Raw genomic sequence first — 56,325 nt, 5'->3', positions numbered from 1 at the left:
CGCGATCGCGGATGTGGCGGCCGTGGTCGCGCCCGACGGGGCGCTCGCCCGCGAATCCCTCGCGCGGGGTCAGACCTTCTATCTGCCCGACGGCACCGTGCCGCTGCATCCGCCGGTGCTCTCGGAAGGGTCCGCCAGCCTGCTGCCCGACCAGGATCGCCCGGCCGCGCTGTGGACCATCGAATGCGACGAAACCGGCGAACCGCAACGATTTTCGGTGCGGCGCGCGCTGGTGCGCTCCCGTGCCCGCCTCGACTACGCGGGCGTCCAGGCCGACGCCGACGCCGGTCGCCTGCACCCCTCGATCGCCGCGCTGCCCGAATTCGGGCGGCTGCGCATCGAGTCGGGTCTGGCCCGCGGCGCGATCGGCCTGCGCCTGCCCGCCCAGACCGTGGTGCGCGACGGCCACGACGACGGGGCCGGGCAGCACTGGCAGCTGGTGCTGGAACCGCGCACCGCCGCCGACGATTGGAACGAGCAGGTCTCGCTGCTGACGGGGATGTGCGCGGCCCGAATCATGCTGGGCGATGCGGGCCCCGGGCGCGGCCATCGCATCGGTGTGCTCCGGACGATGCCCCCGCCCTCGGAGGCGGCCGTCGAATCGATGCGCCGAACCGCGGCGGCGCTCGGGGTGGACTGGCCCACCGAGGTCTCCGTCGGCCGGATGCTCGCCGGACTCGATCCCAATACGCCCGCGGCGCTGGTGCTGATGTCGGAGGCCACGGGACTGCTGCGCGGCGCCACGTATACGGTGCTCGGCGACGAGACGCCGCCGGTGGTGGAGCACAGCGCGATCGGCGCCCCCTATGCCCATGTGACCGCGCCGCTGCGGCGGCTGGCCGATCGCTACGCCACCGAGATCTGTCTGGCGCGGTGCGCGGGGGAGCCGGTGCCGCGGTGGGTGCGCGACGGGCTCGAGCAGGCCGCGGAGTCGATGCGGCGCAGCGATGCGGTCGCCGGGAAGCTCGAGCGAGCGTGCATCGATCTCACCGAATCCACCGTGCTCGCGGACCGGCTGGGGTCGGTGTTCCGGGCGGTGGTGGTGCGCGAGGCCAATGGCAGCCGCCCGGCCGAGATCTTCGTGGCCGATCCGCCGGTGGTGGGCAAGTGCGTGGGCTCCCCGCCGGAGGGGTGGCGGGTGCGGGTGCGGCTGGTCGAATCCGATCCGGCCAAGCGGACGGTCACCTTCGCCTTTCCCGCGGACTGAGTCAGACCTGTGCGTCGATGCGTTCCCGGGCGATCTCTATCCGATAGCCGATCACCACCGAGGCGATGAGCGCGACCGAGATGATGCCCTCGGCCAGGAAGAACGAGGCGAAGTCGATGATCGAGCCGATCGGTGGATTCCCGGGCACCGCATTGCGCAGCGGCACCAGCGCGAAGAGCACGACGGCCATCAGCGAGCAGGCCGGGAACAGCAAACCGCGCCGCCAGCGCAGCACATAGTAGGCGGCTGTCGCCGCCGCGAGTGCCAGGCCGAACATCAACACCATGACGAAGACGGCGAATACTAATGTGGGCGTGGACCGCCGGGCCTGCACGGTCAGATCGACCGCCCCGGTTTCGGTGGCGTCGATGGTGTTGGTGGTCCGGAAGAACGCGTCGCCGTTGGCGACGGTGACCGCCAGCGGCAGCGGATGCCGATCCGCGCCGGTGACCTCGAAGGCCAGCCGGAGGCGGTGCCGATCGAACGGATAGTCGGTGATTACGCCGTCGATCGGGAAGTGCAGCTCGGTGGCGGTCATTCGCTGCCCCGCCTCGACCGTCAGGGGATCGGATTTCAGTGCGGTCAACGGAGTCAGCACGACCTCGGCCGCGAAATCTCCGGCCGCGTCCGCGAGTGCGCCCTCGGGACCGGCGCTGACCTCTATCGTCACGTCGTTCGACGCCGGATCGAAGCGGCCGATCCAGGCGTTGACCAGAACCCGGTCCCGGGCGTCGAGATCGCCGAAGGTGTACGCGGTGCCGGCATGCCGTTTGCCGATCGCGTACATGCCCAGGCTCGCGGCCACGGCCCCGATCAGGATCAGGACGACGAGCCCGGCCCAGGCCCAACCCCAGGCGTTTCGCCTCGCACGGTGCTGCACCGGGCGATGATAACCACGGTCCGGTAGCGATTCGCTATGACACGGCTAACTATCGGCAAACTTGCGTTGGAGGAATTCGGCGGCCACCGGATAGTTCTCCAGGGCCTTGCGCGCCGCACTCGCCTCGGAAACATACAGCTCGTCGTACACGCCGGTGGCCGCGCCGCGCTTGCGGGCGGCGTCGGCGCGCGACTGGATGGTGGCCATCGCCTCGACCGCGTCGCGATGATCGCCGAGGACCGACTGCAACTTCTTGGACCGCTGAGACAATTCCTGGGCCGGGCCGTCGAGCACCCGCGCCGCGGCATCGGCGGAATAGCGTAATCGCTTGGCGGCCTTGCGGATCTCGTGCAGATGTTCGACGCGATCGGTCTCGGCCACCTCCGACTCGGCGCGGACGAGTTTGCGCAGTCGCCGGAAGTCCTTGCGCAGCACCGTGGCGAAGGCGTCGGCGGCCTCGGCCTTGGCGCGCCGTTTACGCAGCGGCGGGTCCGAGCGCAGCCGTTCGAGCCGGTCGCGCAGGGCCGCGTACCGGTCGCCGTCGAGGGCGCGCAGCACCGCCCTGTGTGCGCGGGTGTACTTCGCCCGTTCGGCCGAGACCAGCCGCCTGCCGATGCGGCGCAGCTCGGCGGGCTGCTCCTCGGTCAGCGCGGCGAATCGTTCGGCGCGCACCTCGGCGTCACGGGCCACGCCCAACAGCCCTGCCAGCCAGCGCAATTCGTCGCGAATCTCGTCGATCTCGGTGCGGTGGAACATCTTTTGATACGAGCGCAGCACACTGCGCAGCCGCCGGGTCGCGACGCGCATGCTGTGCACCGAGTCCGGGCGGTCGGCGCGCACGTCGGGCTCGGCCGACAGCAGCCGGTCCAGATCGTCGGCCAGGGCGGTGACGAGGGCGGGACCGGCTGCGGTGCGCATCAGCTGTTCCGGAACTTGTCGGTGGCCTCGACCAGGTGATGGGTCGTACCCGGTTCACTGGCCGCGTGTCCGGCGTCGGCGACGATGTGCAGCTCGGAGTTCGGCCACGCCCGGTGCAGATCCCAGGCGCTGATCGGCGGGCACACGATGTCGTGGCGGCCCTGCACGATGACGCCCGGGATGTGCGCGATGCGGTCGATGTCGCGCAGCAACTGCCCGTCGTCGAGGAATCCGCCGTTGACGAAGTAGTGGTTCTCGATCCGCGCGAACGCCAGCGCGAACCGCGGTTCGGCCGATTCGGCAACCCGATCGGGTTGCGGCAGTAGCGAACTCGTGGCGCCCTCCCAGGTGGACCAGGCGACGGCCGCGGCCGTGGCGACATCGGGATCGGGGGAGTGCAGCAACCGGTGATAGACGCTCACCAGATCCGACTGGCGCTCCGATTCCGGCACCGGCGCGAGGAATTTCTCCCATTCGTCAGGGTACACGTAACCGGCGTGCCCGTTGTAGTACCAGTCGATTTCCTTGCGGCGCAACAGGAATATGCCGCGCAGCACCAATTCGGTGACGCGGTCCGGATGGGTCTGCGCATACGTCAGCGCCAGCGTCGAACCCCACGAGCCGCCGAACACCTGCCAGCGCTCGACGCCCAGATGGGTACGCAGCCTTTCGATATCGGCGACCAGATGCCAGGTGGTGTTCGTCTCCAGGCTCGCGCCGTCGGCGATGTGCGGGGTGGAGCGCCCACAGCCGCGCTGATCGAACAGCACGATGCGATAGGCCTGCGGGTCGAAGAACTGGCGATGGAACGGCGCGGTGCCGCCGCCCGGACCGCCGTGCAGGAACACCACCGGCTTGCCGTCGGGGTTGCCGCTTTCCTCCCAGTAGATCTGCTGGCCGTCGCCGACGTCCAGCATGCCCTGGCGGTTGGGTTCGAGGGGCGGGTACAGGGTGCGCATCAGAACGCGATCCCCGAGGCCAGGTCCTGCAGCTCCAGCGCGCGCAGCGCCTCGGCGCGGACGGTCGCGCAGTTCTTCTCGGTGATCCGGTCGACCACCGGCTTGTCGGCCAGGACCTGCATATTGATGCCGCCGTTGCGGACGGCCCACTCGTGCACGGTGATGTTGAGCGCCACCCGGCCCAGCGTCGGGCCCTGCACCCGCCAATCCGACAGCTGCGGGGCGAGCGCGTCGCACAGCTGCTTGCCGAGCTCGTCGGTGATCGGCACCGGGCCCGGCCGCGCGCCCGAGGTGGGGGCGGCGGTGCCGCTCGGGTGGGCCGTGGTGGTGATCGAGCCGCTGGACCCGGCGGGCGACGGCGATCCGCTCGTGCCACCCCCGCATCCGGCGATCAGTGCGGTCACCGCCACGGCTGTGGCGGCCAGCGCACCGCGAGTCATCCAACGGCTCTGCGACATCTGTTCCCTTTGCTCGGTTTGCTCTGCGTCGGTCATCGAGTCTGCCATTTCTTCGGTCCCCTCGCCCGTACGCAATCCATTTCTTCGATGTGACCCGCGATGCGTAATCTCGGGTCATGGCACGGGACGAGCGCGGTGTGACCGCCCAGAGTGAGGACTTCGCTGCCTGGTACAACGAGGTGGTCTTCAAGGCCGCCCTCGTCGACCGAGGCCCGGCCAAGGGCACGATGGTCATCCGACCGTACGGCTACCGGCTGTGGGAGCTTCTACAGTCCGAGCTCGACCGTCGGATCAAGGACACCGGCCACGAGAACGCCTATTTCCCGCTGCTGATCCCGGAGAGCTATCTGTCCCGCGAGGCCGAGCACGTCGAGGGCTTCGCCCCGGAACTGGCGGTGGTCACCCACGCCGGGGGCAAGGAGCTGGAAGAGGCGCTGGTGGTGCGGCCCACCTCGGAGACCATCATCGGCGAGATGATGGCCAAGTGGATCAGCTCGCATCGCGATCTGCCGCTGCTGCTGAACCAGTGGTCCAATGTGGTGCGGTGGGAGCTGCGGCCGCGAATGTTCCTGCGCACCACGGAGTTTCTGTGGCAGGAGGGCCACACCGCCCATGTCGACGAGGCCGACGCCCGCCGCGAGACCCGGCTCGCGCTGGATCTCTACCACGAGGTGGCGCGGGATCTGGCCGCGATGCCGGTGGTGCCGGGTGAGAAGACCCCGGGTGAGCGCTTCGCCGGTGCGGTCGACACGCTGACCATCGAGGCCATGATGCGCGACGGCCGCGCGCTGCAGGCGGGCACCTCGCACTACATGGGCACCAATTTCGCGACCGCGTTCGACATCCGCTACACCGGTGAGTCGGGCCGGGAGGAGCTGTGCCACACCACGTCCTGGGGAATGAGCACCCGGATGATCGGCGGCATCGTCATGACCCACGGCGACGACAAGGGCCTGGTGCTCCCGCCCCGGCTCGCGCCATATCAGGTGGTGATCGTCCCGATCACGCGTGGCGGCAACGAGGCCGTCGAACAGGCCGCGCAGGATTTGGCGCGGCGGCTGCGCGCGGCTGGGGTGCGCACCCACGTCGACGCGCGGGCCCAGCTCACGCCCGGATTCAAATACAACGAGTGGGAAATGCGCGGCGTGCCGATCCGGCTCGAGCTCGGCCCCCGCGATCTGGAGGCGGGCACCGCGATGCTGGTGAAACGCCTCGGCGGCGAGGGGAAGCGGGCGATCTCGATCGACGCGCTGCCGCGGGCGCTGCCGGAGCTGCTCGACGAGTTCCAGGCGTATCTGCTGGCGCGCGCGACCGCGTTCCGCGACGAGCGCACCCGCACGGTCGACGACTGGGACGAGTTCGCCGCCGCGGTGGCGAGCGGATGGGCGCTGGCCCTGCACTGCGGCGCCGCGGCGTGCGAGGACGATATCAAGTCCGTCACCGCCGCCACGCCGAGATGCGTTCCGCTGGAGGGGGATTCCGAATCCGGGCGATGCGTCCGGTGCGGCGCGCCGTCGGCCTACGGCAAGCGCGTGATCTTCGGCCGCGCGTACTGAGGGAGCGCACGCCGGGACGACGGTCCCGGCGTGCGCCCGCGCTCAGAAGGAGTGCTCGGGGCCCGGGAACGTGCCCCGGCGCACCTCGTCGGCGTAAGCCGCCGCCGCGCCGCGCAATTGATCGCCGAGCTGGGCGAAGTGCTTGACGAACTTGGCGGTCTTGCCGCTGGTGTAGGCCGCCATGTCCTGCCAGACCAGGACCTGGGCGTCGCAGTCCGCGCCCGCGCCGATGCCGACGGTCGGAATGGTCAGCTTGCGGGTGACCTGAGCGGCCAGTTCGGCCGGGACCATCTCCATGACCACCGCGAACGCCCCGGCCTCCTGCACCGCCAGCGCGTCGGCGATGAGCTGCTCGGCGCCGTCGCCGCGGCCCTGCACCCGGAATCCACCCAGGGTGTTGACCGACTGCGGGGTGAACCCGATATGCGCCATCACCGGGATCCCGGCCGCGGTCAGGGTCGCGATCTGCTCGGAAACCCGTTCGCCGCCTTCGAGTTTCACCGCCTGCGCGCCGCCCTCCTTCATCAGGCGCACCGAGCTCTCGAACGCCTGCCGCGGGGAGATCTCGTAGCTGCCGAATGGCAGATCGGCCACCACCAGGGCGTGCGGCGCGCCGCGCACCACGCCGCGCACCAGCGGGATGAGCTCGTCCAGCGAGATCGGCACGGTCGTGTCGTAGCCGTAGACCACGTTGGCCGCCGAGTCGCCGACCAGCAGCACCGGGATACCGGCCTCCTCGAACAGCTTCGCGGTGGAGTAGTCGTAGGCGGTCAGCATCGCCCACCTGTCCCCGGCCGCCTTCATCTGCTGCAGGTGCTGTACTCGAGTCTTCTTCCGCGAAGTTTTCGGTGCGGCACCGTAGGCAGCAGTCTCTTGCTCGGACATCATCGTCCCTTTCGTTGTCGCCTCGAGGCCCGATCCGGGTCCCCGGGTTGATGTGACCCATCCAGTCTGCCCCGGTCCGAGCGTCGGTATAAGCCGTCCGGCCCATGGAATTGGTCACAGGGGCCGGGATGGCAGGATCGGACCATGTCGTTGTTGCGTTCCGGTCGTGTCGCCGCCCTCGTGGTCCTGACGTGCGTGGCCGCGGCCTGCACCACCTCCGGTAGGGAGCAGCCCGCCCCGTCGGCCCCGGCCGCGCCGACGCCGGTGGCGCTGGACCGGTTCTACAACCAGACGCCGGACTGGCAGAGCTGCAACGGCTTTTCCGAAGACCGATCGGTCCGATTCCCCCGGGATGCCGAATGCACCCGGCTCACCGTCCCGGTCGACTACGCCAAGCCCGACGGCGCCACGGCCGAGATCGCGGTCTCACGGATCAGGGCGACCGGGCCGAAGATCGGCTCGCTGCTGTTCAATCCGGGCGGTCCGGGCGTGGCCGGGCTGTCGATGGCCTCGATCGCCATGAAGACCCCGCTGGCCGAGCGGTTCGATCTGATCGGCTTCGATGTGCGCGGGGTCGGCTCGTCGCGGCCGCTGATCCGATGCCTGACCGGTAAGGAATGGGACGAGCAGCGCGCCGAACCGCCGAAGGACAACACTCCCGCGGGCATCGCGGCCGCCGAGCAGGAGGACCGGGAGTTCGCCCAGAAATGCGGCGAGCGCACGGGCACCGAATTCCTCGCCCACGTCGGCACCCGCGAGGTAATCCAGGACATGGACGTGATCCGGGGCGTGCTGGGCGATCCCAAGCTCAATTTCGTCGGTTACTCCTACGGCACCCGGCTGGGCTCGGCGTACGCGGAGAAGTTCCCCGACCGGGTACGCGCGCTCGTGCTCGACGGCGCGGTGGATCCCGAGCAGCAGCCGGTGCAGGACACCATCGAGCAGACCGCCGGATTCCAGAAGGCGTTCGACGCCTACGCCGCCGCCTGCACCCGCGATGCCGAATGCCCGCTGGGCACCGATCCGGCGCAGTCGGTCGCGCGCTTCCGCGCGCTGCTCGCACCGCTGTGGAACCACCCGCTGCCGACCAAGGACGGCCGCCCGCTGAGCTACGGCGACGCGGTGACCGGCGTGCAGAACGCTCTCTACGCAGAGGACCGCTGGGAGACCCTGAGCGCGGGGCTGGCCGAGGTGGCCCAGGGCCGCGGCGACACCCTGCTCGCCCTGGCCGACGACTACAACAGCCGCCGCCCCGACGGCAGTTACGACAATTCCCAGGACGCCTTCCTGGCCATCCACTGCGTGGACGATCCGGCGATCAAGGACCGGGCGGTCACCGATCAGCAGGACACCGAACTGCGCAAGGTCGCCCCGTTCCTGGACGACGGCCACGGCACCGGACATGCGCCGCTGGAGCTGTGCGCGTTCTGGCCGGTGCCCAATACCGGTGGCCCGCATCAGGTTTCCGCGCCCGGACTGCCCAAGACCGTGGTGGTGTCGACGACGCAGGATCCGGCGACCCCCTACGAGGCGGGGGTGAACCTGGCCAAGGACCTGGGCGCGGCGCTGATCACCAACCGCGGGACGCGGCATACCGCCTTCCTCTCGGGCGGCGTGCCGTGTGTCGACAATGCCGTTTTCGAGTATCTGATCGAGCTGAAGGAACCCCCGGCCGGGCTCACTTGCGGATAGATAGCAATCCGCAACGGACACGAAGCGCACCATGTAACACGGATTTAACGCCGTATGCCTACGCTCGCGGCTATGGATCGCCAGAAGGAATTCGTGCTGCGGACGCTCGAGGAGCGGGATATTCGCTTCGTACGGCTGTGGTTCACGGATGTCTTGGGGTATCTCAAGTCCGTCGCGATCGCTCCCGCGGAGCTCGAGGGCGCCTTCGAGGAGGGCATCGGCTTCGACGGTTCGGCCATCGAGGGCTTCGCCCGCGTGTCGGAGGCCGATATGGTGGCCAAGCCCGATCCGTCGACCTTCCAGGTGCTGCCGTGGTCGACCAGTAAGGGGCACCAGCATTCGGCGCGCATGTTCTGCGATATCGCCATGCCCGACGGCTCGCCGTCGTGGGCCGATCCGCGCCACGTGCTGCGGCGGCAGCTGAACAAGGCCGGGGATCTGGGCTTCAGCTGCTACGTGCATCCCGAGATCGAGTTCTTCCTGGTGAAATCGGGCCTGGTGGACGGCAATCCGGTGCCCGTGGACAATGGCGGCTTCTTCGACCAGACCGTCCACGACGAGGCGCCGAACTTCCGCCGCCACGCCATCGACGCGCTGGAGTCGATGGGCATCTCGGTCGAGTTCAGCCACCACGAGGGCGCGCCGGGTCAGCAGGAGATCGACCTGCGCTACGCCGACGCGCTGTCGATGGCCGACAACGTGATGACCTTCCGCTACCTCATCAAGGAGGTGGCGATCGACGAGGGCGTGCGGGCGTCGTTCATGCCCAAGCCCTTCGCCGCTCACCCGGGCTCGGCCATGCATACGCATATGAGCCTGTTCGAAGGGGAACAGAACGCCTTCGCCGATCCCGACGATCCGATCAACCTGTCGGAGACCGCGCGGGCGTTCATCGCCGGAATCCTGGAGCACGCCAACGAGATCAGCGCTGTCACCAACCAGTGGGTGAACTCCTACAAGCGGCTGGTACACGGCGGCGAGGCCCCGACCGCGGCGTCGTGGGGCCGGTCGAACCGCTCCGCGCTGGTGCGGGTGCCGATGTACACCCCGAACAAGCAGTCCTCGCGGCGCGTGGAGATCCGCAGCCCAGATTCGGCCTGCAACCCGTATCTGACCTTCGCGGTGCTGCTGGCCGCGGGTCTGCGCGGCATCGAGAAGGGCTACACGCTGCCGCCGGAGGCCGAGGACGACGTGTGGTCGCTGACCGCGGCCGAGCGCCGGGCCATGGGCTTTCGCGAGCTGCCGGGCAGCCTGGACGAGGCGCTCAAGGCGATGGAGCGTTCGGAGCTGGTCGCCGAGACCCTCGGCGAGCATGTCTTCGACTTCTTCCTGCGCAACAAGCGCCGCGAGTGGGCGGGCTACCGGGCCCAGATCACCCCGTACGAGCTGCGGGAGTACCTGGATTTCTAGGGTCGTGCCGGTAGGTTGAAATCATGGTACGGCCACCGACCGCCCGTCCCGCGGTGCCCGGCGCCGGCCGGCTCGGACTGCTCGAGCCGACGGCCGCCGACTCGCTGCGAGAGTTGGCGTGGGACAACGTCGAAAGCATTCCGGTCCTCTGGGCGCTGTCGCGTTCGCCGGACGCCGATCTGGCGCTGCTGACGCTGGTCCGGCTCAAGGAGCGGCTCGGATCCGATTGGGCCGCACTGGATTCGGCGCTGCGCACCGAGCTGCCGCTGCGCGGTCGGCTGTTCGCGCTGATCGGCTCGTCGAGCGCCTTCGCCGATCATCTGGTGGCCGATCCGCAGTGCTGGCAGCTGCTGCGTCGCGGGGATCTGCCCACCCGCGACGAGCTGATCGCCGATCTGCTCGCCGCGGTCGAGGCGACGCCCGAGGAGGGCGAGGCCGCCGGGCCCATGCTCTATCGCGCGGGCATCTCCGGCCCGGAGGCGATCGCGTTGCTGCGCAAGCGCTATCGCGATCAGCTGATGCTGTTGGCCGCTCACGATCTGGCCGCCACCGTGGAGAACGAGCCGGTGCTGCGTTATCCGCAGGTCGGGCGGCAGCTGACCGCGCTGGCCGACGCGGCGCTGACCGCGGCGCTGGCGGTGGCGGTGGCGCGGATCTGCCCGGACCGGCCGGTGCCGGTGCGCCTGGCCGTGGTCGCGATGGGCAAATGCGGTGCGTGCGAGCTGAATTACGTCTCGGATGTGGACGTGGTGTTCGTCGCCGAACCGGCCGACACCACCGCCACCCGGCTGGCCGCGGAGCTGATGACCGTGGCGGGCAATGCCTTCTTCGAGGTCGACGCCGCGCTGCGCCCGGAGGGCAAGGCCGGGGCGCTGGTGCGCACGCTGGAATCGCATGTGGCGTACTACAAGCGGTGGGCGCGCACCTGGGAGTTCCAGGCGCTGTTGAAGATGCGCCCGGCCACCGGCGATCTGGAGCTGGGCGAGCGGTACGCCGCGGCGCTCATGCCGATGGTCTGGAACGCCTCGGAGCGACCCGATTTCGTCGCCGACGTGCAGGCCATGCGGCGGCGGGTGGAGGATCAGGTGCCCGCGGACCTGCGCGAGCGCGAGCTCAAGCTCGGGCACGGCAGCCTGCGCGATGTCGAATTCGCCGTGCAGCTGCTGCAATTGGTGCACGGCAAGGCCGACGAGTCGCTGCACGTGCAAGGCACGGTCGAGGCGCTGACCACGCTGGCCGCGGGCGGTTACGTCGGCCGCGACGACGCCGCCAACCTCACCGCCTCCTACGAATTCCTGCGCCTGCTCGAACACCGGCTGCAACTGCAGCGGCTCAAGCGCACCCACACCCTGCCCGCCGCCGACGACGAGGAGGGCATGCGCTGGCTGGCGCGTGCGGCGCATATGCGCCCCGACGGGCGGCAGGACGCGGTCGGGGTGTTGCGCAGCGAGATCAAGCGCAACACCGTGCGGGTGCGGCGGCTGCACGCCAAGCTGTTCTACCGGCCGCTGCTGGAATCGGTGGCGCGGCTGGACGCCGACGCGCTGCGCCTGAGCCCCGCCGCGGCGGTGCGGCAGCTGGCCGCCCTCGGCTACGCCGCGCCGGAGAATGCGCTCGGCCATCTCAAGGCGCTCACCAACGAGGTCGGGCGCAAGGGTCGCATCCAGGCGCTGCTGCTGCCGACGCTGCTGGAATGGCTGGGGGAGACGCCGAATCCGGACGCCGGGCTGCTCGCCTATCGGCGGGTGTCGGAGGGGCTCGACGAGCAGACCTGGTTCCTGCGCGAGCTGCGCGACGAGGGCGCGATCGCGCAGCGGCTGATGATCGTGCTGGGCTCGTCGGCCTATCTGCCCGATCTGCTCATCAACGCGCCCGAGACGATCCGCATGTTCGCCGACGGTCCGGACGGGCCGCTGCTGCTGGCGACCCGGCCCGATCAGGTGCGCGAGGGCATCCTGGCCGGGGCCGCCCGCTATGACGACCCCAAGCGGGCGATCGCCACCGCGCGGTCGCTGCGCCGCCACGAGCTGGCTCGCGTCGCCGCGGCCGATGTGCTGGGCATGTTGGACGTGCCGCAGGTGTGCAAGGCGCTGTCGTCGGTATGGGTGGCGGTGCTCGAGGCCGCGCTGCAGGCGGTGATCCGCGCGAGCGAGGCCGAGCTGGGCAGACCCGCCCCGGCGGCGCTGGCGGTGATCGGCATGGGCCGGCTCGGCGGGATGGAGCTGGGCTACGGCTCCGATGCCGATGTGCTGTTCGTCTGCGATCCGCGCCCGGATGAGGACGAGACGGTCGCGGTGAAGTGGGCCATCGGGGTGGCCGAGCAGGTGCAGCGGCTGCTGGGCGCGCCGAGCACCGATCCGCCGCTGCAGGTCGACGCCGGCCTGCGCCCCGAAGGCCGCAACGGGGCCCTGGTCCGCACGCTGGCCGCCTATCAGGCCTACTACCAGCAGTGGGCCCAGCCGTGGGAGGTGCAGGCGCTGCTGCGCGCCCATCAGGTCGCGGGCGATCAGGGCCTCGGCGTGCGATTCCTGCACATGATCGATGTGGTGCGCTATCCCGAGGGCGGGGTCTCGGCGGCGGCAGTGCGCGAGATCCGGCGGATCAAGGCGCGGGTGGATTCCGAGCGGCTGCCGCGCGGGGCCAATCCGGCCACGCACACCAAACTCGGCCGGGGCGGGCTGGCCGATATCGAGTGGACCGTGCAGCTGATGCAGCTGCGCCATGCCCACGAGGTGCCGGAACTGCACAACACCTCCACGCTCGAGTCCCTCGACGCGATCGAGCGCGCCGGGCTGCTCGAGCCCACCGACGTCGCTCTGCTGCGCGATGCCTGGCTCACCGCGACCAAGGCCCGCAACGCGCTGGTGCTGGTCCGCGGCAAACCGGCCGACCAGCTGCCCGGGCCGGGGCGGTTGCTGTCGGCGGTGGCGCGCGTCGCTGGCTGGCGCAACGACGACGGCAGCGAATTCCTGGACAACTACATGCGCGTGACGCGGCGGGCGAAGACCGTGGTGGAACGGGTGTTCGGCGGGGACTCCTGAGCGGTGTGGCCAAGATCGCTACGCCGGGGCGGGCGCCCGGTCCGGTAGGCGGGTAGCCGCTGGACGCGGCGAAATCCACCCGATCCGGACGGTTTCGGCCGGGGCGAATTCGCTCGTCGTTGGGTGAGAATTGGTTTGCGGGGAACAGCCGCGACGGGATATCGGTTGAAGGTCATCTGGGAGCGCACGCCGCGCCGCCGAGGTCGCCTGAACTCCGGCGCGCGGGTTGCGGAGGTGTCGCACACCCGGAACCTGCGTTCCGCATAGTGTGTCGTTTGGTATGACCATCGGGAGGACGGCCATGGCGGAGACCGACTCGGCCCTGTCGGTGTATCGCACCTACAGGCAGGCGGCGCTGTCGCCCAACCGCGCGGTGCGGCTGCCGCTGATCACCGTGCTGCTGCTGGTGGGGGTGGCGCTGGTGTACGCCGCCGACCATGCCGCGCGCGAGGGTGTGAACCACGCCTGGTTCGTGGCCGTGTCGATCTCCGGGCTGGGCATCGCGCGCGGGCTGCATCTGCGGCGGCCGATCACCCTGCCGCACTTCGCCGTCGCGGTCATCGTGCTCGGGGTCTCCAATATCGCCTACCGCGGCGATCACGATCTGATCGGCTTCGTCTGCCTGGCCTCGACCGGATTCGTCCTGATGCTGCCGCAGGGTTCGCGCCCGCAGCCCGACCAGCGGTTCCGGATCGCGGCGCTGGTGGATCGCACGGTCGAGGATCCGATCGCCCCGTTCGCGCTGCATTCGTCGAAAACCTACTTCTTCAACGCGAATTCGACCGCGGCCATCGGCTACCGCACCCGCTTCGGCATCGCGGTGGTGGCGGGCGACCCGATCGGGGATCGGGCCGAATTCGGCGTGCTGATCCGGGAATTCTCCGAATTCGCTGTCAATCACGGCTGGCGCATCGCGGTGCTGGGCGCCAGTCCCGCGCTGTGCGAGCTGTGGCGCACCGAGGCCGCCGAACACCATGGACTGCACGCGATTCCGATCGGGCGCGATGTGGTGATCGAGGTCGACGGCTTCGATATGGTCGGGCGCAAATACCGCAATCTGCGCCAGGCCGTCAGCCGCACGCACAACTTCGGGGTGACCACCGAGATCCTGTACGAGCGCGAACTGGATCCGGCGCTGCGCGCCACGCTGCTCGAGATCGTCGACGAATGGCGTTCCGGGCGGCAGACCCGTGGCTTCTCGATGATTTTGGACCATCTGCTCGACGGGCGGAATCCGGGCATGCTGGTGGTGCTGGCCCGTGATGCCGACGGTCGGGTGGTGGGCTTTCAGCGCTACGGCGCGTCCAATCACGGCAGCGAGCTGAGCCTGGATGTGCCGTGGCGGCGCAAGGACGCCCCCAACGGGCTGGACGAGCGAATGATCGTCGATCTGGTGGAATACGGCCGGGCCAAGGGTGTGCAGCGAATCTCGCTGGCATTCGCGGCCTTTCCGGAGCTGTTCAGCGACAAGGATCGCTCGCGGACCAAGCAGAGCCTCTATGTGCTGGCCCGCATGCTGGATCCGATGATCCGGCTGGAGTCGCTGTACCGATTTCTGCGCAAGTTCAATTCCTTTGCCGATCAGCGCTTCGTGCTGATCCGCTGGCGCGAGATCGTATTCACCGCGGCGGCGCTGCTGACACTGGAGTTCGTGCCACACCGGCGGCAGGACTGAGCCCGTCCGCGGTCAGCGCCGGTGCGCCGCGGAGACGGCGCGTTCGAAGGCGCGCAGATCCTCCTCCAGCCTGCGGAACAGCCAGTAGTTGCCGACGAAGCCCAGCACACCCCCGACGCAGAGCCAGCGGATCGGGTCGACGACCAGCGACACCTCCTGCGGGGTCAGGAACATCAGGCCGGTGACCACGCCGATCAGCGGAACCGACGCGGCCACCGCCAGATAGCGGGTGCAGCGCCGCCCCAGCGCGCGCAGATCGGCGTGGTCGCTGCTGGTCGCGCCCCGCGCGAGCAGGCTCGGATAGACGCAGCGGACGACGAAGAACGTCACCAGGAAGAAGGGGTAGGCCACGGCGATCGTCGCGCAGACGACCAGCGAGGCGACGAAATGGACGATCCGGCCCGGCGCGAGGTCGGTGTGCACGAGCAGACCCACCACGAACGCGGCCGCGGAGACGACCCAGCCGGCGAAGGCGAGCATGGCGACGCGATCGCCGTCGAGCAGGGTGTCGGTCCGCGTGCGCGCGAGGGTTTGTGCGCCGTAGTGCCTGCCCCGACGCAGTCCCCACCACACCAGAAAGACGCGGCGGCACAGATAACCGGTCACGATCGCGACGGTCGCCGGAACCGTCAGCTCCAGCATCGCGCTGATCTCGCGCATGCGCTGGCGCTGATCGGTGGTGAGCCACGACTGGATCAGCGGGCCGTTGTGCAGATTGCTGTACAGCACGCCGAGACCGCCGCCGAGCACGCTCGCCAGCGTGACGATGGCCAGCAGCGACCAGGGACCCAACCGGGCGCGCAGGCTACCGCTGGGCGGATCGACGAGGTCGCGGGCCCGCCGGTCCAGGCACAGCTCGAACTGCTGGGCCAGCTCGGCGCCGGTGGACCAGCGTTCGTCGCGGTGCGGTGCAAGGCATTTCAACAGCACCCGCCGCAGGGTCGGCGGGCAGTCCTGCGGCAGTTCGGACAGGTAGCGCGGGTCGATCTCGCGGCGGCGCAACTCCAGCATGCGCTCGAGCGAGGTGTCCGAACCCCCGGCGGCGGCCTCGTCGTCGAAGGGGCGGCGACCGGTCAGCAGTTCCCACAGCATGACGCCGAGGGCGTAGATATCGCTGCGGCCGTCCAGATCCGCGGCGCTGGCGGGCAGATCCGGATGGCAGGCCGCCAGCTGTTCGGGCGACATGTAGGCCAGTGAGCCACCGAAATACGCCAGCGGGCTGGTTCCGGCGATGTGGTGGCTGAAGCTGATGTTGAAGTCCGCGAGCTTGGGAATCCCCTCGGCGGTCAGCAGGACATTGGCAGGTTTGATATCTCGATGCAGCACGCCGTGCCGGGCGGCGTGGTCGAGGGCGGCGGCGAGGCGGCTGCCGAGCCAGGCGACGGTCTCCGGCCAGGTGCAGGCGGCGATTTCGGCCCGGACCCCGGATTCGCCGCCGCCGGTGGCGCCCTTGCTCACCATCGCCTGATCCACGGCCTCGAGCAGCAGTCGACCGGTGCGCCGATCCGGTGACCGCTCGCGCACCAGATTGAGCACGTCGAGCAGGGTGCCGCCCGGAACGTATTCCATGTACATCAATTTGAGCTCGTCGTCCTCGATCAGCCGCTGATCGAAGACCCGCACGATGTAGTTGTGGTCGAGCTGGGCGAGCGTCTCCGGTTCGGTGCCGCGGTTGTGCGAGATCTTCACCGCGACCAGTCGCTGCAGCGAGCGCTGCCGGGCCAGGAACACCCGCGCGAACGAGCCGGAGCCCAAGCCGACGAGCAGATCGAAATCGTCGACCCGGTCGCCGACCTCGATATTCTCCAGCGCCTCGTGCGCCCACGGGCTGGCGATGAGCGTGCTGTGGTAGTCGACCTCGGTCCGCTCCCCGGCGGGTTCGGTCGCCTCGGGGTTCTCGTCCGATTCGGGCTCCCGCCCGGATCGGCGCAGCGCGTGGAACTCCTCGTACGCCAGATCCAGCGGAATCGAGCCCTCGCGCAGTTCGGCGAATTCGGTGAGATAGTCGGCCAGCCGTTTCGGATGGTCGTAGCGCAGCCAGCGGTATTCGAGATCGACCTTGATCAGCTCGGTCAGGCACAGCCGCCGCAGTTCCGGTGCGCCGGGCAGGAATTCGGTCAGATCCGGTGGCGCACCGGTGGCGTCCCAGGCCGCGGCGAACCGCGTGACCAGGGTGAGCAGCAGCGAGCGAGTTCGGTCGACTGCGTCCGCAACGATCGTCGGTTCCCCACTCATGACAACTCGTACCGCCCATGCCCGTCGGGGAGTTCAGTATGCTCCCGTCGCCGCGATTGGGGCGAGGGCGCCGATTTCCAGCGCGGCCCACACCGCGCCGTCCGGTCCGAGTGTTCGGTTGACCGGTGTCCTTTCAGGAGAGCAGATCGGCGAGCACGCGGGTGCTGGCGGGGCGGCGAAGTTTGGCCATGCCCTTGGATTCGATCTGGCGAATGCGCTCACGCGTCAATCCGTAGCACGCGCCGATCTGATCGAGGGTGCGCGGCTGGTCGTCGTCCAGGCCGTAGCGCATGCTGAGCACCGCGGCCTCGCGCTCGGACAGCGTCGCGAGCACCTGGTCGAGGTGGTGCCGCAGTGCGGCCGTGGCCACCGTGGCGGCCGGGCCCGGCGCGTCGTCGGGGAGCAGATCGCCCAGTTCGCCGTCGGAGTCGTCGCCGCCGACCGGAGCGTGCAGCGAGACCGGTTCCCGCTCATGGCGCAAGACGAGTTCCACCTTGTGCTCGGGCAGCCCGAGCGCGGCCGCGAGTTCGGCGGTGCCGGGTTCGCGGCCCAGTTCGACCAGCATGGCCCGGCGGGTCCGGGTCACCTGATTGAGCACCTCGACCAGATGTGCGGGCAGCCGGATCGTGCGGCTCTGGTCGGCCAGGGCCTTGCCGATCGCCTGCTTGATCCACCAGGTGGCGTAGGTGGAGAACTTCAGCCCGCGGCGGTGGTCGAACTTCTCCACCGCGCGCATCATCCCGATCGTGCCCTCCTGGATCAGATCCGGCAGCGGGAGCCCGCAGTCGTGGTAGCGCTTGGCGATCGAGGCGACCAGCCGGAGGTTGGCCTCGATCATGTGGTCGCGGGCGCGGCGGCCGTCGACGGCGAGCCGCTCCAGCCGATCCCGCTCCGCGGCCGGGAGTCGCTCGGTGTCGAGGCGGCGCCGGGCCTGGGCCCCGGCCTCGATGCGCTGCCCGAGGGCCACCTCCTGTTCGGCGGTCAGCAGCGGGGTGCGGCTCATACGGTACGGGGCGGGTGCGGCGTTCATGGTTACAAACTTAGGTCAAACACAAGAATGTGTCAACAACAAATTTTGGTCGAACACAGGTATGGTGGTGTCATGAGCACGCCGACGCCGGGCCTCCGAGCCATGAAAAAGCAGCAGACCAGGGACAACATCTCGAACCAGGCCACCAGGCTGTTCCTCGAGCGCGGCTTCGACCGCGTGACGATCGCCGAGGTCGCCGCGGCCGCCCAGGTCGCCAAGATGACCGTCACCAACTACTTCCCCCGTAAGGAGGATCTCGCCCTCGACATGCACGACCTGTTCGTCGGGCAGCCCGCCGCGACCGTGCGGGACCGGAAGCCGGGCGAATCCGCACTGGCCGCGGTGCGCCGCGCCTTCCTCGCCGCGGCCGCCGCGCACGATCCGGTCATCGGATTCTCCGGCCCGGAGTTCGCCCGCATGATCACCGACAGCCCGGCCCTGGTCGCGCGGCTGCGGGAATTCCACGACGATCGCGAAAAGTCGCTGGCCGCAGTACTTGCCGAGGAGACCGGCGCCGCCCCGGACGATATCGCGCCCCGGGTCGCGGCGGTCCAGTTGTGCGGGGTGCTGCGGTTGCTGTTCGAGGAGACCCTGCGCCGCACGCTCGACGGGCACGCCGACGCCGAGATCGAGCGCGCGGTAACGGCCCAGGCGCACACGGCATTCGGCGCGCTCGAGCCCGCACTCGGCGGCTACGCCATCCGGCCCGTTCGCTAGCCGAATCCGCCGTCGACGAAAAACTTTCCGGCGCAGGTGAGATCGGATCGAACAGTCTCGGCGATTTGTCGTGATTATTACCCGCGGTTCGTTATCGCGCGCCCGAGCTGGGTAGTTCGAGTAGCGGTGCATCGTTGCGCCGACCTGATGCGTCAACGTGGAAGGACGAGATCCACATGAGCACACGCGACACCACTACCTTGCTGGCGCAGCTGCGCGCCATCCGCGACCTGACCCATACCGAGATCCAAATCGCGGAAACGCGTATCGCGCAGGCCCGGACCGAGGCGGTGCGCCGCGAGCTGTCCGAGAACGCGGACAACGCCCGCGCCCGCGCCGAGGCGGTCGAATCCGCCATCCGCGAGCTCGGCGGGGTCCCCGCGCTCGTCGGACCCTTCCTGGGGCGGGCCGCCGCCGCGGTGAAGGCGATGTTCGAACAGGCCCAGCCGTTCGACGAGGCGCTGCTGGGCGATCTGGCGCTCGAGCATCAGCTGCTCGACCGCGCCCGCTACCTCAAGGCCCTCGCGACCACCGCGCAGCGCGACGACCTCGTGACGCTGGCCGAGCGGTTGATCACCGCGCATTCGGCGACCGTGGACTGGCTCACGACCGTGCTGGCCGAGGAGGCCCTCGGTGGGCCGGCCGCGTTGCAGCGCACGCCGTTGCAGGCGGCCACGGGGACCACGATGCGGTTGGTCAATGTCCCGGTCACCTGGTCCGCGCGGGGCATCGATCGGGCGCTGGACGCCTTCCGGTCCGCCCCACCCGCCCTCGGCGAGCTGCTCTCCCGGGGTGCGCACGCGGGCGATGTCGCGGTCAAGACGCTGGCCGGTTCGCGGGATGCCGCACTGGAACGGGCCGAGCAGATCACTCGCCGCGAAGGGGCTGGCGCCGTCGCCGACGCCCTGCATTCGGTCCGCACCGCCACGGGTGTCCTCGAGCCGGGCGAACTGCCGATTCGCGACTACGACGAGCTCAATGTCAGCCAGTCCGTCGCCGCCATCAAGGAATTGGACGATCCGGCCGATGTGCGGGCGGTGCTGGCCTACGAGGAGTCGAACAAGAACCGGCAGGGCGTCGTATCGGCCGCGCAGACCCGGCTCGCGGCGATCGCCCAGGATGTGACCGGCCTCAGCTGATCGTTTCCGGGCCGGAGGAACCGTGAGCCCACCGGTGTAAGCCGGTGGGCTCACCGTATCGTTCACTCGCTCAGCCGCTTGCGGACCTCGGGCAGCACCTCCGCGCCCAGGCGCTCGACATTGGTCAGCACGGCGGCGTGGTCCCCGGCGATCTCCACCTGGCACAGCAGTCGTCGGCAGCCCGATCGACGGATCTGGTCGACCAGTCGATCGATGCAGACCTGCGGGTCGCCGACCGGATGCGTCGCCAGCGCGCTGTCGGTCAGGCGGTCGACGATCTGCTCGGGCGGGGTGTCGCGGGGGATGCGCTGCGGGACGTCCAGCAGCAGTCGATAGTGACCGCTCGCGCGGACGAATTCGGTTGCGGCGCGGTGCATTACCGCGCGCGCCTCGGCCGGGTCGTCGGTGACGTGCGCGAACAGGGCCGCGCCGTGGGCGTAGCCGGTGCCGGGATGGCCTGCGACGCGGGCGATCTCGGCGTGTTCGGCGATCATGGCGGCCTTGGCGTCGGGGTCCTTGTCGAAGAACAGCAACATCGGCAGGCCGCGGGTCGCGGCCATCTCCACCGAGGCCGGGGAGTTCGCGGCGAGGTAGACGGGGGTGGTGCGGCCGGATGCGGGGCCGGGCTCGGGGACGACCTCGCGGAAGCGGTACAGCTCGGAGTCGGCCGCGACCGGTCCGGCCAGCGCGGCCAGAGTCAGATCCAGCGCCTCGGGCAGTCCGTGCTGCCAGTACTCGACCCCGCGGCCGATCACCTCGTAGTCCACCACCGGCTGCGCCCGGCCCACCCCGAGATCGAAACGGCCGCCGGACAGATGATCCAGCAGCGCGGCCTGCTCGGCGACGTGGACCGGCGAATGCAGCGGCAGCACGGTCACCGCCGTACCGACCCGCACCGTATTCGTCCGGCCGAGCAGATAACCGGCGAAGGTCAGCGCGGACGGATTGACCCCGAACGGCACGAAGTGGTGTTCGGTCACCCACACGTCGTCGAATTCGGCCGCCTCCGCGGCCTGGGCCGTGGCCACGCCGCGGGCCAGCACCTCAGCGGCCGTCTGCCCCTCGTACCGGCTGGTGAATACGAATGCTCCGATGCGTAGCTCGTCGGCGATGCTCATGATCACCATCCTGGCCCGGGGGCCACCACCGGCACTAGGACGAATGGGAAGGGCGTCCGGCGGGTGCCGGAGGGGCTATGCGTGGTCGGGCCGGGCGCGCAGGGCGCGCAGCACCATCTCGGCGAGCTCGTCGAGGTAGTCCGGATCGGTCGCGTCGCCGCGCAGGGTCTGCCGCCAGAACAGCGGGCCGATCGTGAAGTCCAGCGCGAGTTCGATATTCAGATCGACGGGCAGTTCGCCGCGATCGATGCCGCGCCGCAGCAGCTCGGCCACCCGGGCGCGGCGCTGCTCGCCGAGGCCGGTCTGGAGCGCCCGTGCCAATTCGGGCGTGCGCACCGCCTCGGCCAGCAGATCGGGAATGATGCGGGCCGCCAGCGGATGCGCCAGCCCGGCGGCGGTCGCCTCGAGGTAGGCGCGCAGGTCCCCGCGCAGCGATCCGGTGTCCGGCGTCTCGGCCGCGGTGACGGCGACCTCGGAGACCAGGGCGAGGACCAGTTGCTGTTTCGAGGGCCAGCGGCGATAGAGGGTGGGCTTGCTGACCCCCGCGCGCCGGGCGACCGCCTCCATCGACAGCTTTCCATAGCCGACCTCGGCCAGTTCGGCGAAGGCGGCTTCCCGGATCGCGGCGGTCACCTGGGGCTGCAGGACGGCGGCGCCAGCGGGGGTGCGTTTCATGGCGATCACTCTAGCAACGCCGAAACGGTTGCGTTTCGTCGTTGAGTGACCTAACGTTCCTCATGTACGGCGAAACGGTGCCGTATCGACGTGAATCGTGAGGTCAGTCCATGAAATTCCTGTTCGACGACGAGTCCTACTCCTTCGAGACGCTGCGCACGGCCGGGTTCGCCTGCTATCACGGAGCGGAACTGGGCGAGGTACTGGTCACCGCGGCGCGGATCGTCGAGGGCGACGACGAGTCCTGGTTGCGCGAGTGGCGCGCCACCGCACAGCGAGCGCACGCGATCGGCCGCGACTGCCTGGCCCGGGGGCGGCGGGTGAGCGCCCGCGAGGCGCTACTGCGCGCCTCGAACTACTACCGCACCGCCGAGTTCTACCGGCGCGAGCATCCGGCCGACGACCCGGTGGTGCGCGAGCTGTCGCGGCTGTCGCGCGAAACCTTCGCCGCGGCAGCGCAATTGCTCGACACCCCGGTGCGCGCGGTGTCGATTCCCTACGCGGACACCGCACTTCCCGGCTATCTGTTCCTGCTCGACGATTCCGACGCGCCGCGTCCTACCGTCATCTTCAACAGCGGCTTCGACTCCACCCTGGAGGAGGCGTATTTCGCGCTCGCGGCGGCGGCGCTGGCGCGTGGCTATCAGGTGCTGGCCTTCGACGGTCCCGGTCAGGGCGCGATGATCCGCGAGCAGGGCCTGCCGTTCCGGCCCGATTGGGAGGCGGTGATCACGCCCGTGCTGGATTTCGCCGTCGGACTACCGCAGGTCGACGTCGAACGAATCGCGTTGTACGGCTACAGCCTCGGCGGCTATCTGACCGCGCGGGCCGCGGCCTTCGAACCCCGGATCGCGGCGCTGCTGCTCAACGACGGGCTGTTCGATTTCCATGCCGCGATCGTGCGCATGCTGCCGCCGTTCCTGGCGGAGTGGATCGCCGCCGGGCGCGACGATGCTGCCGATCCCGTCGCGAACCTGATGGCCGCGTACGACACCCAGATGCGCTGGGCGATCCGCAACGGCGTGTGGACTTTCCGCGCGGCCTCGCCCGCCGATTTCGTGCGTCGCACCGAGGGCTACACCCTCGCCGACGTGATCGACCGGATCACCTGTCCCACCGTGGTTCTCGACGCCGAGAACGACCAGTTCTTCGCCGGTGAGGCCGAGCGCGTGTACCAGGCCCTGAGCTGCCCGAAGGACTTCCTCGTCGGCACCGCCGCCGAGGGCGCGGGCGAACACTGTCACATGGGCGCCATGCTGCTCACCCACCAGCGCGTGTTCGATTGGCTGGACGGCGTATTCGCCCGGTAGCGTCCGGTGGTTGTGGACAACGACGTCTCCCGCCGGACACTGCGCAGGGTGGGGCTGCGGCTGGTGCCGTTTCTGGGGCTGCTGTATTTCGTGAACTATCTGGACCGGGTGAACATCGGGTTCGCCGGGCCGAACGGGTTGAAGGCCGATCTCGGGTTGAGCGAGACGGTGTTCGGATTCGCCTCGGGAATCTTCTTTCTCGGCTATCTGGTGCTGGAGGTGCCCAGTAATCTGGCGCTGCACCGGTTCGGGGCGCGGCGGTGGATCGCCCGGATCATGCTGAGCTGGGGTGTCGTCGCCACGGCGATGGCCTTCGTGCCGAACGCGACCGTGCTGATCGTGCTGCGGTTCGTGCTCGGGGTGGCCGAGGCCGGATTCTTTCCCGGGATTCTGCTGTATCTGACCTACTGGTTCCCGCAGGCGTATCGGGCGCGGGTGGTGGCGCTGTTCATGACGGCGGTGCCGATCTCCACCGCGGTGGGGTCCACGCTGTCGAGCCTGCTGATCCAGTACGGCGACGGAGTGTTCGGACTGCGCGGGTGGCAGTTCATGTTCCTGGTGGAGGGGCTGCCCGCGCTGCTGCTGGCCGTGGTGACCTGGTTCTGGCTCACCGACCGTCCGGAGCGGGCGCGATGGCTGGCACCCGAGGAAAGGGCCTGGCTGGCAGGCGAACTCGACCGCGAGCGGGCCGAGGTCGAGCGCTACGAGCAGTGGACGCTGCGCAAGGCGCTGACCCATCCGCGCATACTCGGGCTGGCGGCGATCTACGGCGGCATCGCCTACGGGTTGTATGCGCTGGGCTTCTTCCTGCCCACCATCGTCGCCGGATTCCAGCAGCAGTACGGCGTGCAGTATTCGGTGGTGCAGCGTGGGCTGATCACCGCGGTGCCGTATGTGATCGGCGCGGTCGCGATGGTGTGGTGGGGCCGCCACGGTGACCGCACGCGCGAGCGGCGCTGGCATGTGATGCTGCCGGCGGTGCTCGGCGGGCTGGCCATTCCGATCGCGCTGTATCTGGGCAATCCGTTCGCCGCCATGACCGCGGTGTCGATCTGTGCGGCGGGGGTGATGGCGGCGCTGCCCACCTTCTGGGCGCTGCCGGGTACCTTCCTGTCCGGTGCGGCCGCGGCCGGGGGCATCGCGCTGATCAATTCGCTCGGCAATATCAGTGGGTTCGCCGCGCCCTACATGACGGGGTGGCTGCGCGATCTGACCGGTACCCAGCGGGCCGGGCTGTGGGTGGTGGGAATCTACCTGGTCGTCGCCGGTCTGTCGGTCCTCGCGCTGCGCGTTCGGGAGTGAGCCGGATCCGGTCCAGCCGATCACAGCCGTCCATTCGGTGGCCAACCGCGGTTCACCGGGGGTGCTCAGGATGAACACATGACGGGACTGGCGCGCGGGGAGGTGGTGGGGGGTGTGCTGGCGCTGCTGTCCGCGTCGTTGTTCGCGGTGGCGGCGTCGTTGCAGCAGGGGAGTGCGCGACGGGCGGCGCTGGCCGATGCGCGGGTGCGAAATCTGGCGATCATCGGGATCGCACGGACATTGGTGACGAATCGGCGGTGGCTGGTGGGGCAGGGGGCGAGTGCGACCGGGTTCGTCCTGCATGCGGCCGCGCTGCGGTACGGGGCGCTGTCGATGGTGCAGGCGCTGCTGGTGATGCAGTTGCTGTTCGCGCTGCCGCTGGCGGCGGGGCGGCGGCAGCGGCCACTGCTGCGGCGCGACTGGGCGGGGACCGCGGCGGTGTGCTGCGGGCTGGTGGTGCTGATTCTGCACGGGGTGCCGCACGGTGCGCTGCGGGTCGACCGGCTACCCGCGGCGGCGGCCGTGGTCGCGGGCGCGGTCGTGGTGTTGTTGGCGCTCGCGCGCACGGCCCGCTCCCCGCAGCTGCGCTCGGCGCTGATCGCGATGGCCTCCGGCTGCTGCGTCGCCACCACGGCCGTACTGGTGTCCATCGCGGCCGCCGCCCTGCCCGAGCTGAGCCCGGCCCTGCTGGGAGTGCCGATCTCGACCACGGTCGGCGCGCTGCTCACCCAGGAGGCCTTCGCCCGCGGCTCGCTGCCCACCGCCCTCACCACCATGACCATCACCGATCCGGTCCTCAGCTATACCGCCGGGCTCACCCTGTTCGTCACCACCGCGCACGTCTACCCCCTCCCGCTGGCCCTGGCGGCGGGACTCATCATCGGTGGTGTCGCGCTGCTGGCGAATTCGCCCACCCTGCACGACGAAAAGGACGTGCCGCAACTGGTTGCCGTCGGCTAGAACTTTCCGGGTGGAGGTATTCCTGGAAACCGACCGTCTCATGCTGCGCCGATTCACCGCGGCCGATGTCGACAACCTGGTCCAGCTGGACAGCGATCCCGCCGTGATGCGCTATCTCACCGGCGAGCCCACGCCGCGGGCCGAGATCACCGACGAGGTGCTGCCGCGCATCCTGCGCGACTACCGGCACGGACCGCTGGGGCGCTTTGCCGCCGTCGAGCGGGCGACGGGGGCGTTCGTGGGTTGGCTCGCGCTGCAACCGCCCGGGGATGGCAACGTGACGGAGGTGGAGCTGGGCTATCGGCTGATGGCGTCGGTCTGGGGCCGCGGATATGCCACCGAGGGCGCGCGGGCGCTGATTCGCGCGGGATTCACCGATCATGGCGTGCAACGGGTTTGGGCGCAGACCATGGCGGTCAATCGCGCCTCGCGCCGGGTGCTGGAGAAGGTCGGACTGGGCTACGTGCGCACCTTCCACCTGCACTTCGACGATCCGCTGCCCGGAACCGAGTACGGCGAGGTCGAATACGAACTGCTGCGCGGCGACTGGTATCAGGCCGAGCGCATCTCGGGCTCGAAATCGGCATAGAGGGAGAGCAATTCGGCGACCGTGGCCGACCACGGGAAGCGTTCGGCGCTACGGCGGGCGGCGGCGCGGCGGGAGTGTTCGGGGATGGTGAGCAGGGTGGTGATCGCGGTGGCCAAACCCCGTGGGGTGCCGTCGCATTCGAGTCCCGAGCCGGTCGGTCCGAGTAGCTCGCGGGCGGCCCCGGCGCGGGGGACCACCACGGGGGTGCCGCAGGCCAGGGCCTCCAGCACGGCCAGGCCGAAGGTTTCGGCGGGCGAGGGGCAGACCGCGATATCGGCGGCGGCGACCATGCGGGCCACGGCGCGGCGGTCGGAGACGTGCCCGGCGAAGGTCACCGGCAGCCCGGATGACCGCTCGCGCAGGCGATCCCGCAGCGGTCCGTCGCCGACGACGGTGAGTTCGGCGTCGATGCCGCCCGCCCGCAGCAGCCGCAGGGCCTCGATCGCCCGGCCGGGTCGCTTCTCCCGGGACAGTCGGCTCACCAGGACCAGGCCCACCACGCCGCGGTCGGAAGGCGTTGCGGTCCGGTCGATATGCCGATCGGCCACCAGGCGCAACCGGCCCGGGAACGGCTCCAGCGGCCGGAAGGTCTCCAGGTCCACGCCCAGGGGGATGCGGTGCACATTGCGCGCACCGATGCGGGTGAACTCGTCGCGGGCGAAACCCGAGGTGACGATGATGTGGTGGGCACGCGCCGACAGCCGCCGGTTGGCCAGGTCCGCGGCCGTCGACAGCGGAAAGCCGGGTGGCACCCGCGGCCGCAGGATGGCGTCGATGCGCTCGTGCGAGAACAGCACCAGCGGCACCCCGGCGCGGCGGGCCCAGGGCGCGAGCCACCGCACGCTCAGCTTGTCGCTGCATTCGAGCACGTCCGGGCGCAGCCGCTGTAGCAGCGGGCGGGTGCGCCGCGCGGTGAGCACGTGATAGCCCGCCCCGCCGAATCGCGGGCCGCGCAGGGTGATTCGCCGACCGGCGGGGGTGGATTCGTCCGCGTCGGCCAGGCCGGGGACCACCAGCACGCGGTCGTGCCCGGCGGCCAGATAGCCGCGCCCGATCTCGTCGACGCAGGTGCGCAGCCCACCCGAGGCCGGGGTGTAGAAGTTGGCGAGCTGCACGATTCGCATCAGCCGATCACCTCGCGCGGTGCGACGACCCGCATGCCCGCGCAGCCGATCACCTCCGCATAGGTCATCGGGCGGGCGCCCGCGCCGAGGGCGGCATCGATCGCGCGCAGCGCCGCGTCGCGCAGGCCCGGGCGGTGTAGATCGTCCGGATGCAGGGCGATGCGGACGAATCCGCCGCGCAGGGCGGTACGGCGGGCCAGCGTGCGCATCAGCCAGGCGGCGGTCTGCTCGCCGCGCCCGCCCGGTCGCTGGGACAGCGCGAAGCCGCGGTGGCGGCGGCCGGTCCGCAGATCGCGCACGCCGAAATGATCGGTGGTGTGTGAGAATCCGGCGCGGCACAGCAGGCGCAGCGCGGCGGGGGAGGCCAGCCAGCCCGGTGGGGTGAACCCCGTTGTCGCCAGGCCCATCTCGTCCATGACCGCGATCGCGGGCCGCAACCGCGCGTCGGCCCCGGCCTCGTCGAGCGCGGCGAATTCGGCCGCGCCGCGGGCGATCAGCCGGGCGATCGTCCGGCGCACGAGCGAACCGTCGCCGGGCGCGGTGTGATCCCAGCCGTGCAGCATGATCTCGTCACCGTGGGCGCGACGCTCGCGTAAGAACATTCCGTAATCGGGCGCATCGGACAGCCGAGCACCGCGCCACGGCCCGGGTATCACCAGCAGCGAGACCGGAATCCCGAACGCGTCGGCATCGGCGCACCAGCGCGCGGTCTCGGCCTCGCTGGCCGGAGCGACATCATGGATACTCACCACCAGACGTGCGGACACGACCGCAAGCTAGCAGCGTACGGTTGCCATAAGCTGAACAATCGGGGCGCTGCGGGGCAAATCGTGATCTTGCTCAGTGCGCGGCGAGGTGTCGATCCAGCCATTCGACCAGATCGGTGAGCACCACGTCGCGTTCCGGCTCGTTGAAGATCTCGTGATAGAGGCCCGGATAGCGGCGCACGGTCAGTTCCTTCGCGGCGGCGTCGCGCTCGATGAGGTCGGTGCTCGCCGGGGCGGCGAGTTCGTCGGCGGTGCCGTGCATGACCAGGGTCGGCACGGTGAGCCGGTCCAGCCGCGCGCGCACGGCCTCGGCGGCGTTCAGGATCTCGGTGGCGGTGCGGGCGGGCAGCTTGCCGCGAAACACCATCGGGTCGGCGTCGTAGGCGCGGACCACCTCCGGATCGCGGCTGATGGCCGACGAATCCAATTTCAGCACACCGAGATTGGGTGCGATCCGGCTCAGCAGCGGCGCCGCCAGCCGCTGCGCCGCATTCCCCACCTCGATCACCAGCGGTGGCGCCGACACCGCGATCCCGGCGATCCGCAACGGCGCACGGGTGGCCAAATACAGCGCGACGAGACTGCCCATACTGTGCGCCACAACGAACCGCGGCAGCCCCGGATGCTCCGCCGCCGCGAATTCGAGCAGCGCCGAAACATTGTCCGCCGCACCGTCGATCGAGCCGATATTGGCCTGCGCCCCGCCCGACCGCCCGTGTCCGATGTGATCGAGGGCATGAACCGCGTATCCGGCTCCGGCCAGTCGCCGCCCGACGTGTTCGTAGCGTCCGGAATGTTCGGCCACCCCGTGCACCAGCGCGATCACCGCGCGCGCCCGCTCCTCGGGCAGCCAGGCGCGCCAGAAGACCCGCCCGCCACGTCCGTCGAATTCCCCGGTCCCACTGCGGGCCATGCTCGCCTCCGTGCTGTCGCAACCGGGCCATTGTCACCCACCGGCCGCCCGCGATGCCCGATTTTCGCACTCCGGCTCAGTGCGCGACGGTGAAGTGCCGGTCGGGGCCCGGCTGTTCGAGTTCGTCGACGACAGCCACGGCCAGGTCCTCGGCCACCGCCTTCCTCACCATCCTCGACATCACCCCCGAACCTCACGACCACCGCACCCAACTCCGGGCGAGTTGCTCCCCATCCCCCCGCCGCGGGCGTCAGCGAGCGGCGGGGGGCTCGGTGAGGTGGGTGAGGAGGCGGTGGTTGAATTCGATGAGGCGGGCGTAGTTTCGGCGGGAGAGGCGTTCGTCGGTGCCGTGGATGCGTTCCAGGTCGGGGGCGGACAGGATGATGGGGGCGAAGTTGCAGCGGGCGGTGGCCAGGCCCTCGTAGTGGCGGGAGTCGGTGGCGCCGGGGACGACGCCGGTGGTGATCACGGCGTCGGGGACGAGTTCGCGGGTGAGGTCGGCGATCAGGGTGTAGGCGGGGCCGGTGGGGCTGATCGGGGAGGGTTCGGAGGACCGCCCGTGCAGGGTGATCGCGACCCGGTCGTCGCGGACCACGCGACGGCAGTGCTGTAGCACGCCGGAGACCGAATCGCCCTGCAGGATGCGGAAATTCACCAACGCCTCGGCCTGCTGCGGCAAGACGTTCGCCTTGACGCCGCCGCGGATCACCGTGGGTGCGGTGGTGGTGCGCACCAGCGCCTCGGTCTGCGGACGCAGGGCCAGTACCCGGGCGACGGCCGCCCCGCCGTGCGGCAGGACGCCCAGCGCCCGGCGCAGCGGCGCGGGCAGTTCGGGCCGCAGGGCGGTGAGCATGTCCAGCACCACCGGGGTCATGCGCAGCGGCATCGGCCGCTCCTGCAGCCGCGAGACCGCGCGCGCGATCCGCCCCACCGCCGTGCGGCGACCCGGCATCGACGAATGCCCGCCCGCGTCGGTGACCGCCAGCCGCACCGTGGCCCAGCCCTTCTCACCACGCATGATCGAGGCGACCGGTCGCCGCATCCCGGTCATCCCGGTCAGGATCACCCCGCCCTCGTCGAGCAGCAGCTCCGCCCGCACGCCCTCCTCGCGCAGCCGCGCGGCGATCCGCGTCGCGCCGTCGAGGCCGAAGACCTCCTCGTCGTGCCCGAATGCCAGATACACCGTGCGCCGGGGTTTGCGGCCCGCCCGCAGCGCCGCCTCCACGGCCTCCAGAATCGCCAGCACCCGGCTCTTGTCGTCGATCGCGCCCCGGCCCCAGATGAATTCGTCGTCGACGACCCCGGCGAACGGGGGATGGGTCCAGCGCTGCTCGTCGTCGACGGGCACCACATCCAGATGGGCCAGCAGGATGACCGCATCCCCGGATTCGGTTCCGGTCCAGCGGTAGAGCCTGCTGTGCCCGAAACACTCCAGTTCGAGTTCGGCGTGCACGAGCGGAAACGACGTCTCGAGCAGCGCTGCCAGCCGGTCGAATTCGGCGTCGGGCGCGGCGCCGCCCTCGGACGAGACGGTCACGCAGCGCAGCGCGGCGGCCAGCCGTTCGGCGGTCGCATCGTCGACGGGCGGTAGCGGCGCGGCGGTCATCGAGCGGCGACGCGGTCGGGGAAGGAGATGGTCACCACTGCATTGTCCAGCACATCCGGCGCTACCGTGCCGCTCTTCTCCGCGCGCCACTTCCCGACGGCCTCGGTCACCGCGCCCGTCACATCGCCGTCGCGGACTCCCGTCAGCAGCGGCAACTCCACCCGCGCCGCGGTGACCTCGACCCGGGCGTTGACCGGGGTGTGCGACCACACGTCGTCCACCACATCGGTGATGCGGAACCCGATCCGATGCCCGGCGCTCACCACCCAGTCCTGCCCCAGCAACCGGACTTCGGCCGTCTCGCGCACCGGCGCGATACCGCGGGTGATCACGGTGGCGCGGCCGTCGGGCGCGATATCGTAGAGCTCCACCGCCACGGTGGCATCGGCGGGCCCGCGCAACGACAGTGCGGCCGTGGGGATTCCGGCCAGGTGCTGATCGGTCGGCAGCGGCTGGGACACCGACCAGAGCTCGCGATCCGGGCCCGGCAGCAGCCCGCGATCGGTATAGGCGCCCGGGCGCAGCCCTACGGACACCCGCGTGGCATCGGCGGGCGGCCAGGCATTCTCGCCCCGCCACTGCCCGTCGAAGCGATTCACGGTGATGCGCGGACCGGGTACCGCCACATCCTTGCCCGCCACATGCCGATCGAAGAACGCCAGCACCTCGGTATCGAACTGCGGTGTCCCGCAGTCCTTGTGGCAGGTGCGATGGCCCCACTGCCCGAACCACGCCCGATGTTCACCGGGCCCCAGCCCGTTCCACACGTCGAACACCCGATAGGCGCGGGTGTTGTAATCCAGAAAGCCCTGACCGAGAAACAGCGGAATCGTATTGCCGCGCAACCGGTCCACCAGATCCCGATCGCGCCAGAACTGGGCCGCCCCGTCGTGATCGGCGATATTCGAGACATACGGCTGCGCGCATTCGAGCGGATTGCGATTCGCATTCGCCTGATACTCGGCCGGATCGGTGGGATAGGCGGGGGTACCCGAGATCAGCAGATGTTCGAATCCGGCGAAATCGGCGGGACGAACACCACTCTCGGTCACCGGCTTCCCGGAGAACTTCCACGCGATGCCCTGCATGTACAGATAGGAGTAGGGATCGACCACCGGCTCGAAGGCGGCCACCGCGGCCAACCCCTGCGGCTTGGTGGCCAGGCCCATCAATCCGGTCCAGCCCTCGTAGGAGGTGCCGAACAACCCCACCCGGCCCGTCGACCAGGGTTGGCGCGCCGCCCATTCCACCGCGGTCGCCACATCCGCGCGCTCGCCGGGCCCGCCGAAGTCCGGGCAGCCGTTGGAGCCGCCGAAGCCGCGCAGATCGACGATCACATAGGTGTACCCGGCCTGCAGGAACATCTCGGTCTGCAGATTCTCGGTGGACGGACCGCCCTGCGGCCGCGGATTGCTCAGATACGCCAGATGCGCGCGATACGGGCTGACCGTCAGCACGACCGGGGTGCGCACATCCTCGGCCAGCCCCGCGGGCCGCAGGATATCGGCATGCAGCCGCAGCCCGTCCGCGGTATCGATGAACTCCTGCCGCCACTGATGCGGCACGCTGGGCGCGGCCACCGCCGTCACCGGCGTCAGCGCACCCGCCACCAACAGCAGCCCCGCCAGGCCACGCAAGATCAACGTCCGGATCACCATAGGACTATCGAGTCTGCCTGGACATAGGTCCAGCCCCTGGAACCGGGGTGCCCCTTTTCCGGATCAGATCGGGCGCAGGTCGATCATCCGGCGCAACCGCGCCCGGTCGCGTTCCAGCCGCCGCGCCTCGTAGGCGATCGGGAAGTAGCGCAAACGTTCCGGCAGCAACGGAACGGTGCGGCCGATGGCCCAGCCGAGGCCGCGCAGGGTGAGTTCGTCGGCGGCCGACCAGCTCAGGCCGAGCTTGCGGCGGATCGGCTCGGGTGTCGTGCCGACGGTGAAGAAGTACTGCAACCGGCCCACGGGTGCCGCGGCCATCCGCCACAGCGGCGTGAGCGGGCGCGGAAGCGAGTGGGGTGGGGCGATCTTGCGAATCACCCGCAGGTAGTCGTACGCCACCCCGGTCGGCTCCAGGCCGTCGACCTTGTCGAAGAAGAACTTCTCCCACTCGGCATAGTTCGGCGGAATCTCCTTGGGCGCCACCGAGAAATTGCGCATGAGCTGCACCACCTCCTGGTAGTACTGCTCCTTCTCCTGCTCCGACAGCGGCCTGCGGGTGAAGTACCGATTGCCCTCGACGAAGGCGAACACACCGGTGTGCAGCACCCAGGCCCACGGCCCGGACGACAGCGCGGTATGCCGCACGCCGTGCGCGTCGGTGGTGCTGAGCGAGGCGTGCATGTGGCGCAGCCGGTCGGCCTCGGCCAGCGCCTCCTCGCCGCCGTAGATCCACATCATGACCGACGCGACACTGCGCGCCGCCCGACCCATCGGATCGGTGCGGAAGGAGGAATGTTCGTCCACCACCGCGGCGATCGACGGTTCCATCGTCTGCAGCAGGAACGCCGATCCCGCGGTGAGGGAGAAGGTGATCAGCCCCGTGTCCTCCCACATGCGCGATCCCGGGCCGAATGCCCGTCGATCCGGTCGGGAGTCTCGGTCGATGCCGACGACGGACGCGGTCATGGTGATCTCCTTTGACCACTCGACAGTATGAGAGAATTTACATCCGATCTTCTCACCTTCTCGCGAGCGTGGCAAGGCGTTCGCGGCTACGGCCGGAGCACCAACTTTCCGCGCACCCGACCCGCCAGCAGGCGGCGATGCGCCTCGGCGGCGTCGGCGATCGGCAGCACGTCGGCAATCCGGGCGCGCAGCACGCCCGCGGTGGCCAGCCGCACCACCTCGCTCAGGTCGGCGTGGTCGTGGGAGTACACGACCAGTTCGGGAGCGATGCCGCGCTCGGGTTCGAACTGCCCGCCCGGAATCCAGAATTCGGGGACGATCGTGACGTAGCGGCCGTCGTCGCGGACCGCGGCGAAGGCCGACCTGGCCGAGGGGCCGTCGACGGTGTCGAAGGCCGCGTCGTATCCATCGCGCGCGGGGACGAGGTCGCGGTCGAGGGGCCGCACGCCGATCGAGCGGAGGTAGTCGTGGTCGGCGCGAGACGCCGTGCCGTGCACGGTGATTCCCCGATGCACGGCCAGCCGCGCGGCGAAGGCCCCTACCGCCCCGGCCGCCCCGTGCACCAGCAGCCGCTGCCCGGCGCGCAGTCCGAGACGGCGCAGTGCTTGCAGCGCAACGGTTCCGGCCAGGGGCAGGGTTGCGCGGGTCTCGACGTCCAGGTCGGCGGCGAGCACCACCTGATCGGCGGGCAGGACGACACGCTCACGGTAGGAGCCGATCTGGGTGTGCGCGTGAGCGGTCGTGGCCGTCACCCGGTCGCCGGGGGCCAGGGCGGTGACGCCGGAGCCGACCGCCTCCACTGCACCCGCGATGTCGTATCCGGGCACCAGCGGCAGCCGGGGCGGCCGCGCCCAGGGGTAGCGGCCGTCGCGCATGCCGAGGTCGGCCGGATTCACCCCGGTCGCCTCGACTAGCAGTAGCACCTCGCCCGGCTTCGGCGCGGACAGCGGGACCTGCCGCAGCCGAAGGACCTCCGGCCCGCCGAAGGTTTCGATGGTGATGGCTTTCGTCGTCATGGCGGCAACGCTACGAAGCGTCACGGCGCCGGGCATTGATCCGGATCAATGCCCGCCGATCGGCGATGTGCGCCGGGACCGGATACGACTCAACGCCTCCGGTGTGATCGCCAGATAGGAGGCGGTCACCCGGCCGGAGATGCGTCCGGCGAGCTCGCCGTGCTCGCGCAGGAATTGCGCGTAGCGGGTGGCCGGATCGTCGAGCAGCAGCCGGCGATGGGCGCTGTCCTCCTCGAGGTAGTGCCGCTCGGTCAGCGCCGCGATCACCGCGCGCCAGCTCGGATCGGCGGCCACCAGTTCGTCGAACCGGGCGCGTTCGGCCACCAGCAGCGTGGCGGGCGTCAGCGCCTGAATGAACAGGTCCGACACCTGTTTTCGCAGATTGGCGGCATACGGGCAGACGAGGCGGCGACCGGCGACGAACGCTTTGGTGCGCTCGACGCCGTCGGCGGTCAGATAGTACGAGCGCAGCAGCCCCTCGACCAGGAAGCCCACCCGATCGGTGCGATCACCGGCTCGCACGAAATGCGCCCGCTCGTCCAGCCGGACCGGGCGGAACAGCGCCCGCGCCCGCTCGAACTGTGCGTCGGGGACGGGCGCGATCGCCCGCATGGCGGCCACGAAGCCGTCGAACGCCGAATCCATTTCGCCCACAACGCCGCTCGGCCGCGATTCATTTCACCGCGTCGACGAGGCGACGCACGCGCTCGTTGAGGTAGCGCTGTTCGGGCACGCTCGCGGTGAGCTGGGCGGCCCGGCGGTAATCGTCGATGGCGCCCGCCGTATCGCCGGTCAGCTCCAGCAGATGCGCGCGCACCGCATGCGTGCGGTGGTGGCGTCGCATGGCCGGATCGTCGAGCAGGGGTGCGATCAGATCCAGACCCGCCCGCGGCCCGTACGCCATGCCCACGGCCACCGCGCGATTGAGCGTCACGATCGGGCCGGGCGCGATCCGGTCGAGCATCTCGTAGAGGATGGCGATCTGCCGCCAGTCGGTGTCCTGCCACGTCGGCGACTCCGCGTGCACGGCGGCGATCGCGGCCTGCAGCTGGAAGCGTCCGACGTGACCGCGGGGGAGAATCCGCTCCAGAATGGCCACGCCCTCGCCGATCGCCGCCCGGTCCCAGCGCGTGCGGTCCTGTTCGGCGAGCGGAATCAGATTCCCGTTGTCGGTGCGGGTGGCGGCGCGGGCGTGGGTGAGCAGCATCAGGGCCAGCGCCCCGGCGACCTCGTCGTGATCGGGCAGCGCCGCGTGCAACTGCCGGGTGACGCGGATGGCCTCCTCGCTGAGGCTCGAATCGGTCAGCGCGCCACCGGCGGAGCGGGTGTGCCCCTCGGTGAACAGCAGATGACACACATCGAGCACCGCCGCGATGCGCGCGGGCAGCTCCGCCGCGCCGGGCAGTTCGAATTGCGCACCGGCCGCCCGCAGCGTGGTGCGAGCGCGCGAAAGGCGTTGTGCCATGGTGCGTTCCGGCACCAGGTAGGCGGCGGCGATCTGGCCGGTGCGCAGGCCCCCGACGGCATGCAGGGTCAGCGCGACCTGCGAGGGGCGACTGAGGCTGGGATGGCAGCACAGCAGGAACAGGCGCAGGGTGTCGTCGTGATCGGCCGCGAGGGCGCGGTCGGCCGCCGGGGCGAGATCCGCATCGGCGGGGCGGGCCACGCCCACCGTCTCCTCGCGCCCCGCGCGAGCCCGGTCCGCGCGAATTCGATCGATCAGGCGCCGGGACGCGACCCGGATCAGCCAGCCGCGCGGATTGCCGGGCACCCCGTCACGATCCCACTGCACCGCCGCCGCCTCGGCCGCCTCCTGGGCGGCGTCCTCACAGTCGCCGAGATCGCCGTGCCTGCGCAGCAGGGCGGCGAGGACGTGCGCCGCCTCGCGCCGCCACACGTCCTCCACCGCCCGTGCGCTCACTGGTCGTCGCCGCCCATCGACATGATCGGGCGCAGTTCGACGGTCTCACCCGGACCCGCGAACGTCGCGACGATCTGCTCGGCCCGCGCCCGATCGGCCACGTCGATGACGAAGAATCCGGCCAGATGCTCCTTGGCCTCCGAATACGGCCCGTCGGTGGCCAGCGGCTTGCCGTCGGCCCACCGGTACAGCCGCGCCGACTCGGGCGCGCCGAGGGCCGCCCCGGAGATCAGCTCACCCCGCTCCTGCAGTTCGCCGAGCGTCTTGTCGAATTCGGCATTGATCCGGTCGCGTTCGGCCTGCGGTAGCGCCTGGAACTCCGGCAGGTAGTCACCGGTCGGATGTCCCCACGGCCGCGGATTGGAGTGGATCAGGATCACGTACTTCATCGAAAGCTCCTTCGAGATCGCGGATGCGCCCGGTCGACCCATCCTCACTCGAGACGTCGGAGCCGACGAGCCGATGTCGACATCGCGGTCGCGGCGATGAATCGGAAATTTTTCGTCAAGACGAAGCCACGCGCTTGCCCGGCGATGCGGCGGCCGGGTCTGATGGACAGATGGCCGATCCGCGCGCGAATTCTCGTGCCCCGCACCCGAACCCGGTGATCACCGGGCCGTGCGGCCGATCGGCGTGCGCCGAGCCCGTGCCGACGCATGTGGAGCGCTTCGGTTTCGGCGGCGAGGACGAGCCGCCGTCGCGCGGCCGCACCGCCTGATATTCGAGCCTGGATCCCGCCCGACCGCGGACCGCTCCGGCAGCGTCGGATGCGCGCGGCGTTCCCCTTTCATTCGCAGGACCGTGCTCCTGCCCGTCTCGAGGAAATACCCATGCCCGAAACATTTCCGACCTCTCCCACCGCCCTGGTCACCGGCGCGACCAGCGGACTCGGCTTCGCGCTGACCCGCCGCCTGGTCGACGACGGGGCCACGGTGATCATGCACGCCCCCGACCGGGCCAGCGGTGAACGCGCCCTGGAGGATCTGGTCAAGGACGGCGCCGAGCCGCTGCGCCTGCGGCTGCTGGTGGCCGACTTTACCGATATGGCCGAAATCGCGACGCTGGCAGCCGAATTGGCGCGCACGGTGCCCACCCTGGACCTGCTGGTCAACAACGCCGCCATCGCGGGCCCGGAGCGGCGCACCCGCACCGACGCGGGCCACGAACTCACGCTGCAGGTCAACTACCTCGCGCCCTATCTGCTGACCAAGGCTCTGACCGGTGCGCTCGCCGCCGCCCGGGGCCGGGTGGTGAACATCTCCTCCGAACTGCACCACGGCGGCTCGATCGCCTGGAAAGACCTGGACCGCAAGCAGGGTTACTATCTGCCGCTGCCGGTCTATGCCCAGTCGAAGCTGGCGCTGACCATGTTCAGCCGCACGCTCGCCGAAGCCCATGGCGACGCGCTCACCGCCGTGAGCGTGGACCCGGGCGCGATGACGACCGGAATGCTGCGGCTGTACGGCCATGTCGGTCGCCCGGCCGACGAGGTCGCGGCGGAGATCGCGCCGCTGTGCGACACCCGCACCGAGGTGATCGACGGCGGTCACTACCTGCTCGGCGTACCCGCGAAACCGGCTGCGCTGGTGGAAAACCCGGGTGTGCGCGCCCGTCTGGCCCGGCTCACCGCGCGGCTGACCGAGGTCCATTGAAGGGGGAACCCACATAGTCCGCGCGGAAAGCTCTACCCGCCACGACAATTCGGTGGCGACCCGGGCCGAGCGGCGTATGATCGGCCCATCGGTGAGAAGGGCGCCGGGGGACAGATGAGCGATGCGGTGGCAGCGGGCTGGGACGAGTTCGTGCGAGCGCTGGCCCGCTGTCTGTCCGAGCTGCCCTCCCGTGCCACGCTGATCATCGCCGCGCCCGGCAATCGCTATGTGCAGTTCCTGCAGTACGACATCCGGCTGACGGTCGAACTCGCGGGCAATCACTATCTGGCCGTACCGATTTCCGCGTCGGCCGAACGTCGATTACGCGAGCTCGGCTGGAGTGCGCCGGTGCCCGCGCGCGAGGTGGAGAACTGGCGCCGCATGCTGTTCTGGCCGATCTCGCGGACCGGATTGCTGCAGTTGGCCGGGGCGGTGGCGTTCGGTCTGCACGAGGCGCTCGGCGTCGAATCACCGAGCGATCTGCGCGCGATGGGCTGGACCGAGGCGTCCGGGGAGCTGGATCTGACCGTACTGGGCCCGATCGCGCGGCGGCGCGTCCTCTGAGTCGTAGCCCGCGTCCTGTCCGGTCGTGACCGGATCGTCATCCGGCCGCATCCGACACCTGAAGTTCACCTTCTGTTTTCATGAAATTTTGACATCGTTCGTGATTATTTAGTGGAAGACTGGAAAGTCCGCCAGCGCCGCCCGAGGGGAGAGTGAGTCTCGATGATCCGTCCCAACTTCCGAACCGGTGACCACCGCCCCTGGTTGCCCGCGCTGCGCGCGTACGCGCGTCGCACGCTGGCACGCCGCACGCTCACTCGCGAGGAGCGCCGCAATATGGCGGCCACACAGCGCCCGGCGGCGGTCTTCAGTGCCTCGCTGGGATGCCATCCGCATATCTGAGCGGTCGTGAAAAGGCCGACGCCCCAGGGCCGCTGGGGCGTCGGTAAGAGTAATGAGAGCTAGCCGACCAGGTTCCTGCGCAGTTTCAGAATGGTGCCCGGATCCAGGCCCAGGCCGTCGGTGAGGTACCGGCCGAAGTCGCCGATCCTGCTCAGCGCGGTGTCGAGATAGGCGTCGCGCACCTCCTGCAGCGGGATCAGCAGATCCGGATGCTGCATCAGCCCCGCCTGTCTCACCTGTTCGCGCAGCCTGGCATCGGCCGCCGCGCGATACTCGTTGGACTTCAGATAATCCTGGCGCGCGGTCTGTTCCGGCACGCCGACCGCGCGCAGCGCGATGTAGGTCACCCAGCCCGTGCGATCCTTACCGGCCGTGCAGTGGAACAGGGTGGGCCGGTCGGTATTGGCCAGATCGCGAATCGTCTGCCCCACTTTGGCTTTGGTATCCGGATCGGTGGCCAGGCTGACGTACATGTTCTGCATGATCCGCTCGGCCCCACCGTTACCCAGCGTCGCCTCCTGCCGCGCGTAATCACGCGACTGGATCAACTGCAGCATCAGCAGGAACATCCCGGTATCGCTGGTCGGCCGCGCCACCAGCGGCACCCCCGCGGGCAACTTGTCCGCCCCCAGGAACTGCACCTCCTGCGGTGTCCGCAGATCGATCACCTGCTTCAGCCGCAACGCCGCGAGTTTCTGCACATCCGCCTCGGTCAACGACTGCAACGAATCCGACCGAATGGCCTTGCCGGACCTGACCGTCTTCCCGTCATAGGTGCGATACCCACCGATGTCCCGGGTGTTGACCGCCCCCTGCAAATCGATTTTGCCCCCCGCGGCGAGCTGCACCTCCGGCTGGGCGGTGACACTCGTCGCGGTCAACGCAAAGACGGCCGCGAAAGCCCCCAACAATGAAATGAACGATATCCTCATGCCGGGGGAGAGTAGGTGGCCCCGACATGCGCCCGGCGGCGTTCTGTGGTAACGCCCCGCTGGTCGGGACCCGGATCGGCACTCACCGAGATTCCCGCTGGACAAACGCCGAAAACACCGAGGCCCCAGCCGATTTCGGCGGGGGCCTCGGAAGCGCTTGCTACACCGTAGCCTACACGTCGAAGTACAGCTCGAACTCGTACGGGTGCGGCCGCAGGTTCACCGGAGCGATCTCGTTGTCGCGCTTGAGCTGGATCCAGGTCTCGATCAGGTCCTCGGTGAAGACGTTGCCCTCGGTGAGGTAGTCGTGGTCCTGCTCGAGGCGGTCGATGACCGAGGCCAGGCTGGTGGGGGCCTGCGGGATGTTCTTGGCCTCCTCCGGCGGGAGCTCGTAGAGGTCCTTGTCGACCGGGGCCGCGGGCTCGATCTTCTTCTTGATGCCGTCCAGGCCCGCCATCAGCATGGCGGCGAAGGCCAGGTACGGGTTGCCCGAGGAGTCGGGGGCGCGGAACTCGATGCGCTTGGCCTTCGGGTTGTTGCCGGTGACCGGGATGCGCACGGCGGCGGAGCGGTTGCGCTGCGAGTACACCAGGTTGATCGGGGCCTCGTAGCCCGGGACCAGGCGGTGGTAGGAGTTCACGGTCGGGTTGGTGAACGCCAGCAGCGACGGGGCGTGGTGCAGGATGCCGCCGATGTACCAGCGGGCCAGATCCGACAGGCCGCCGTAACCGGCCTCGTCGTGGAACAGCGGCTTGCCGTCCTTCCACAGCGACTGGTGCACGTGCATGCCCGAGCCGTTGTCGCCGAACAGCGGCTTCGGCATGAAGGTGACGGTCTTGCCCTCGGCCCAGGCGGTGTTCTTGACGATGTACTTGAACAGCATCAGATCGTCGGCCGCGCCCAGCAGGGTGCCGAACTTGTAGTTGATCTCGGCCTGCCCGGCGGTGCCCACCTCGTGGTGGCCGCGCTCGAGCTCGAAGCCCGCGTTCTGCAGGTTGGTCGAGATCTTGTCGCGCAGGTCGACGTAGTGGTCGTAGGGCGCGACGGGGAAGTAGCCGCCCTTGTTGCGGACCTTGTAGCCGCGGTTCAGGGTGCCGTCCGGGTTGAACTCCGCGCCGGTGTTCCAGGAGCCCGAGATCGACTCGATCTCGTAGAAGGCGCCGTTCATGGCCGAGTCGTAGCGGATGGAGTCGAAGATGTAGAACTCCGCCTCCGGGCCGAAGAACGCGGTGTCGGCGATGCCGGTCGAGCGCAGGTACTCCTCCGCCTTGCGGGCGACGTTGCGCGGGTCGCGGCTGTAGGCCTCGCGGGTGAACGGATCGTGGACGAAGAAGTTCAGGTTCAGCGTCTTGGCGGCACGGAAGGGATCGATGCGCGCGGTCGAGAAGTCGGGCAGCAGCAGCATGTCCGACTCGTCGATGGACTGGAAACCGCGCACCGAGGACCCGTCGAACGCCAGACCCTCCTCGGCCAGATCGGCCGTGAAAGCCTTCGCCGGGATCGAGAAGTGCTGCTGCACACCGGGGAGGTCGGTGAACCGGACGTCGACGTATTCGACCTCCTCCTCCTTGATGTACTTGATGACCTCGTCGGCCGTGCTGAACGCCACTTAGTACTCCTTACGGATCGGTTCCCAGCCAGTGCCGCTTGCTGGGTGTCGTCGCAGAACGCTATGGATGCGGTGTTTCCCGGTAATCAAGATTGTGTTTCGCCAGTGTTACACGTGCCGCCAGGCTGAAGACCGCGCTGTTCGCGCCTCTCGCAGGCGTCGCGGCCGGTCACCGATGGGTGTCCGGTCGGCACGGCACATCCTGCCACCAGGGCGGTGCGCCGACTCGGGTACACCCCGCAAATATTCGGTAAGGACGAGTGGGTCGGCCGGGTGCCGCCGAGAGTGTACCGCCCGCAAGGACTTTCGTCCGGACGGGTCGGGTGGTCCCGGACCGCGTCTCGCGCACGGTCGCCACGACGGGCTCCTGGGCGTCCTCGGGGACCAGATGTCCCGCACCGGGCCGCGGTGGGCCGGGCCGCGCTGCCTAAGCTGGAGTCATGGCACGAATTACCGGTTCCTGGCTGTCCGGGCCGAATGCGGCCGATCCGGGGGAACCCGCCCCCGACGAGTATCCGGGCAAACTGCTGGGCCTACCGGAATCCGGCGTCGGATCGCTGGCGCCCATGGGCCGCCGCATCCTCGCCCTGTTCGTGGACTGGTTCATCGCCATGGGCATCGCCGCCCTGATCGCGCGCGGCAGCGGCACGATCAACACCGTCACGCTGCTCACCTGGTTCGTGATCGGCCTGGTCACGGTGACGCTGTTCGGCTTCACCCCCGGCCAATTCTTTCTCCGCATGCGCGTCATCCGCATCGACGCCGCCGCCCCCGTCGGCTTCGTCCGCGCGCTGGCCCGCCAGGTCCTGCTGATCTTCGTCGTCCCCGCGCTGTTCACAGATTCCGACGGCCGCGGCATGCACGACCGGGCCACGGGGACCGCGCTGATCCGGCTGCGCTGAACCGGGCTACCTCACCGATCGATCGCACCTGGCGGCCCTGGTGCGGGACGGAGGTGCGATCGGGCTTCGGGTCAGCGGCGTCGGATGCTGCGCTGCACGCCGCGCATCTTCGCGCCCGCGGGCAGCGGGCCCTTGGGCAGGGCCGGGCCGCCGCGGGTGGCGAGGGCGGACAGGCGGCCCTCGATGAGATCGATGCGCTTGGCGTCGATGTTGCGGGGGAGTTTGGTGAGGTAGCGCTGCAGGTCCTTGAGCGGGACCTGACCCTCCTCGTTGCCGATGATGATGTCGTAGATGGGGGTGTCGCCGACCAGGCGGGCGGTGCGCTTCTTCTCCTGGGCCAGCAGCGATTTCACGCGCTGGGGGGAGCCCTCGGCGACCAGGATGACGCCGGGCAGGCCGATCGCGCGGTGCACCGCGTCGAGCTGGGTGGTGGCGGCGATGCCGTTGCTGACCCGCCACTTGCCCTGCAGGTTCTCCAGGACCCAGGCGGCCGCTCCGGCCTGGCCCTCGGCCTTGGCGTAGACGTTCTTCTGCACGCGGCGGCCGAAGATGATGAACGCCACCAGCGCGCCCAGCAGCAGGCCGATCGGCAGCAGGAACCACTGCAGGCCGAAGAACAGACCGATCACGAACAGCACCACGGCGATGCCGACGAACGCGCCGATCATCAACGGCAGCAACAGCTTGTCTTCCTTGCGCTGCATCTGGAACGCCTGCCAGAGCTGCTGACGCCGCTCCTTCGACGCCTGCTTGCGCGCCGCCTTCGCCGCGGCCTTCGCTTCCTTCGACGGCTTACCGCCCTTACCTGCTGCCATGGTTCTCAGGATAGTGGGAACCGGTCAGGCGTTCGGCACCCGGATAGTCCTCACGCCGACGCCTTGGCCTGCGCCCGGATGCCGTCGGCGATCTGGGGCGGCATCGGCTCGTGGCGGATGTAGGCGCGAGTGAACTGGGCCGCGCCGTGCGAGATCGAGCGCAGATCGATGGCGTAGCGGCTCAGCTCCAGTTCCGGGACCTCGGCGCGGACGGTCGTGCGCCCGGCGCTCACCGGTTCGGTGCCCAGCACCCGCCCGCGGCGGCTGGACAGATCCGACAGCACCGCGCCGACGTAGTCGTCGGACACCGTGACACTCACCTCGGCGATCGGCTCCAGCAGATTGATCCGCGCCGCCGCGGCGGCCTCGCGCAGCGCCAGCGCGCCCGCGGTCTGGAAGGCCGCATCGGAGGAGTCCACCGAATGCGCCTTCCCGTCGTAGAGCGTCACCCGCACATCGACCAGCGGATAGCCCGCCGCCACACCCTTGAGGGCCTGGGCGCGCACGCCCTTCTCCACCGACGGAATGAACTGGCGCGGAACGACTCCGCCCACCACCTTGTCCACGAATTCGATACCCGAGCCCTCCGGCAGCGGCGCGACCTCGATCTCGCAGATGGCGTACTGGCCGTGCCCGCCGGACTGTTTGACATGCCGCCCGCGCCCGGTCGCGGTGCTCGCGAACGTCTCCCGCAGCGCCACCTTGTGCTCGACGGTGTCGACCTGCACCCCGAACCGCGACCGCAGCCGCTCCAGCGCCACCTCGCGATGCGCCTCGCCCAGACACCACAGCACCAGCTGATGGGTCTGGCCGTTCTGCTCGAGCCGCACGGTCGGATCCTCGGCCACCAACCGGCTCAGGCCCTGGGAGAGCTTGTCCTCGTCGGCCTTGCTGTGCGCGCGAATGGCCACCGGCAGCAGCGGTTCGGGCATCGGCCAGGGCTCGATCAACAGCGGAGTGTCCTTGGCTGACAGGGTATCCCCGGTCTCGGCATGGCCGAGTTTGGTGACGCAGGCGATATCGCCGGCGATGGCCTGGCCGAGCGGGCGTTGCTGTTTGCCGAACGGGGCCGAGACCGCTCCCACCCGCTCGTCCAGGTCGTGGTTGCGCTCGACGTCGGGCCCGTGCCCGCACACGTGCACCGTCTCGTCGGGGCGCAGTGTGCCGGAGAACACCCGCACCAGCGACAGCCGCCCAACGTAGGGGTCGGAGGCGGTGCGGATGACCTCGGCGGCGAGCGGGGCCCGCGGATCGCAGGTCAGCGGCTTCGGGCCCGAACCGTCGGACGGACAGCTCGCCGAGACGGGATGTTCGGCGGGCGTGGGAAATCCGCGCGTGATCAGATCCAGGATCTCGACCATGCCCAGCCCCTGTTTGGCGCCCTCGGGCGGGGGCGCGGCGATCAGGATCGGATGGAAGCTGCCGCGTGCGACGGCGCGCTCCAGATCGGTGACCAGCGTGGTGAGATCGATCTCCTCGCCCTCGAGGTAGCGATCCATGAGCGATTCGTCCTCGCTCTCGGCGATGATGCCCTCGATCAGGCGCCCGCGCGCGGAGTCGATCAGCTCGTTCTGCTCCGGGGTGGGTTCGGTGCGGGTGTGCTCCCCGGCGGAGTAGTCGAAGACCTGCTGGGTGAGCAGATCGATGAGCCCGGTGACGGGGCGGTGGCCGTCGGCGGCCTTCGGGCCGTACACCGGAAGATGCAGCGGCAGCATACTTTCCGACGCTCCGCCGCCGAGGATTTCGCGGCAGGTTTCGGCCAGCTCCTCGAAATCGGCCCGGGCGGCGTCCAGATGGGTGATGACCAGCGCGCGCGGCATGCCGACCGCGGCGCACTCCTCCCACAGCGCCAGGGTCTGCCCGCCGACGCCGTCGGCGCCCGCGGCGGCCGAGACAACGAAAAGGGCCGCATCCGCTGCTCGCAGACCGGCCCTCAATTCGCCGACGAAATCGGCATACCCTGGTGTGTCCAGCAGGTTGATCTTCATCCCGTTCCAGAACACGGGGACCACCGACAGCTGCACCGAGCGATGTTGTCGCTGCTCGATGTCGTCGTAGTCCGACACACAGGTGCCGTCCTCGACCCGTCCGGCCCGGGTGACCGCCCCGGTGGCCACGGCCAGCGCCTCGACCACGGTGGTTTTCCCGGAACCGCTGTGCCCGACCAGCGCCACATTGCGGATGTCCGCCGGACGCTCGACCATCGCTGCTCTGCCGTTGCCGCCGGCAGCTGCGCTCGCCTTCTCGGCCATGTGGCCCTCGCTCCCCGAGTACGACATGTGCGGTTCATCCGAGCTTCCCACCGCGGACCACGGCCTGTCAGCGATTCGAAAGATCCCGAGGCGGTTGGGGATACAACAAACCCGCGGGTCGGCGCCGGAACGCGACCCGCGGGCGGTGCGAGGAGGGTGATCAGGAACCGAAGCGCGCCAGCACCGAGGTCGCCTCCTGCGCCGCGCTGCCCTCCTCGGCGAGATGGGCCATCTCGGCGGGCAGTTCGCGGCCGTGGTGGGCCAGGGCCTGGGCGTAGAGCCGGCCCGCGCGGTAGGAGGAGCGGACCAGCGGGCCCGCCATGACGCCGGCGAAGCCGAGTTCGGTTGCGACGCGGGAGTGTTCGACGAACTCCTCCGGCTTGACCCAGCGGTCCACCGGATGGTGACGCGGCGACGGGCGCAGGTACTGGGTGATGGTGAGGATGTCGCAGCCCGCCTCGTGCAGGTCGCGCATGGCCTGGGTGACCTCCTCGGGGGTCTCGCCCATGCCGAGGATGAGGTTGGACTTGGTGACCAGTCCGGCCGCGCGCGCGGCGGTGATCACGGCCAGGGAGCGCTCGTAGCGGAAGGCCGGGCGGATGCGCTTGAAGATGCGCGGGACGGTCTCGACGTTGTGCGCCAACACCTCCGGACGCGCGGAGAACACCTCGGCCAGCTGATCGGGATCGGCGTTGAAGTCGGGGATCAACAGCTCCACGCCGGTGTTCGGGTTGAGCCGCTTGATGGCGCGCACGGTCTCGGCGTAGAGCCAGGCGCCGCCGTCCTCCAGATCGTCGCGGGCGACGCCGGTGATGGTGGAGTAGCGCAGGCCCATCGCCTGCACGCTCTCGGCGACGCGGCGCGGCTCGTCGCGGTCGAGCGCGGCGGGCTTACCGGTGTCGATCTGGCAGAAGTCGCAGCGGCGGGTGCACTGCTCGCCGCCGATCAGGAAGGTGGCCTCGCGGTCCTCCCAGCATTCGAAGATGTTCGGACAGCCCGCCTCCTCGCAGACCGTATGCAGCCCTTCGCGTTTGACCAGGCCCTTGAGCTCGGAGTACTCCGGGCCCATGGTGGCGCGGGTGCGGATCCACTTGGGTTTGCGTTCGATCGGAGTCTGGGCGTTGCGTGCCTCGATACGAAGCAGCTTGCGTCCGTTCGGCTGAGCTGGGTTCAGCCCGCCGTCCTTCGGTGTCGGGGTGTCGACTGAGGTCACTGAACCGATGCTACGCCCGTCTCATTCGGCCTTGGCGGGTGCTCCGGCAGCCGCCCCGACCGGTGTGACGCGCGCAATAGTGTGATCGGATACGGGCAGGTCGCCGTCGAGCGCGCGGACGATCGCGGCGGCCACCAGCGGGCGCACCTCCGCGACGGTGACCTCGCGGCCCAGTTCCCGGCTCAGCGTCGTCACCCCGGCGTCGCGGATGCCGCAGGGCACGATCGCGTCGAAGCCGTCGAGGGCGGAGTCGCAGTTGAGCGAGATGCCGTGCAGGGCGACGCCGCGTTGCACGCGCACGCCGATCGCGGCCACCTTGCGTTCGGGTCGCAGATCGTCCGCCGGAACCCAGACCCCCGAGCGGCCCTCGATCCGCCCGCAGATCACGCCCAGACCGCCGCACACGCTGATCAGGGCCTCTTCCAACCGGCGCACGTAGTTCACCACGTCGACGGGTTCGGCGAGCCGGATGATCGGATAGCCGACCAGCTGGCCCGGGCCGTGCCAGGTGATCTTGCCGCCGCGGTCGACCCGCACGACCGGGCTGCCGTCCACGGGCATGTCCTCGGGTTCGGTGCGGCGTCCGGCGGTGAAGACCGATGGATGCTCGAGTAGCAGCAGATGGTCCTGGCCGCGGCCCTCGGCGCGTTCGGCGGCGATCTCGCGCTGCAGATCCCAGGCCCGCTGATAGTCGATCAGGCCCAGATCCTCGACGACGACCGGTGTGCTGTCGTAGCGGGCGGATTCGACCGTGCGCCGGGTGGCCGGGATCGCCGGGGTCGCCGACGTGTCAGGCGTGCTCTGTAAGGACGGCTCGCTCACGACTTCGACGGTACGCCATGGTCGCCTACGACGGCGACGCGCCCGTGCGGCCGGATCGGGCCCACCGCCTCGCCTCTCGATCGGCTACCGATCCCCGATATCGCGCAGCGGGATGGCCACCGACCCCGTCATGTCCTCCGGATCGGACGCGAGCGTGAGTTGCATGAGCGTCAGGTCCAGCCAGCGGCCGAATTTGTGGCCGACCTCGGGCAGTTCGCCGACCGTGCGGAAGCCGAACTTCTCGTGCAGCCGGATCGAGGTGGTGTTGGTCGATTCGATGGCCGCGACCATCGCATGCACCGCGCGGCGGCGCCGCGCGCGCGCCAACAATTCGGCGAGCAGGGCGGTGGCCACGCCGCGGCCCTGGAACCGGTCGGCCACGTAGATCGAGTTCTCCACGGTGTACCGGAAGCCCACCTTCGGCCGCCACTGTGAGTACGTGGCATACCCCGCGACGGCACCGTCGATCTCGGCCACCAACACCGGGTATCCCTTGGCCACCCGCTCGCGCCACCACCCCAGCCGCTCGGCGAGATCGACCGGTTCCTCGTCCCAGATCGCGGTGGTCTCGGCGACGGCCGCGTTGTGGATCGCCAGAATTTCCGGCAGATCCCGTTCCAGCGCCTCGCGGACGATCGCCCGCCCCTGCTCACTCACCGGCCCACGATAACGGCCTACCGGTCGGCAGAGCAGTCGAGGCCGCACCCTTTCCCGCGCTTCGCACCTTCTGTGGCCGTCCGCAACGGGTGCGAAGCGCGGGAAAGGGTGCGGCGATCGGAAAGCGGTGGGGTGGTTCAGGGGTGGCGGTCGAGGACCGAGGCCAGGGCCTGGCCGATGGTCTGGTGTTGGAATGTGTAGCCCGCGTCCTCGAGGACCGCGGGAATCGCGCGGGGGCTGCGCAGGATCGCCTCCCGGGCGAGTTCGCCGATCAGCAGGCGCAGGGCGAAGGCGGGGACGACCAGGGGTGCGGGGCGGTGCATGGTGCGGGCCAGGGCGCGGCTGAATTCGGCGTTGGTGACCGGGGCGGGGCCGACCAGGTTCACCGGGCCGTGAATCTCGGTGTGGGCGAGGAGGAATTGGATCGCGCCGATCTCGTCGTCGAGGGAGATCCACGGGACGTATTGGCGGCCGTTGCCCAGGCGGCCGCCGAGTCCCAGCGAATACAGCGGCTCCAGCATGCGCAGCATGCCGCCCTGCCGGGACAGCACGACGGCGCTGCGCAGCGTCACCACGCGCACCCCGGCCTCGGCGGCGGGTTCGGTGGCGGCCTCCCAGTCGGCGCACAGCGTCCCCAGGAAACCACTTCCGCCGGGGGCGGATTCGGTGATCACGCGGTCACCGGTGTCGCCGCCGTAGTAGTGCACGCCGCTGGCATTGACCAGGGTCGGCACCCCCGCGGCGGCGACGGCGGTGGCCAGCACATCGGTCGGAGTGATCCGGCTGTCGCGCAGCTCCTGTTTGTAACCGCCGTTCCAGCGGCGCGCGCCGATGCCCGCGCCGCACAGGTTGACCACGGCATCCGCGTCGCGCAGCGCCCGCTCGGGGAGTTGCGCGCGCACCGGATTCCAGCCGAATTCGTCACGGGCCGCGGCGGGACGGCGCACGAGGCGTATCACCTCGTGCCCGTCGCGCCGCAGCGCCGCCACGAGTGCCGTCCCGATCAACCCGGACGAACCGGCGATCACGACCTTCATGCGGCCGAACTACAGGCCCAGATCCGCGTCGAAGGCCGCTTCCTCGAGCCGGTGCTTGATGGTGGTGAGGAAGCGTCCGGCATCGGCGCCGTCGATGAGCCGGTGATCGTAGGTCAGCGGCAGGTAGCACATCGAACGGATGCCGATGAACTCGTCGCCGTGTTCGGAGATCACCATGGGCCGCTTCACGATCGCGCCCGTGCCCAGCATGGCCGCCTGCGGCGGAACCAGGATCGGGGTGTCGAACAGCGCGCCCTGGCTGCCGATGTTGGTGATGGTGAAGGTGCCGCCCGCGAGCTCGTCCGGCTTGAGGCCGCCGGTGCGGGCGCGGCCCGCGATATCGGCGATCGCGCGGGCCAGCCCGGCCAGCGACAGGTCGCTGGCGTTGTGGATCACCGGGGAGAGCAGGCCCTGCTCGGTGTCCACGGCGATGCCGAGGTGGACGGCCGAGTGGTAGGTGATCTCCTTGGAGTCCTCGTTGTAGGAGGCGTTGACGTTCGGGTGCACGCCCAGCGCCTCGACCGCGGCCTTGGCGAAGAACGGCAGGAAGGTCAGGTTGACGCCCTCGCGATTCTTGAACGCGTCCTTGGCCTTCGCCCGCAGCGCCGCGATCTTGGTGACGTCGACCTCGTGGGTCTGGGTCAGCTGCGCGGCGGTGTGCAGCGACTCGAGGGTCTTGGCCGCGGTGATCTGGCGGATGCGGCTGGCCTTCTGGGTGGTGCCGCGCAGCGCCTGCAGCTGCGGGCGCACCCCGGCCGGGGCCGAGGAGGCGGGCGCCTTGGGCGCGGCGGCCGGAGCCGCGGGGGCCGACGGTGCCGGGGCAGCGGCCGCGGGGGCCTGCTTGGCCTCGGCGGCAGCGAGCACATCCTGCTTGCGGATGCGGCCACCGACGCCCGAACCCTGCACCGACGCGAGGTCGACATTGTGCTCGGCGGCCAGCTTGCGCACCAGCGGGGTGACGTAGGGGGCCTCGCCGTTGCCGGAGGACTGCGGTGCCGGGGCCTGGGCAGCGGGCTGCGGGGCCTGCTGCGGCTGCGGGGGCTCCTGCTTCGGCGCTTCCTGCTTCGGGGCCTCCTGCTTGGGCGCCTCCTGCTTGGGGGCCTCGGGCTTGGGCTGCGGGGCCGGGGCCGACTGCTGGGCGGGCTGACCGCTGCCGATCACACCGAGCTGACCGCCGACGGCGACGACGTCGTCCTCCTGCGCGGTGATCTCCAGCAGGGTTCCGGCCACCGGCGAGGGGATCTCGGTGTCGACCTTGTCGGTGGACACCTCGAGCAGCGGCTCGTCCACGGCGACCTCGTCACCGACCTGCTTGAGCCAGCGGGTGACGGTGCCTTCGGTGACCGACTCACCGAGCTCGGGCATCTTGACCGGGGTGCCCTCGGCGGGGCCGGACGAGGCGGCGGGCTGCTGGGCCGCGGGCTGTTCGGCGGGCTGCTGCTGGGCCGGTTCGGGTTCGGGCTCGGGCTGCTGGGCGGGGGCCTGCTCGGCCTGCGGGGCCGGGGCGGAATCCTGGGCGGGCGCCTCGTTGGCGTCGCCGATCACACCCAGCTCGCCGCCGACCTCGACGACGTCGTCCTCCTTGGCCACGATCTTGGTGAGCACACCTGCCGCGGGCGACGGGATCTCGGTGTCGACCTTGTCGGTGGACACCTCGAGCAGGGGCTCGTCGACCTCGACCGTGTCTCCTTCCTGCTTCAGCCACCTGGTCACAGTGCCCTCGGTAACGCTCTCACCAAGAGCTGGCATCTGGACGGAGAAGGCCATGTCCGTTGACTCCTCTAACTGCTCGACGGGTCTACAACAGTTCGTCTCTCGGCGGGCGCCCACCGCGGGTCGCGGCGGATGTCCGAACGCCACCGAACATTCTGTGTGGCACCGGAGATCCGTGGGTTCTTGTTCCGACTCTCCATCCTTGCACTCGTCGCCTTGGGCCGTGGCACAGGGCGGTCGTGTTGGGCGAGGATGCCGGGCGGGCCGTCCGTCGGGAATGTCGCGATTCCTGGCACTATCGATGCACCGGGTGTGAACATCTCCGGTGCAGGAAGAGGAGGTGGGCGGAGATGGGTTTGCTGGATCGTTTCCGCCGCGGCGGACGGGGCGGGATCGCCGATGCGAACGACGCCCGGTACCTGGCCGACTGGGTACGCACCCATATCGGCGTCGAGGCATACGTTGAACCCAAGACGACTGTGACCGATGTCACAGTCGTGCTGGTGGCCGCGGACGGCGAATGGACCCGCCGCATAGTGGGTGAACAGGGCGCGCGCCGCCTGTCGAGCTGGCTCGGCATCCCGGTCTACGACGTCGCGCGCACCGGCTACCCCCAGCGCATGCGCGACTACGACGCCCGCCGCCGGATCGAGCGCAGGCGGGCGCTGGAGGACGAACTGCGGGACCCCCGGCTGGACTGATCGAAAGATTTACCGTGCCTTAGGAATTCGGGTGCCCTGTCGTCCGGCCTGCCGGCCGGACGACAGGGAATCGAGGGGCCTCCCCGTGCCAGGAAATCGTGGGGAGGCTTCTCGCCCGAACTATTCCGAGGCGATGTCGTCCAGCACGGCGATCAGTGTCCGCACGGGAACGCCCGTGCCGCCCTTGCCGATGTAGCCGAACGGCCCGCCGGTGTTGTACGCCGGACCGGCCACGTCGAGGTGGGCCCACTGCACGTTTTCGGGGACGAACTCCTTCAGGAACAGGCCTGCCGAGAGCATGCCGCCCCAGCGGTGCGGGGCGACGTTGGCCAGATCGGCGACCTTGGAGTTGAGATCGGCGCGCAGCTCGGCGGGAAGGGGCATGGCCCAGGCGTTCTCACCGATCTGCTGGGAGATGCGCGCGACCCGGTCGCGGAATTCGTCGGTGCCCATCACGCCGGGGGTGCGGGTGCCGAGGGCGACCATCTGGGCGCCGGTGAGGGTGGCGACGTCGATGAGGTAGTCCGGATCGTCCTCGCCCGCGCGCACGATGGCGTCGGCCATGATGAGCCGACCCTCGGCGTCGGTATTGATGACCTCGACCGTGATGCCGCCGTACTGGGTGAGCACATCGCCCGGCCGCTGCGCGGTGGCCGAGGGCATGTTCTCGGCCATCGGCACGGTCGCGGTGACGGTGATCGGCAGGCTCAGCCGCGCCGCCAGCAGCGTGGTGGCGATGACCGCCGCCGCGCCGCCCATGTCGGAGGTCATGTTCTCCATGTTCGCGGCGGGCTTGATGGAGATGCCGCCGGTGTCGAAGGTGACGCCCTTGCCGATCAGCGCGACCTTCTTGTCGCCGCCGCGATAGGTGAGTCGGATCAGCCGCGGCGGCCGCGAGGAGCCCTTACCGACGCCGAGGATGCCGCCGTAACCGCCTGCCTCCAGGGCGTTCTCGTCTAGCACCTCGACCTCGAGTCCGGCCGCCTCGGCCAATTGCTGTGCCCGGGAGGCGAATTCGGCCGGATAGAGATGGCTCGGCGGAGTGTTCACGAAATCACGGGTGGTGGCCACCGCCTCGGCGATCGCCTGCGCCCGGAACAGTTCCTCCGCGCCGGATTCCGGTGTGGGCACCAGGAATTCGACCCGCCGCACCGGCTGCTCGTCCGGCTTGGGCGCGGACTTGTCCGACTTGAACGGCGTGAAGCTGTAGGCGCCGAGATAGAACCCCTCGGCCGCCGCACCCAGATCCAGGCCCGACAGCGTGGTCACCGCCGTCCCGACCCCGGTCAGCGCCCGCCCCGCCGCCCCCGCGGACTTGCGCACCTGCTCGGCATCGACCTGATCGGCCGCCCCCAGCCCCACCGCCAGCACACTGGTCACCCCGAGTCCCTCCGGCGCGGGCACCCGGGTCAGTTCCTCCCCCTTCCCCTTGGCCCCCACCGCCCGCAACTGCTCGACCAGCACGTCCCGCGCATCCCCCAGCACATCCTCGAAGGCGTCCGAGGGCGCGAGCTCGGGCCCGTCCTCCCCATTGAACAGTCCCACGACAAGCACATCGGCATCCCCGATGCCGACCACCCGGGCCAGTTCCGGCCCGAGCGAACGATCTGCAACACCAGTCATGGCGACCAGGCTACTGAACACCGTCCCGATCTTCGCCCGCCGGGAAGTACCGCCGCGCGACCCCGTCGAGCAACAGTGCGAGGCCATGGTCGAGCAGGCGATCGAAGTCGACGTCGAGGCCGTCCGCGTGGCCGGTGAAGTGGCGGAACAGGGTCGGATGGGATTCGGCGGTGACCAGGTCGATCACCTGGGCGCGAACCTGTTCGGCCGCCGCGGATCCGGTGCCGACGGGGCGGTGTTCGGAACCGGGGAGCAGGGCCAGGCCCTGGACCAGGGCCGAGATCGACAGGTAGATCGCCAGCATGGATTCGCCGGACATGCCGGGGCGGTCGAGGGCGGCGAAGGAGCGTTCCAGGACGTCCAGGAGGGCCGGGCCCATCGGCGGTCGGGTCTGGGCCAGGACGGCCAGCATCCATGGGTGGCGTTGGTAGAGCTGCCATTCCGCGCGGGCCTCGGCGGTCAGGCGGGTGCGCCAGTCGTCGGCCGGTGGGGGAGTGGGGGCCTGGGCGAGGGTGAGTTCGGCCATCTCCGACAGGAGGGTGTCGCGGTCGGGGAAGTAGCGGTAGAGGCTCGCGGTCGCGACGCCCAGTTCGGTGGCGAGGCGGCGCATCGTCACCGCGTCGAGGCCCTCGTGGTCGGCGAGTTCGATTGCGGCGCGGACGATTCCGACCGCGGTGAGATGTCGGGGGCGCGGCGGGCGGCGCGGCGGGGTGGCCGCGCGACGGGCGCGATAGGCGCGGGCCTGGCAGGAGCGCGAGCAGTAGCGGCGGCGGCGACCGCGGTCGGCCCGGGCGCACGGTTCGCCGCAGACCGCACATGCCCGCTCCCTTTTCATCACAGCTACAAGTGTGACGAAATTGTCGATCATCCGCAGCTGCCTGCCTACCTTGGCGAGTGCACACAGTGTTCACGAAGGGAGACGATCGATGACGACGAAGCCGTGGGTGCGCCGGGCGGAGCCGAGCGAGGCCGAGGAGGTCGCGCGGGCCTTCGCCGCCGCCAGCGTCGACGAGGTGGTGACCGCGTGGATTCTGGCCGACCAGCCCGACTTCGCCGCGGCCTACCGCGAGGAGTACGTGCCCGAGATGATCGCGACCGCCCTGCGCGACGACGAGGTGTGGATCGCGGGCGCCGACGACGAGATCTGGACGATCTCGGTATGGCAGAAGGTGGTCGGCCCCGACCGCCTCGCCGCCGACCTGCAGCGGGCCCGCGCCCTGTTCGACAGCGCGCCGGTGCAACCGGCCCGCCGCCTGCTCGCCCTCACCAACGTCATGGCCGAGACCCATCCCGCCGAATTCCCGCACAGCTACCTGCAGGTCATCGTCACGCTTCCGCAGCACCGCGGTGCGGGCGGCGGCGCGGCCATCGTGACCGAGCGCGCCAAGGCCGCGGCCGACGCCGGACGGCCCGCCTACCTGGAGGCCAGCACCGAACGCTCGGCCCGCCTGTACGCCCGCTGCGGCTTCACCCACACCGGGGCCCTGATCCACCTACCCGAGGGCGGACCCATCCTGCGTCCCATGTGGTGCCGCGGCTGAGATCCGCCCGCCCGGAATCGTCCGGTTAAGCTCGCCACGTGACCGACACGAACCTGCTGCAAGGCCCGATTCACGATGTGCACGTCGAGCTGGGTGCGAGTTTCGCGCCGTTCGGCGGGTGGGAGATGCCCGTTCAGTACGGCGGGACGGTGGCCGAGCACACCGCCGTGCGCGAGGCGGTCGGCGTGTTCGATGTGAGTCATCTCGGCAAGGCGACGGTGGCGGGACCGGGGGCGGCGGCATTCGTGAACTCGGCGCTGACCAACGACCTGGGCCGGATCCGGCCGGGGAAGGCGCAGTACACGCTGTGCTGTACCCCCGGGGGCGGGGTGATCGACGATCTGATCGCCTACTACGTCGGCGACGACGAGGTGTTCCTGGTGCCCAACGCCGCCAATACCGCCGCGGTGGTGGCCGAGCTGCGCAAGGCCGCGCCGGCGGGCATCACCGTCACCGAACAGCACCGCGACTTCGCGGTGTTCGCGGTGCAGGGGCCCAAGTCGGCCGAAGTGCTTGCGGGACTGGGACTTCCGACCGACATGGAATATATGGCCTACGCCGACGCGGACTGGGACGGCCGCCCGGTGCGGGTGTGCCGCACCGGCTACACCGGCGAGCACGGCTACGAGCTGCTCCCGCGCTGGGCGGATGCGGAACCGCTGTTCCGGGCGCTGCTCGAGCGGGTGCGGGCGGCCGGTGGCCAACCGGCCGGGCTCGGGGCCCGCGACACCCTGCGCACCGAGATGGGCTACCCCCTGCACGGACACGAACTGTCGCTGGACATCTCGCCCGTGCAGGCCCGCTGCGGCTGGGCGGTGGGTTGGAAGAAGCCCGAGTTCTGGGGCAAGGCCGCGCTGGAACAGGAGAAGTCGGCGGGGCCGCGGCGAATCCTGTTGGGGCTCAAGGCACTCGATCGCGGGGTGCTGCGGCAGGGGCAGGCCGTGCTGCGCGGGGATCAGATCGTCGGCGAGACCACCTCGGGCACCTTCTCGCCCACGTTGAAGATCGGTATCGCGCTGGCCCTACTGAACACCGACGCGGGTCTGGAGCCGGGGGACCAAGTGGAGGTCGACGTCCGCGGCCGCCGCCTGCGCGCCGAGGTCGTGCGTCCCCCCTTCGTCACCCCCCACACCTCCTAACCCCCGCAGAGCCGCACCCTTTTTCGCGCTTCGCACCCCCTACGGGCGGCCACAACCGGTGCGAGAGGCGGGAAAGGGTGCGAGGCTCGGTGAGCGTGTCGCTAAACGGGGGTGGGGGACGGTTGGGGGGTGCTGAGCACTCTGCACAGCACCCCCGATTGGTTCTATTCGATTTGCCGGACCGGGCATCGTGACCTGGGCAGGGCGTTCTAGGATCAGCAGCATGACCGTTGCTGCGCAGTTCACCCGTGTTCCGCATCCCGCCCCAACGCCCGCGCAGCGACGGCAGGAAATTCTCGCGGCGCCCGGTTTCGGGCGCTATTTCACCGATCACATGGTGAGCCTGGACTATGTCGACGGCCAGTGGGTCAACGGGCGCGTCGAGCCCTACGCACCGCTGTCGCTGGACCCGGCGACCATGGTCTTCCACTATGGTCAGGCCATTTTCGAGGGGCTCAAGGCGTACCGGCAGGGCGACGGCAGCATCGCCACCTTCCGCATCGACGCCAATGCCCGCCGCTTCCAGAATTCGGCGCGGCGCATGGCCATGGCCGAACTGCCGGAGGAACTGTTCATCGAATCGGTGCGCCAGTTACTCGAGGTGGACGGCGACTGGGTGCCCGCCGCGGGCGGTGAGGAGTCGCTGTACCTGCGGCCGTTCATGGTCGCCACCGAGTCCGGCCTCGGCGTCAAACCGGCCGCGGAATACAAGTACCTGTTGCTGGGATCGCCTGCGGGACCGTACTTTCCGCGCGGCCTGAAGCCGGTGCGGGTGTGGCTGTCCACCGAATACGTGCGCGCCGCCCCCGGCGGCACCGGTGAGGCGAAGGTCGCGGGCAATTACGCCGCCTCGCTGCTGGCCCAGAAGCAGGCCGCGGACAAGGGATGCGATCAGGTGGTCTGGCTGGACGCCACCGAGCACCGCTTCGTCGAGGAGATGGGCACCAACAATCTGTTCTTCGTCTTCGGTTCCGGCTCGCAGGCGCGGCTGGTGACCCCCGAGCTGTCCGGTTCGTTGCTGCCGGGCATCACCCGCGATTCGCTGATCAGCCTGGCCGCCGACTCCGGCTACCAGGTCGAGGAG

51 protein-coding genes (2 of these 51 cut by a window edge) are annotated in these 56,325 nt (G+C 69.8%); 21 read left to right on the top strand and 30 right to left on the bottom strand.

Annotated elements, in window-relative coordinates:
* Positions 1-1,207 carry the 3' portion of an RNB domain-containing ribonuclease gene (locus tag NDR87_RS08255; RefSeq protein WP_251910534.1) on the top strand. 245 nt of this gene lie to the left of the window's left edge, so 1,207 of the gene's 1,452 nt are visible here — the last part of the coding sequence; its start codon lies beyond the left edge, outside the window; the stop codon is at positions 1,205-1,207.
* 1 nt (position 1,208) lies between these two features.
* On the opposite strand, the gene NDR87_RS08250 is transcribed toward NDR87_RS08255, so the two are convergent.
* From NDR87_RS08250 to NDR87_RS08235, 4 genes are read right to left on the bottom strand one after another with little or no spacing between them, the layout of a single operon-like run.
* A complete protein-coding gene (locus tag NDR87_RS08250; RefSeq protein ID WP_251910533.1) occupies positions 1,209-2,087 on the bottom strand; it encodes a DUF4436 family protein in 879 nt (292 codons plus the stop codon).
* Between the two features lie 45 nt (positions 2,088-2,132).
* On the bottom strand, positions 2,133-3,005 hold the full coding sequence (locus tag NDR87_RS08245) for a CHAD domain-containing protein (RefSeq protein ID WP_251910532.1): 873 nt from the start codon (positions 3,003-3,005) through the stop codon (positions 2,133-2,135).
* Entirely contained in the window at positions 3,005-3,964 is a 960-nt protein-coding gene (pip, locus tag NDR87_RS08240; RefSeq protein WP_251910531.1) for a prolyl aminopeptidase, read from the bottom strand. Before pip ends, NDR87_RS08245 begins: the two co-directional genes overlap by 1 nt.
* A complete protein-coding gene (locus NDR87_RS08235) occupies positions 3,964-4,422 on the bottom strand; it encodes a hypothetical protein (RefSeq protein ID WP_251910530.1) in 459 nt (152 codons plus the stop codon). Before NDR87_RS08235 ends, pip begins: the two co-directional genes overlap by 1 nt.
* A gap of 116 nt (positions 4,423-4,538) precedes the next feature.
* On the opposite strand from NDR87_RS08235, the gene proS reads away from it, so the two are divergent.
* Positions 4,539-5,978 carry a proline--tRNA ligase gene (gene proS, locus NDR87_RS08230; RefSeq protein ID WP_251910529.1) on the top strand — a complete coding sequence of 480 codons (1,440 nt, stop codon included), beginning with the start codon at positions 4,539-4,541 and terminating at the stop codon, positions 5,976-5,978.
* Between the two features lie 42 nt (positions 5,979-6,020).
* Here the strand turns inward: proS and panB are convergent, their stop codons facing one another.
* Complete coding sequence (gene panB / locus NDR87_RS08225) at positions 6,021-6,863, bottom strand: 3-methyl-2-oxobutanoate hydroxymethyltransferase (RefSeq protein ID WP_251910852.1); 843 nt, start codon at positions 6,861-6,863, stop codon at positions 6,021-6,023.
* Positions 6,864-7,007: 144 nt separating this feature from the next.
* Between panB and NDR87_RS08220 the strand changes: the two genes are divergently transcribed.
* From NDR87_RS08220 to NDR87_RS08205, 4 genes are all read left to right on the top strand, one after another.
* Positions 7,008-8,555: an alpha/beta hydrolase gene (locus tag NDR87_RS08220; protein ID WP_251910528.1), complete on the top strand. Its 1,548-nt coding sequence runs from the start codon at positions 7,008-7,010 to the stop codon at positions 8,553-8,555.
* Between the two features lie 72 nt (positions 8,556-8,627).
* The gene (gene glnA / locus NDR87_RS08215; protein ID WP_251910527.1) at positions 8,628-9,965 is read left to right on the top strand and encodes a type I glutamate--ammonia ligase; all 1,338 of its coding nucleotides are present in this window, start codon (positions 8,628-8,630) and stop codon (positions 9,963-9,965) included.
* A 23-nt stretch (positions 9,966-9,988) separates the two neighbouring features.
* On the top strand, positions 9,989-13,006 hold the full coding sequence (locus NDR87_RS08210) for a bifunctional [glutamine synthetase] adenylyltransferase/[glutamine synthetase]-adenylyl-L-tyrosine phosphorylase (protein ID WP_251910526.1): 3,018 nt from the start codon (positions 9,989-9,991) through the stop codon (positions 13,004-13,006).
* A gap of 280 nt (positions 13,007-13,286) precedes the next feature.
* Positions 13,287-14,681 (top strand): bifunctional lysylphosphatidylglycerol flippase/synthetase MprF, encoded by a 1,395-nt coding sequence (locus NDR87_RS08205; RefSeq protein ID WP_251910525.1) that lies wholly within the window; start codon positions 13,287-13,289, stop codon positions 14,679-14,681.
* A gap of 12 nt (positions 14,682-14,693) precedes the next feature.
* On the opposite strand, the gene NDR87_RS08200 is transcribed toward NDR87_RS08205, so the two are convergent.
* A complete protein-coding gene (locus tag NDR87_RS08200; protein WP_251910524.1) occupies positions 14,694-16,916 on the bottom strand; it encodes a serine/threonine-protein kinase in 2,223 nt (740 codons plus the stop codon).
* A gap of 133 nt (positions 16,917-17,049) precedes the next feature.
* Complete coding sequence (locus NDR87_RS08195; protein WP_251910523.1) at positions 17,050-17,946, bottom strand: RNA polymerase sigma factor RpoD/SigA; 897 nt, start codon at positions 17,944-17,946, stop codon at positions 17,050-17,052.
* Between the two features lie 72 nt (positions 17,947-18,018).
* Between NDR87_RS08195 and NDR87_RS08190 the strand changes: the two genes are divergently transcribed.
* On the top strand, positions 18,019-18,663 hold the full coding sequence (locus NDR87_RS08190; protein WP_251910522.1) for a TetR/AcrR family transcriptional regulator: 645 nt from the start codon (positions 18,019-18,021) through the stop codon (positions 18,661-18,663).
* 176 nt (positions 18,664-18,839) lie between these two features.
* A complete protein-coding gene (locus tag NDR87_RS08185) occupies positions 18,840-19,802 on the top strand; it encodes a ferritin-like domain-containing protein (protein ID WP_251910521.1) in 963 nt (320 codons plus the stop codon).
* 62 nt (positions 19,803-19,864) lie between these two features.
* On the opposite strand, the gene NDR87_RS08180 is transcribed toward NDR87_RS08185, so the two are convergent.
* The gene (locus tag NDR87_RS08180) at positions 19,865-20,920 is read right to left on the bottom strand and encodes an LLM class flavin-dependent oxidoreductase (RefSeq protein ID WP_251910520.1); all 1,056 of its coding nucleotides are present in this window, start codon (positions 20,918-20,920) and stop codon (positions 19,865-19,867) included.
* A gap of 75 nt (positions 20,921-20,995) precedes the next feature.
* Positions 20,996-21,595 carry a TetR/AcrR family transcriptional regulator gene (locus tag NDR87_RS08175; protein ID WP_251910519.1) on the bottom strand — a complete coding sequence of 200 codons (600 nt, stop codon included), beginning with the start codon at positions 21,593-21,595 and terminating at the stop codon, positions 20,996-20,998.
* A gap of 110 nt (positions 21,596-21,705) precedes the next feature.
* Here NDR87_RS08175 and NDR87_RS08170 point away from each other — a divergent pair, with 110 nt between their 5' ends.
* The 4 genes from NDR87_RS08170 (at position 21,706) to NDR87_RS08155 (ending at position 25,756) form a co-directional block, all read left to right on the top strand.
* A complete protein-coding gene (locus NDR87_RS08170) occupies positions 21,706-22,905 on the top strand; it encodes a S9 family peptidase (protein ID WP_251910518.1) in 1,200 nt (399 codons plus the stop codon).
* A gap of 6 nt (positions 22,906-22,911) precedes the next feature.
* Entirely contained in the window at positions 22,912-24,207 is a 1,296-nt protein-coding gene (locus tag NDR87_RS08165) for an MFS transporter (RefSeq protein WP_251910517.1), read from the top strand.
* Positions 24,208-24,285: 78 nt separating this feature from the next.
* A complete protein-coding gene (locus tag NDR87_RS08160; RefSeq protein ID WP_251910516.1) occupies positions 24,286-25,167 on the top strand; it encodes a DMT family transporter in 882 nt (293 codons plus the stop codon).
* 10 nt (positions 25,168-25,177) lie between these two features.
* Positions 25,178-25,756 carry a GNAT family N-acetyltransferase gene (locus NDR87_RS08155; protein ID WP_251910515.1) on the top strand — a complete coding sequence of 193 codons (579 nt, stop codon included), beginning with the start codon at positions 25,178-25,180 and terminating at the stop codon, positions 25,754-25,756.
* Here the strand turns inward: NDR87_RS08155 and NDR87_RS08150 are convergent.
* From NDR87_RS08150 to NDR87_RS08105, 10 genes are all read right to left on the bottom strand, one after another.
* Entirely contained in the window at positions 25,720-26,880 is a 1,161-nt protein-coding gene (locus NDR87_RS08150) for a glycosyltransferase (RefSeq protein ID WP_251910514.1), read from the bottom strand. The two genes, NDR87_RS08155 and NDR87_RS08150, sit on opposite strands and share 37 nt — an antisense overlap.
* Positions 26,880-27,647 (bottom strand): polysaccharide deacetylase family protein, encoded by a 768-nt coding sequence (locus NDR87_RS08145; protein WP_251910513.1) that lies wholly within the window; start codon positions 27,645-27,647, stop codon positions 26,880-26,882. Before NDR87_RS08145 ends, NDR87_RS08150 begins: the two co-directional genes overlap by 1 nt.
* A 73-nt stretch (positions 27,648-27,720) precedes the next feature.
* A complete protein-coding gene (locus NDR87_RS08140) occupies positions 27,721-28,560 on the bottom strand; it encodes an alpha/beta hydrolase (protein ID WP_251910512.1) in 840 nt (279 codons plus the stop codon).
* Positions 28,561-28,810: 250 nt separating this feature from the next.
* Positions 28,811-30,166, bottom strand: a complete 1,356-nt coding sequence (locus NDR87_RS08135; protein WP_251910511.1) for a M20/M25/M40 family metallo-hydrolase — start codon at positions 30,164-30,166, stop codon at positions 28,811-28,813.
* Positions 30,163-31,824 carry a CocE/NonD family hydrolase gene (locus NDR87_RS08130; RefSeq protein WP_251910510.1) on the bottom strand — a complete coding sequence of 554 codons (1,662 nt, stop codon included), beginning with the start codon at positions 31,822-31,824 and terminating at the stop codon, positions 30,163-30,165. Before NDR87_RS08130 ends, NDR87_RS08135 begins: the two co-directional genes overlap by 4 nt.
* Before the next feature lie 63 nt (positions 31,825-31,887).
* The gene (locus NDR87_RS08125; RefSeq protein ID WP_251910509.1) at positions 31,888-32,790 is read right to left on the bottom strand and encodes an oxygenase MpaB family protein; all 903 of its coding nucleotides are present in this window, start codon (positions 32,788-32,790) and stop codon (positions 31,888-31,890) included.
* Positions 32,791-32,876: 86 nt separating this feature from the next.
* The gene (locus NDR87_RS08120) at positions 32,877-33,806 is read right to left on the bottom strand and encodes an NADP-dependent oxidoreductase (RefSeq protein WP_251910508.1); all 930 of its coding nucleotides are present in this window, start codon (positions 33,804-33,806) and stop codon (positions 32,877-32,879) included.
* Positions 33,807-33,851: 45 nt separating this feature from the next.
* Complete coding sequence (locus tag NDR87_RS08115; RefSeq protein WP_251910507.1) at positions 33,852-34,451, bottom strand: Crp/Fnr family transcriptional regulator; 600 nt, start codon at positions 34,449-34,451, stop codon at positions 33,852-33,854.
* A gap of 28 nt (positions 34,452-34,479) precedes the next feature.
* Positions 34,480-35,727: an RNA polymerase sigma factor gene (locus NDR87_RS08110; protein ID WP_251910506.1), complete on the bottom strand. Its 1,248-nt coding sequence runs from the start codon at positions 35,725-35,727 to the stop codon at positions 34,480-34,482.
* The gene (locus tag NDR87_RS08105) at positions 35,724-36,116 is read right to left on the bottom strand and encodes a YciI family protein (protein ID WP_251910505.1); all 393 of its coding nucleotides are present in this window, start codon (positions 36,114-36,116) and stop codon (positions 35,724-35,726) included. Before NDR87_RS08105 ends, NDR87_RS08110 begins: the two co-directional genes overlap by 4 nt.
* A gap of 170 nt (positions 36,117-36,286) precedes the next feature.
* On the opposite strand from NDR87_RS08105, the gene NDR87_RS08100 reads away from it, so the two are divergent.
* The 4 genes from NDR87_RS08100 (at position 36,287) to NDR87_RS08085 (ending at position 38,285) form a co-directional block, all read left to right on the top strand.
* Positions 36,287-36,445 (top strand): hypothetical protein, encoded by a 159-nt coding sequence (locus NDR87_RS08100; RefSeq protein WP_251910504.1) that lies wholly within the window; start codon positions 36,287-36,289, stop codon positions 36,443-36,445.
* A gap of 112 nt (positions 36,446-36,557) precedes the next feature.
* On the top strand, positions 36,558-37,379 hold the full coding sequence (locus NDR87_RS08095; protein ID WP_251910503.1) for an SDR family NAD(P)-dependent oxidoreductase: 822 nt from the start codon (positions 36,558-36,560) through the stop codon (positions 37,377-37,379).
* Between the two features lie 114 nt (positions 37,380-37,493).
* Positions 37,494-37,943: a hypothetical protein gene (locus NDR87_RS08090; RefSeq protein ID WP_251910502.1), complete on the top strand. Its 450-nt coding sequence runs from the start codon at positions 37,494-37,496 to the stop codon at positions 37,941-37,943.
* A gap of 162 nt (positions 37,944-38,105) precedes the next feature.
* Complete coding sequence (locus NDR87_RS08085; RefSeq protein WP_251910501.1) at positions 38,106-38,285, top strand: hypothetical protein; 180 nt, start codon at positions 38,106-38,108, stop codon at positions 38,283-38,285.
* Between the two features lie 59 nt (positions 38,286-38,344).
* On the opposite strand, the gene NDR87_RS08080 is transcribed toward NDR87_RS08085, so the two are convergent.
* Complete coding sequence (locus NDR87_RS08080; RefSeq protein WP_251910500.1) at positions 38,345-39,166, bottom strand: tyrosine-protein phosphatase; 822 nt, start codon at positions 39,164-39,166, stop codon at positions 38,345-38,347.
* Between the two features lie 223 nt (positions 39,167-39,389).
* Positions 39,390-40,826: a type I glutamate--ammonia ligase gene (gene glnA, locus NDR87_RS08075; protein WP_251910499.1), complete on the bottom strand. Its 1,437-nt coding sequence runs from the start codon at positions 40,824-40,826 to the stop codon at positions 39,390-39,392.
* Between the two features lie 440 nt (positions 40,827-41,266).
* On the opposite strand from glnA (NDR87_RS08075), the gene NDR87_RS08070 reads away from it, so the two are divergent.
* Positions 41,267-41,728 (top strand): RDD family protein, encoded by a 462-nt coding sequence (locus NDR87_RS08070; protein WP_251910498.1) that lies wholly within the window; start codon positions 41,267-41,269, stop codon positions 41,726-41,728.
* A 71-nt stretch (positions 41,729-41,799) separates the two neighbouring features.
* Here the strand turns inward: NDR87_RS08070 and NDR87_RS08065 are convergent, their stop codons facing one another.
* The 7 genes from NDR87_RS08065 to sucB all read right to left on the bottom strand — a co-directional run bounded on the left by NDR87_RS08065 (position 41,800) and on the right by sucB (position 50,291).
* Complete coding sequence (locus NDR87_RS08065; protein ID WP_251910497.1) at positions 41,800-42,543, bottom strand: DUF4191 domain-containing protein; 744 nt, start codon at positions 42,541-42,543, stop codon at positions 41,800-41,802.
* A 50-nt stretch (positions 42,544-42,593) separates the two neighbouring features.
* The gene (locus NDR87_RS08060) at positions 42,594-44,795 is read right to left on the bottom strand and encodes an elongation factor G-like protein EF-G2 (protein WP_251910851.1); all 2,202 of its coding nucleotides are present in this window, start codon (positions 44,793-44,795) and stop codon (positions 42,594-42,596) included.
* A 160-nt stretch (positions 44,796-44,955) separates the two neighbouring features.
* On the bottom strand, positions 44,956-46,008 hold the full coding sequence (gene lipA, locus NDR87_RS08055; protein ID WP_251910496.1) for a lipoyl synthase: 1,053 nt from the start codon (positions 46,006-46,008) through the stop codon (positions 44,956-44,958).
* A gap of 21 nt (positions 46,009-46,029) precedes the next feature.
* Positions 46,030-46,779: a lipoyl(octanoyl) transferase LipB gene (lipB, locus tag NDR87_RS08050; RefSeq protein WP_251910850.1), complete on the bottom strand. Its 750-nt coding sequence runs from the start codon at positions 46,777-46,779 to the stop codon at positions 46,030-46,032.
* Between the two features lie 135 nt (positions 46,780-46,914).
* On the bottom strand, positions 46,915-47,487 hold the full coding sequence (locus NDR87_RS08045; RefSeq protein ID WP_308212064.1) for an N-acetyltransferase family protein: 573 nt from the start codon (positions 47,485-47,487) through the stop codon (positions 46,915-46,917).
* 137 nt (positions 47,488-47,624) lie between these two features.
* Positions 47,625-48,524, bottom strand: coding sequence for a TIGR01777 family oxidoreductase (locus NDR87_RS08040; protein WP_251910495.1), 900 nt, complete (start codon positions 48,522-48,524; stop codon positions 47,625-47,627).
* Between the two features lie 9 nt (positions 48,525-48,533).
* Positions 48,534-50,291 carry a 2-oxoglutarate dehydrogenase, E2 component, dihydrolipoamide succinyltransferase gene (sucB, locus tag NDR87_RS08035; protein WP_251910494.1) on the bottom strand — a complete coding sequence of 586 codons (1,758 nt, stop codon included), beginning with the start codon at positions 50,289-50,291 and terminating at the stop codon, positions 48,534-48,536.
* Between the two features lie 296 nt (positions 50,292-50,587).
* Between sucB and NDR87_RS08030 the strand changes: the two genes are divergently transcribed.
* Positions 50,588-50,938, top strand: coding sequence for an oxidoreductase (locus tag NDR87_RS08030; protein WP_251910493.1), 351 nt, complete (start codon positions 50,588-50,590; stop codon positions 50,936-50,938).
* A 120-nt stretch (positions 50,939-51,058) separates the two neighbouring features.
* On the opposite strand, the gene NDR87_RS08025 is transcribed toward NDR87_RS08030, so the two are convergent.
* Together NDR87_RS08025 and NDR87_RS08020 are read right to left on the bottom strand one after the other, a co-directional pair.
* Positions 51,059-52,561, bottom strand: coding sequence for a leucyl aminopeptidase (locus NDR87_RS08025; protein ID WP_251910492.1), 1,503 nt, complete (start codon positions 52,559-52,561; stop codon positions 51,059-51,061).
* Positions 52,562-52,571: 10 nt separating this feature from the next.
* Positions 52,572-53,396: a TetR/AcrR family transcriptional regulator gene (locus tag NDR87_RS08020; protein ID WP_251910848.1), complete on the bottom strand. Its 825-nt coding sequence runs from the start codon at positions 53,394-53,396 to the stop codon at positions 52,572-52,574.
* Between the two features lie 91 nt (positions 53,397-53,487).
* Here NDR87_RS08020 and NDR87_RS08015 point away from each other — a divergent pair, with 91 nt between their 5' ends.
* The 3 genes from NDR87_RS08015 to NDR87_RS08005 all read left to right on the top strand — a co-directional run.
* Positions 53,488-54,102, top strand: a complete 615-nt coding sequence (locus NDR87_RS08015) for a GNAT family N-acetyltransferase (protein ID WP_251910491.1) — start codon at positions 53,488-53,490, stop codon at positions 54,100-54,102.
* Between the two features lie 38 nt (positions 54,103-54,140).
* A complete protein-coding gene (gene gcvT / locus NDR87_RS08010) occupies positions 54,141-55,241 on the top strand; it encodes a glycine cleavage system aminomethyltransferase GcvT (RefSeq protein ID WP_251910490.1) in 1,101 nt (366 codons plus the stop codon).
* 223 nt (positions 55,242-55,464) lie between these two features.
* Positions 55,465-56,325 carry the 5' portion of a branched-chain amino acid aminotransferase gene (locus tag NDR87_RS08005; protein WP_251910489.1) on the top strand. The gene runs 240 nt beyond the window's last position, so only the first 861 of its 1,101 coding nucleotides appear in the window; the start codon lies at positions 55,465-55,467; the stop codon falls past the right edge of the window.

This window comes from Nocardia sp. CDC159 (genome assembly GCF_023740735.1).
Lineage (GTDB): Bacteria > Actinomycetota > Actinomycetes > Mycobacteriales > Mycobacteriaceae > Nocardia > Nocardia pulmonis.
This window is presented reverse-complemented; position numbering and strand designations above follow the sequence as displayed.

What these genes read in the sequence shown, in the direction of transcription:
- NDR87_RS08200 (WP_251910524.1), bottom strand. Translation starts at nt 16,916, where the DNA reads ATGAGTGGGGAACCGACGATCGTTGCGGACGCAGTCGACCGAACTCGC.
- NDR87_RS08245 (WP_251910532.1), bottom strand. Translation starts at nt 3,005, where the DNA reads ATGCGCACCGCAGCCGGTCCCGCCCTCGTCACCGCCCTGGCCGACGAT.
- NDR87_RS08030 (WP_251910493.1), top strand. Translation starts at nt 50,588, where the DNA reads ATGGGTTTGCTGGATCGTTTCCGCCGCGGCGGACGGGGCGGGATCGCC.
- NDR87_RS08065 (WP_251910497.1), bottom strand. Translation starts at nt 42,543, where the DNA reads ATGGCAGCAGGTAAGGGCGGTAAGCCGTCGAAGGAAGCGAAGGCCGCG.
- NDR87_RS08125 (WP_251910509.1), bottom strand. Translation starts at nt 32,790, where the DNA reads ATGACCGCGTCCGTCGTCGGCATCGACCGAGACTCCCGACCGGATCGA.
- NDR87_RS08040 (WP_251910495.1), bottom strand. Translation starts at nt 48,524, where the DNA reads ATGAAGGTCGTGATCGCCGGTTCGTCCGGGTTGATCGGGACGGCACTC.
- NDR87_RS08175 (WP_251910519.1), bottom strand. Translation starts at nt 21,595, where the DNA reads ATGAAACGCACCCCCGCTGGCGCCGCCGTCCTGCAGCCCCAGGTGACC.
- NDR87_RS08020 (WP_251910848.1), bottom strand. Translation starts at nt 53,396, where the DNA reads ATGAAAAGGGAGCGGGCATGTGCGGTCTGCGGCGAACCGTGCGCCCGG.
- NDR87_RS08095 (WP_251910503.1), top strand. Translation starts at nt 36,558, where the DNA reads ATGCCCGAAACATTTCCGACCTCTCCCACCGCCCTGGTCACCGGCGCG.
- NDR87_RS08185 (WP_251910521.1), top strand. Translation starts at nt 18,840, where the DNA reads ATGAGCACACGCGACACCACTACCTTGCTGGCGCAGCTGCGCGCCATC.
- NDR87_RS08235 (WP_251910530.1), bottom strand. Translation starts at nt 4,422, where the DNA reads ATGTCGCAGAGCCGTTGGATGACTCGCGGTGCGCTGGCCGCCACAGCC.
- proS (WP_251910529.1), top strand. Translation starts at nt 4,539, where the DNA reads ATGGCACGGGACGAGCGCGGTGTGACCGCCCAGAGTGAGGACTTCGCT.
- NDR87_RS08135 (WP_251910511.1), bottom strand. Translation starts at nt 30,166, where the DNA reads ATGACCGCCGCGCCGCTACCGCCCGTCGACGATGCGACCGCCGAACGG.
- NDR87_RS08220 (WP_251910528.1), top strand. Translation starts at nt 7,008, where the DNA reads ATGTCGTTGTTGCGTTCCGGTCGTGTCGCCGCCCTCGTGGTCCTGACG.
- sucB (WP_251910494.1), bottom strand. Translation starts at nt 50,291, where the DNA reads ATGGCCTTCTCCGTCCAGATGCCAGCTCTTGGTGAGAGCGTTACCGAG.
- NDR87_RS08085 (WP_251910501.1), top strand. Translation starts at nt 38,106, where the DNA reads ATGATCCGTCCCAACTTCCGAACCGGTGACCACCGCCCCTGGTTGCCC.
- NDR87_RS08195 (WP_251910523.1), bottom strand. Translation starts at nt 17,946, where the DNA reads ATGAACGCCGCACCCGCCCCGTACCGTATGAGCCGCACCCCGCTGCTG.
- NDR87_RS08160 (WP_251910516.1), top strand. Translation starts at nt 24,286, where the DNA reads ATGACGGGACTGGCGCGCGGGGAGGTGGTGGGGGGTGTGCTGGCGCTG.
- NDR87_RS08180 (WP_251910520.1), bottom strand. Translation starts at nt 20,920, where the DNA reads ATGAGCATCGCCGACGAGCTACGCATCGGAGCATTCGTATTCACCAGC.
- NDR87_RS08060 (WP_251910851.1), bottom strand. Translation starts at nt 44,795, where the DNA reads ATGGCCGAGAAGGCGAGCGCAGCTGCCGGCGGCAACGGCAGAGCAGCG.
- NDR87_RS08140 (WP_251910512.1), bottom strand. Translation starts at nt 28,560, where the DNA reads ATGGCCCGCAGTGGGACCGGGGAATTCGACGGACGTGGCGGGCGGGTC.
- NDR87_RS08120 (WP_251910508.1), bottom strand. Translation starts at nt 33,806, where the DNA reads ATGACGACGAAAGCCATCACCATCGAAACCTTCGGCGGGCCGGAGGTC.
- NDR87_RS08070 (WP_251910498.1), top strand. Translation starts at nt 41,267, where the DNA reads ATGGCACGAATTACCGGTTCCTGGCTGTCCGGGCCGAATGCGGCCGAT.
- NDR87_RS08205 (WP_251910525.1), top strand. Translation starts at nt 13,287, where the DNA reads ATGACCATCGGGAGGACGGCCATGGCGGAGACCGACTCGGCCCTGTCG.
- panB (WP_251910852.1), bottom strand. Translation starts at nt 6,863, where the DNA reads ATGTCCGAGCAAGAGACTGCTGCCTACGGTGCCGCACCGAAAACTTCG.
- NDR87_RS08090 (WP_251910502.1), top strand. Translation starts at nt 37,494, where the DNA reads ATGAGCGATGCGGTGGCAGCGGGCTGGGACGAGTTCGTGCGAGCGCTG.
- NDR87_RS08015 (WP_251910491.1), top strand. Translation starts at nt 53,488, where the DNA reads ATGACGACGAAGCCGTGGGTGCGCCGGGCGGAGCCGAGCGAGGCCGAG.
- NDR87_RS08130 (WP_251910510.1), bottom strand. Translation starts at nt 31,824, where the DNA reads ATGGTGATCCGGACGTTGATCTTGCGTGGCCTGGCGGGGCTGCTGTTG.
- NDR87_RS08025 (WP_251910492.1), bottom strand. Translation starts at nt 52,561, where the DNA reads ATGACTGGTGTTGCAGATCGTTCGCTCGGGCCGGAACTGGCCCGGGTG.
- NDR87_RS08210 (WP_251910526.1), top strand. Translation starts at nt 9,989, where the DNA reads ATGGTACGGCCACCGACCGCCCGTCCCGCGGTGCCCGGCGCCGGCCGG.
- NDR87_RS08100 (WP_251910504.1), top strand. Translation starts at nt 36,287, where the DNA reads ATGGCCGATCCGCGCGCGAATTCTCGTGCCCCGCACCCGAACCCGGTG.
- NDR87_RS08190 (WP_251910522.1), top strand. Translation starts at nt 18,019, where the DNA reads ATGAGCACGCCGACGCCGGGCCTCCGAGCCATGAAAAAGCAGCAGACC.
- pip (WP_251910531.1), bottom strand. Translation starts at nt 3,964, where the DNA reads ATGCGCACCCTGTACCCGCCCCTCGAACCCAACCGCCAGGGCATGCTG.
- NDR87_RS08170 (WP_251910518.1), top strand. Translation starts at nt 21,706, where the DNA reads ATGAAATTCCTGTTCGACGACGAGTCCTACTCCTTCGAGACGCTGCGC.
- NDR87_RS08105 (WP_251910505.1), bottom strand. Translation starts at nt 36,116, where the DNA reads ATGAAGTACGTGATCCTGATCCACTCCAATCCGCGGCCGTGGGGACAT.
- NDR87_RS08150 (WP_251910514.1), bottom strand. Translation starts at nt 26,880, where the DNA reads ATGCGAATCGTGCAGCTCGCCAACTTCTACACCCCGGCCTCGGGTGGG.
- NDR87_RS08115 (WP_251910507.1), bottom strand. Translation starts at nt 34,451, where the DNA reads ATGGATTCGGCGTTCGACGGCTTCGTGGCCGCCATGCGGGCGATCGCG.
- glnA (WP_251910527.1), top strand. Translation starts at nt 8,628, where the DNA reads ATGGATCGCCAGAAGGAATTCGTGCTGCGGACGCTCGAGGAGCGGGAT.